This is a genomic window from Gluconobacter vitians, from assembly GCF_015244565.1.
Taxonomy (GTDB): domain Bacteria; phylum Pseudomonadota; class Alphaproteobacteria; order Acetobacterales; family Acetobacteraceae; genus Gluconobacter; species Gluconobacter vitians.
This window is the reverse complement of record NZ_JABCQG010000009.1, coordinates 1-56929: the sequence shown is the minus strand read 5'-3', so window position 1 is coordinate 56929 and position 56929 is coordinate 1. Positions and strand designations below refer to the sequence as shown.

The 56929-nt window shown below is 59.6% G+C and carries 59 protein-coding genes and 1 pseudogene (1 of these 60 cut by a window edge); 16 read left to right on the top strand and 44 right to left on the bottom strand.

The window, feature by feature from the left end; genetic code table 11:
- Positions 1-2440, bottom strand: partial view of an isoleucine--tRNA ligase gene (gene ileS, locus HKD24_RS08370; RefSeq protein ID WP_194259883.1) — the 5' portion only. The gene continues 419 nt to the left of window position 1, outside the view; the window shows 2440 of its 2859 coding nt (coding positions 1-2440); the start codon lies at positions 2438-2440; its stop codon lies off the left edge, out of view.
- A 178-nt stretch (positions 2441-2618) separates the two neighbouring features.
- Here ileS and HKD24_RS08365 point away from each other — a divergent pair, with 178 nt between their 5' ends.
- Positions 2619-3590, top strand: coding sequence for a TraB/GumN family protein (locus tag HKD24_RS08365; protein WP_322783299.1), 972 nt, complete (start codon positions 2619-2621; stop codon positions 3588-3590).
- The gene (locus tag HKD24_RS08360; protein ID WP_194259882.1) at positions 3590-4384 is read left to right on the top strand and encodes a tetratricopeptide repeat protein; all 795 of its coding nucleotides are present in this window, start codon (positions 3590-3592) and stop codon (positions 4382-4384) included. Before HKD24_RS08365 ends, HKD24_RS08360 begins: the two co-directional genes overlap by 1 nt.
- Here HKD24_RS08360 and HKD24_RS08355 read toward each other — a convergent pair.
- From HKD24_RS08355 to HKD24_RS08320, 8 genes are all read right to left on the bottom strand, one after another.
- Entirely contained in the window at positions 4362-6749 is a 2388-nt protein-coding gene (locus HKD24_RS08355) for a TonB-dependent receptor (RefSeq protein ID WP_194259881.1), read from the bottom strand. The two genes, HKD24_RS08360 and HKD24_RS08355, sit on opposite strands and share 23 nt — an antisense overlap.
- A gap of 215 nt (positions 6750-6964) precedes the next feature.
- On the bottom strand, positions 6965-7888 hold the full coding sequence (locus tag HKD24_RS08350; RefSeq protein ID WP_194259880.1) for a bifunctional riboflavin kinase/FAD synthetase: 924 nt from the start codon (positions 7886-7888) through the stop codon (positions 6965-6967).
- Positions 7885-8568, bottom strand: a complete 684-nt coding sequence (gene mtnC / locus HKD24_RS08345; RefSeq protein WP_194259879.1) for an acireductone synthase — start codon at positions 8566-8568, stop codon at positions 7885-7887. Before mtnC ends, HKD24_RS08350 begins: the two co-directional genes overlap by 4 nt.
- A 9-nt stretch (positions 8569-8577) precedes the next feature.
- Positions 8578-9144, bottom strand: a complete 567-nt coding sequence (locus HKD24_RS08340) for a 1,2-dihydroxy-3-keto-5-methylthiopentene dioxygenase (RefSeq protein ID WP_194259878.1) — start codon at positions 9142-9144, stop codon at positions 8578-8580.
- A gap of 2 nt (positions 9145-9146) precedes the next feature.
- Complete coding sequence (locus HKD24_RS08335; RefSeq protein WP_407646361.1) at positions 9147-9770, bottom strand: methylthioribulose 1-phosphate dehydratase; 624 nt, start codon at positions 9768-9770, stop codon at positions 9147-9149.
- Positions 9770-10024 carry a twin-arginine translocase TatA/TatE family subunit gene (locus HKD24_RS08330; RefSeq protein WP_062507617.1) on the bottom strand — a complete coding sequence of 85 codons (255 nt, stop codon included), beginning with the start codon at positions 10022-10024 and terminating at the stop codon, positions 9770-9772. The genes HKD24_RS08335 and HKD24_RS08330 overlap by 1 nt, the downstream gene beginning before the upstream one ends.
- 70 nt (positions 10025-10094) lie before the next feature.
- The gene (locus HKD24_RS08325; protein ID WP_228124265.1) at positions 10095-10580 is read right to left on the bottom strand and encodes a CHAP domain-containing protein; all 486 of its coding nucleotides are present in this window, start codon (positions 10578-10580) and stop codon (positions 10095-10097) included.
- A gap of 5 nt (positions 10581-10585) precedes the next feature.
- Positions 10586-11200, bottom strand: a complete 615-nt coding sequence (locus tag HKD24_RS08320) for a regulatory protein RecX (RefSeq protein ID WP_194259877.1) — start codon at positions 11198-11200, stop codon at positions 10586-10588.
- 66 nt (positions 11201-11266) lie between these two features.
- Between HKD24_RS08320 and HKD24_RS08315 the strand changes: the two genes are divergently transcribed.
- The 9 genes from HKD24_RS08315 (at position 11267) to HKD24_RS08275 (ending at position 21914) form a co-directional block, all read left to right on the top strand.
- Positions 11267-12844, top strand: a complete 1578-nt coding sequence (locus HKD24_RS08315; RefSeq protein ID WP_194259876.1) for a D-aminopeptidase — start codon at positions 11267-11269, stop codon at positions 12842-12844.
- Between the two features lie 168 nt (positions 12845-13012).
- The gene (locus HKD24_RS08310) at positions 13013-14215 is read left to right on the top strand and encodes an aspartate aminotransferase family protein (protein WP_228124264.1); all 1203 of its coding nucleotides are present in this window, start codon (positions 13013-13015) and stop codon (positions 14213-14215) included.
- Complete coding sequence (gene argF / locus HKD24_RS08305; RefSeq protein WP_407646360.1) at positions 14131-15186, top strand: ornithine carbamoyltransferase; 1056 nt, start codon at positions 14131-14133, stop codon at positions 15184-15186. Before HKD24_RS08310 ends, argF begins: the two co-directional genes overlap by 85 nt.
- Positions 15186-16115, top strand: coding sequence for an Hsp33 family molecular chaperone HslO (hslO, locus tag HKD24_RS08300; protein WP_194259873.1), 930 nt, complete (start codon positions 15186-15188; stop codon positions 16113-16115). The genes argF and hslO overlap by 1 nt, the downstream gene beginning before the upstream one ends.
- Positions 16112-17137: a hypothetical protein gene (locus HKD24_RS08295; protein WP_194259872.1), complete on the top strand. Its 1026-nt coding sequence runs from the start codon at positions 16112-16114 to the stop codon at positions 17135-17137. The genes hslO and HKD24_RS08295 overlap by 4 nt, the downstream gene beginning before the upstream one ends.
- A gap of 19 nt (positions 17138-17156) precedes the next feature.
- Positions 17157-17969 (top strand): hypothetical protein, encoded by an 813-nt coding sequence (locus HKD24_RS08290; RefSeq protein WP_194259871.1) that lies wholly within the window; start codon positions 17157-17159, stop codon positions 17967-17969.
- Positions 17970-18110: 141 nt separating this feature from the next.
- On the top strand, positions 18111-18824 hold the full coding sequence (locus tag HKD24_RS08285; protein ID WP_322783298.1) for a gluconate 2-dehydrogenase subunit 3 family protein: 714 nt from the start codon (positions 18111-18113) through the stop codon (positions 18822-18824).
- 1 nt (position 18825) lies between these two features.
- Positions 18826-20604 carry a GMC family oxidoreductase gene (locus HKD24_RS08280; RefSeq protein ID WP_194259869.1) on the top strand — a complete coding sequence of 593 codons (1779 nt, stop codon included), beginning with the start codon at positions 18826-18828 and terminating at the stop codon, positions 20602-20604.
- Positions 20601-21914, top strand: a complete 1314-nt coding sequence (locus HKD24_RS08275; protein ID WP_194259868.1) for a c-type cytochrome — start codon at positions 20601-20603, stop codon at positions 21912-21914. The genes HKD24_RS08280 and HKD24_RS08275 overlap by 4 nt, the downstream gene beginning before the upstream one ends.
- Positions 21915-21922: 8 nt before the next feature.
- Here the strand turns inward: HKD24_RS08275 and HKD24_RS08270 are convergent, their stop codons facing one another.
- The 23 genes from HKD24_RS08270 to HKD24_RS08160 all read right to left on the bottom strand — a co-directional run bounded on the left by HKD24_RS08270 (position 21923) and on the right by HKD24_RS08160 (position 41596).
- Positions 21923-23179 carry a glycine-rich domain-containing protein gene (locus HKD24_RS08270; RefSeq protein WP_194259867.1) on the bottom strand — a complete coding sequence of 419 codons (1257 nt, stop codon included), beginning with the start codon at positions 23177-23179 and terminating at the stop codon, positions 21923-21925.
- Positions 23179-23865 carry a hypothetical protein gene (locus tag HKD24_RS08265; protein WP_194259866.1) on the bottom strand — a complete coding sequence of 229 codons (687 nt, stop codon included), beginning with the start codon at positions 23863-23865 and terminating at the stop codon, positions 23179-23181. Before HKD24_RS08265 ends, HKD24_RS08270 begins: the two co-directional genes overlap by 1 nt.
- Before the next feature lie 4 nt (positions 23866-23869).
- Positions 23870-25108 carry a hypothetical protein gene (locus tag HKD24_RS08260; RefSeq protein ID WP_194259865.1) on the bottom strand — a complete coding sequence of 413 codons (1239 nt, stop codon included), beginning with the start codon at positions 25106-25108 and terminating at the stop codon, positions 23870-23872.
- 42 nt (positions 25109-25150) lie between these two features.
- A complete protein-coding gene (locus HKD24_RS08255) occupies positions 25151-26290 on the bottom strand; it encodes a baseplate J/gp47 family protein (RefSeq protein WP_194259864.1) in 1140 nt (379 codons plus the stop codon).
- A 44-nt stretch (positions 26291-26334) separates the two neighbouring features.
- Positions 26335-26694 carry a phage tail protein gene (locus HKD24_RS08250; protein ID WP_194259863.1) on the bottom strand — a complete coding sequence of 120 codons (360 nt, stop codon included), beginning with the start codon at positions 26692-26694 and terminating at the stop codon, positions 26335-26337.
- Positions 26691-27314, bottom strand: a complete 624-nt coding sequence (locus HKD24_RS08245) for a baseplate assembly protein (protein ID WP_194259862.1) — start codon at positions 27312-27314, stop codon at positions 26691-26693. Before HKD24_RS08245 ends, HKD24_RS08250 begins: the two co-directional genes overlap by 4 nt.
- A complete protein-coding gene (locus tag HKD24_RS08240) occupies positions 27311-28372 on the bottom strand; it encodes a hypothetical protein (protein ID WP_194259861.1) in 1062 nt (353 codons plus the stop codon). Before HKD24_RS08240 ends, HKD24_RS08245 begins: the two co-directional genes overlap by 4 nt.
- Positions 28369-28581 (bottom strand): hypothetical protein, encoded by a 213-nt coding sequence (locus HKD24_RS08235; protein ID WP_194259860.1) that lies wholly within the window; start codon positions 28579-28581, stop codon positions 28369-28371. Before HKD24_RS08235 ends, HKD24_RS08240 begins: the two co-directional genes overlap by 4 nt.
- A 4-nt stretch (positions 28582-28585) precedes the next feature.
- A complete protein-coding gene (locus HKD24_RS08230) occupies positions 28586-29500 on the bottom strand; it encodes a hypothetical protein (protein WP_194259859.1) in 915 nt (304 codons plus the stop codon).
- Positions 29501-30578: 1078 nt separating this feature from the next.
- On the bottom strand, positions 30579-30896 hold the full coding sequence (locus HKD24_RS08225) for a hypothetical protein (RefSeq protein WP_194259858.1): 318 nt from the start codon (positions 30894-30896) through the stop codon (positions 30579-30581).
- Entirely contained in the window at positions 30893-31318 is a 426-nt protein-coding gene (locus tag HKD24_RS08220; RefSeq protein ID WP_011252772.1) for a hypothetical protein, read from the bottom strand. Before HKD24_RS08220 ends, HKD24_RS08225 begins: the two co-directional genes overlap by 4 nt.
- Positions 31319-32806 (bottom strand): phage tail protein, encoded by a 1488-nt coding sequence (locus HKD24_RS08215; RefSeq protein WP_194259857.1) that lies wholly within the window; start codon positions 32804-32806, stop codon positions 31319-31321.
- A 96-nt stretch (positions 32807-32902) separates the two neighbouring features.
- Positions 32903-33883, bottom strand: coding sequence for a hypothetical protein (locus HKD24_RS08210; protein WP_194259856.1), 981 nt, complete (start codon positions 33881-33883; stop codon positions 32903-32905).
- Between the two features lie 12 nt (positions 33884-33895).
- Positions 33896-34495 carry a hypothetical protein gene (locus tag HKD24_RS08205; RefSeq protein WP_194259855.1) on the bottom strand — a complete coding sequence of 200 codons (600 nt, stop codon included), beginning with the start codon at positions 34493-34495 and terminating at the stop codon, positions 33896-33898.
- A 10-nt stretch (positions 34496-34505) separates the two neighbouring features.
- Positions 34506-34907 carry a hypothetical protein gene (locus HKD24_RS08200; RefSeq protein ID WP_194259854.1) on the bottom strand — a complete coding sequence of 134 codons (402 nt, stop codon included), beginning with the start codon at positions 34905-34907 and terminating at the stop codon, positions 34506-34508.
- A gap of 54 nt (positions 34908-34961) precedes the next feature.
- Complete coding sequence (locus HKD24_RS08195) at positions 34962-36341, bottom strand: DUF4043 domain-containing protein (protein ID WP_194259853.1); 1380 nt, start codon at positions 36339-36341, stop codon at positions 34962-34964.
- Between the two features lie 70 nt (positions 36342-36411).
- Positions 36412-36927, bottom strand: a complete 516-nt coding sequence (locus tag HKD24_RS08190; protein ID WP_228124263.1) for a phage scaffolding protein — start codon at positions 36925-36927, stop codon at positions 36412-36414.
- Positions 36924-38342, bottom strand: coding sequence for a phage portal protein (locus HKD24_RS08185; RefSeq protein ID WP_194259852.1), 1419 nt, complete (start codon positions 38340-38342; stop codon positions 36924-36926). Before HKD24_RS08185 ends, HKD24_RS08190 begins: the two co-directional genes overlap by 4 nt.
- Positions 38343-38388: 46 nt before the next feature.
- Positions 38389-39702 carry a phage terminase large subunit gene (locus HKD24_RS08180; RefSeq protein WP_194259851.1) on the bottom strand — a complete coding sequence of 438 codons (1314 nt, stop codon included), beginning with the start codon at positions 39700-39702 and terminating at the stop codon, positions 38389-38391.
- On the bottom strand, positions 39686-39934 hold the full coding sequence (locus HKD24_RS15290) for a hypothetical protein (RefSeq protein ID WP_228124262.1): 249 nt from the start codon (positions 39932-39934) through the stop codon (positions 39686-39688). The genes HKD24_RS08180 and HKD24_RS15290 overlap by 17 nt, the downstream gene beginning before the upstream one ends.
- 246 nt (positions 39935-40180) lie before the next feature.
- A complete protein-coding gene (locus HKD24_RS08170; RefSeq protein ID WP_228124261.1) occupies positions 40181-40495 on the bottom strand; it encodes a hypothetical protein in 315 nt (104 codons plus the stop codon).
- A gap of 250 nt (positions 40496-40745) precedes the next feature.
- The gene (locus HKD24_RS08165) at positions 40746-41279 is read right to left on the bottom strand and encodes a hypothetical protein (protein ID WP_407646362.1); all 534 of its coding nucleotides are present in this window, start codon (positions 41277-41279) and stop codon (positions 40746-40748) included.
- An 8-nt stretch (positions 41280-41287) separates the two neighbouring features.
- The gene (locus HKD24_RS08160; RefSeq protein WP_194259848.1) at positions 41288-41596 is read right to left on the bottom strand and encodes a transcriptional regulator; all 309 of its coding nucleotides are present in this window, start codon (positions 41594-41596) and stop codon (positions 41288-41290) included.
- Positions 41597-41792: 196 nt separating this feature from the next.
- On the opposite strand from HKD24_RS08160, the gene HKD24_RS08155 reads away from it, so the two are divergent.
- A complete protein-coding gene (locus HKD24_RS08155) occupies positions 41793-42101 on the top strand; it encodes a helix-turn-helix domain-containing protein (protein WP_265589056.1) in 309 nt (102 codons plus the stop codon).
- Between the two features lie 585 nt (positions 42102-42686).
- Here the strand turns inward: HKD24_RS08155 and HKD24_RS08150 are convergent.
- The 3 genes from HKD24_RS08150 to accD are packed head-to-tail and all read right to left on the bottom strand — an operon-like array spanning position 42687 to position 46438.
- Entirely contained in the window at positions 42687-44201 is a 1515-nt protein-coding gene (locus HKD24_RS08150; protein WP_194259846.1) for a replicative DNA helicase, read from the bottom strand.
- Positions 44202-44246: 45 nt separating this feature from the next.
- Positions 44247-45569 (bottom strand): bifunctional folylpolyglutamate synthase/dihydrofolate synthase, encoded by a 1323-nt coding sequence (locus HKD24_RS08145; RefSeq protein ID WP_194259845.1) that lies wholly within the window; start codon positions 45567-45569, stop codon positions 44247-44249.
- The gene (gene accD / locus HKD24_RS08140; protein WP_062496312.1) at positions 45569-46438 is read right to left on the bottom strand and encodes an acetyl-CoA carboxylase, carboxyltransferase subunit beta; all 870 of its coding nucleotides are present in this window, start codon (positions 46436-46438) and stop codon (positions 45569-45571) included. The genes HKD24_RS08145 and accD overlap by 1 nt, the downstream gene beginning before the upstream one ends.
- Before the next feature lie 273 nt (positions 46439-46711).
- On the opposite strand from accD, the gene HKD24_RS08135 reads away from it, so the two are divergent.
- Positions 46712-47278 carry an HdeD family acid-resistance protein gene (locus tag HKD24_RS08135; RefSeq protein WP_194259844.1) on the top strand — a complete coding sequence of 189 codons (567 nt, stop codon included), beginning with the start codon at positions 46712-46714 and terminating at the stop codon, positions 47276-47278.
- 43 nt (positions 47279-47321) lie between these two features.
- On the opposite strand, the gene trpA is transcribed toward HKD24_RS08135, so the two are convergent.
- Together trpA and trpB are read right to left on the bottom strand one after the other, a co-directional pair.
- The gene (trpA, locus tag HKD24_RS08130) at positions 47322-48134 is read right to left on the bottom strand and encodes a tryptophan synthase subunit alpha (RefSeq protein WP_194259843.1); all 813 of its coding nucleotides are present in this window, start codon (positions 48132-48134) and stop codon (positions 47322-47324) included.
- Positions 48131-49369 (bottom strand): tryptophan synthase subunit beta, encoded by a 1239-nt coding sequence (trpB, locus tag HKD24_RS08125; RefSeq protein ID WP_194259842.1) that lies wholly within the window; start codon positions 49367-49369, stop codon positions 48131-48133. The genes trpA and trpB overlap by 4 nt, the downstream gene beginning before the upstream one ends.
- 180 nt (positions 49370-49549) lie before the next feature.
- Here trpB and HKD24_RS08120 point away from each other — a divergent pair, with 180 nt between their 5' ends.
- On the top strand, positions 49550-50527 hold the full coding sequence (locus HKD24_RS08120; protein WP_194259841.1) for a magnesium transporter CorA family protein: 978 nt from the start codon (positions 49550-49552) through the stop codon (positions 50525-50527).
- On the opposite strand, the gene HKD24_RS08115 is transcribed toward HKD24_RS08120, so the two are convergent.
- The 5 genes from HKD24_RS08115 to alr all read right to left on the bottom strand — a co-directional run bounded on the left by HKD24_RS08115 (position 50524) and on the right by alr (position 54834).
- A complete protein-coding gene (locus HKD24_RS08115; RefSeq protein ID WP_194259840.1) occupies positions 50524-50970 on the bottom strand; it encodes a DUF934 domain-containing protein in 447 nt (148 codons plus the stop codon). The genes HKD24_RS08120 and HKD24_RS08115 overlap by 4 nt on opposite strands.
- Positions 50957-52630: a nitrite/sulfite reductase gene (locus HKD24_RS08110; protein WP_194259839.1), complete on the bottom strand. Its 1674-nt coding sequence runs from the start codon at positions 52628-52630 to the stop codon at positions 50957-50959. Before HKD24_RS08110 ends, HKD24_RS08115 begins: the two co-directional genes overlap by 14 nt.
- Positions 52627-52944 (bottom strand): DUF2849 domain-containing protein, encoded by a 318-nt coding sequence (locus HKD24_RS08105; protein ID WP_062447778.1) that lies wholly within the window; start codon positions 52942-52944, stop codon positions 52627-52629. Before HKD24_RS08105 ends, HKD24_RS08110 begins: the two co-directional genes overlap by 4 nt.
- A gap of 206 nt (positions 52945-53150) precedes the next feature.
- Positions 53151-53597, bottom strand: coding sequence for an RrF2 family transcriptional regulator (locus HKD24_RS08100; RefSeq protein ID WP_194259838.1), 447 nt, complete (start codon positions 53595-53597; stop codon positions 53151-53153).
- 97 nt (positions 53598-53694) lie between these two features.
- The gene (gene alr, locus HKD24_RS08095) at positions 53695-54834 is read right to left on the bottom strand and encodes an alanine racemase (RefSeq protein WP_228124260.1); all 1140 of its coding nucleotides are present in this window, start codon (positions 54832-54834) and stop codon (positions 53695-53697) included.
- Between the two features lie 114 nt (positions 54835-54948).
- Here alr and HKD24_RS08090 point away from each other — a divergent pair, with 114 nt between their 5' ends.
- The gene (locus HKD24_RS08090; protein ID WP_194259837.1) at positions 54949-55413 is read left to right on the top strand and encodes an Lrp/AsnC family transcriptional regulator; all 465 of its coding nucleotides are present in this window, start codon (positions 54949-54951) and stop codon (positions 55411-55413) included.
- A gap of 90 nt (positions 55414-55503) precedes the next feature.
- Positions 55504-55704 carry a (2Fe-2S)-binding protein gene (locus HKD24_RS08085; RefSeq protein WP_062507246.1) on the top strand — a complete coding sequence of 67 codons (201 nt, stop codon included), beginning with the start codon at positions 55504-55506 and terminating at the stop codon, positions 55702-55704.
- A 43-nt stretch (positions 55705-55747) separates the two neighbouring features.
- Here HKD24_RS08085 and bfr read toward each other — a convergent pair whose 3' ends face one another.
- Together bfr and HKD24_RS08075 are read right to left on the bottom strand one after the other, a co-directional pair.
- A complete protein-coding gene (gene bfr, locus HKD24_RS08080; RefSeq protein ID WP_062507244.1) occupies positions 55748-56236 on the bottom strand; it encodes a bacterioferritin in 489 nt (162 codons plus the stop codon).
- A gap of 234 nt (positions 56237-56470) precedes the next feature.
- Positions 56471-56815, bottom strand: a pseudogene (locus HKD24_RS08075) (aldehyde dehydrogenase family protein); the annotation flags it as partial.
- Positions 56816-56929 lie beyond the last annotated feature (114 nt).

Genomic DNA, 56929 nt, shown 5'->3' with positions numbered 1-56929 from the left:
GGGCCTGCCAGGCTTCCTCAGCCGTGAAGACGAGGACGGGAGCAAGCCAGGTGCAGAGGGCGCGATGCAGGGCGTCCAGCACCGTGCGGGCCGCGCGCCGCGTCGGATCGGACGGGGCATCGCAGTAGATCGCATCCTTGCGGATGTCGAAATAGAACGCCGAGAGATCGGTGGTGCAGAAGCCGTGCAGTGCCGGATAGACACCGACCCACTGATGCGTCTCGACCGCGCTGGCGATCAGGCCGCGCAGTTCCGTCAGGCGGTGCAGGATATACTGCTCCAGCGGCGGCAGATCGGCGTAAGGCACGGCTTCTTCGAGCGTGAAGCCATCCAGCGCACCGAGCAGCCAGCGCAGCGTATTGCGCAGACGGCGGTAGAGTTCGCCCTGCTGCTTGAGGATTTCCTGCCCGATGCGGAGATCTTCGTTCGTGTCGGAGTTGAGGACCCACAGACGCAGGATGTCGGCGCCAAGGCTGTCGGTCACGTCCGAAGGGGCCACGACATTGCCCAGCGACTTGGACATCTTGCGGCCCTGCTCGTCCATGACGAAGCCGTTGGTCACGAGCGCCCTGTAGGGTGCGACCCCCATCGTGCCGACACTTTCCAGCAGGGAGGACTGGAACCAGCCGCGATGCTGGTCCGAGCCTTCAAGATAGAGATCAGCCGGGAAGTTCAGGCCTTCCTGTCCCAGATCGAAGCGATGGGTGGAGCCGCTTTCGAACCAGACATCCACGATGTCGAAGACCTGTTCGTAATCGGCGGGATCACGGTCGGCGCCGAGGAAAATGGCCGGGTCGGCTTCGTACCAGACATCCGCCCCTTTTTCACGGAAAGCCTCGACGATACGCTGCATGACGGCCGCATCGCGCAGGACTTCACCGGTGCGCTTTTCAACGAAGACTGCGATCGGCACGCCCCAGGCGCGCTGACGGGAGATGCACCAGTCGGGGCGCTGCTCGATCATGGAGGTCAGGCGACGGCGGGCGGCTTCGGGGACGAACGTGACGTTGTCCAGCGCGCTCAGGGCCTTTTCACGCAGCTTCGTCTGGCCATCCATCGCGATGAACCACTGTGGCGTGGCGCGGAAGATGATCGGAGCCTTGGAGCGCCAGGAATGCGGATAGGAATGACGGACCATTCCACGGGCCATCAGGCCGGTGGCCGGGGCATCGTCATGTTCGGCGGACTGGCGGGCTTCGGTCAGAAGGTCGCAGACCGGATCGGCTGCCTTGAAGACATGGATGCCGGCCAGATGCGGAACCCACGGTGCATAGCGGCCGTCATCCTGCACGAGTTCGGGGACTTCGATGCCGTACTGACGGCAGAGCATGAAGTCGTCCTGACCGTGGGACGGCGCCATGTGGACGAGGCCCGTGCCGGCATCGGTCGTGACAAAGTCGCCCGGCAGCATCGGCACATCATATTCATAGCCACGACCCCGCAGCGGATGGGCGCAGACTGCACCTTCGAGCGCATTGCCCGGCAGGGTGTAGAGAACGTGATGTGCTGTGATGCCTGCATCCGTGCAGAACGCGTCCACACGATCCTCGGCCACCAGCAGCTTCGCGCCCTGTGGGACGAGGCTGTTCTCGTTCGTCTCATCGACGCGCAGGACGACATAGGTGATGTCTGGACCATAGGCGAGCGCGCGGTTGGCCGGGATGGTCCAGGGCGTGGTCGTCCAGATGACGGCCGAGACGCCATTCAGGGCGTGGGCGGGCGTCGGGTCCTTGATGATCGGGAAGGCCACGAAGATCGTGGTGGAGTCGATGTCGTGATATTCGATCTCGGCTTCGGCCAGTGCCGTCTTCTCGACCGGACTCCACATGACGGGGCGCAGGCCGCGATAGAGGCTGCCATTGAGCAGGAACTTGCCGATCTCATCGACGATCTTGGCTTCGGAGCTGAAGTCCATCGTCACGTAACGGTTGGCCCATTCGGCCTGCACGCCGATACGCTTGAAGTCCTCAGCCTGCTTCTGCACCCATTCGGCAGCGTACTGGCGGCATTCGGCGCGGAACTGGAGCAAGGGCACCTGATCCTTGTCCTTGCCGGCCTTGCGGTACTGTTCCTCGATCCGCCATTCGATCGGCAGGCCGTGGCAGTCCCAGCCCGGAAGATAGCGGACTTCATACCCCGACATGCGATGGGCGCGGTTGATGACGTCCTTCATCACCTTGTTCAGGGCGTGTCCGATGTGAATGTGGCCGTTGGCGTAGGGAGGTCCGTCATGAAGCGTGAAGACGGGACGTCCCTTCCCGGCCTCCCGGATCTTTTCGTCCAGCCCTGTCGCGGCCCAGCGGGCGAGCGTTTCAGGCTCGCGCTTGGGCAGGCCGCCGCGCATCGGAAAACCGGTGCGGGGGAGAAACACGGTATCGCGGTAGCGGTCCTGCTGTTCCTTGAAGGCTGCGACGGAAGGATCGGGGGTCTTATCGGACATGGGGACGGGCCAGTTTCGGTCATTCACACAAAGGGGGAACCATATGGAGATTGCGGGCCAATCCGGTCAAGTCCGCGTTAAGGGCGGCAGCAATGCAGGGTCGCCCCAAAGCGGGTTGCCGGGGCGGCGGGACTCGCGGATGATGGGCGGTATGGCGCTTTTTTCAGAAGGCAGATCCGTGAACGCACTTCGTTTCTTCCAGTCTGTTGCAGGAGCCGTTCTGGGTGTCTGTGCAGGATTCAGCATCGCCGCACACGCGCAGGCGCCCCGTTGCCCGGCGGCGGCAAGCGTGCCGGACAAGGCCCGGATGACGCAGATGTTCCAGACATCACCGGACCGGGGGTTCCTGTGGAAAGTGACGAAAGATGGTCACTCGTCTTGGCTGTATGGAACGCTGCATGTCGCAAAGCAGGACTGGCTGCTGCCCGGCCCGCTGACGCGCGCTGCGATCCTGCACAGCAGCGAGATCGCGCTGGAGCTTGATCTGAATGCGCCGGACACGGCTATCACGCTGCGGCAGCCGGAAGATCCGGCCCGATGGGCGCATCTCGTCCAGTCCGGACGAAAGGCGAAGGTGGATGCGCTTATGGATCAGCAATGCGTGCCCAGCGCGGCGTTCGCGCATGTGGCAGTTGGTGTGGAAGCGGCAGGGGTTGAGTCCCTGTCATCACGCCCGGACGGATATTATCCGGATTATGCCGTGGATGCCGTTTTGCAGGGCATGGCGGGCAGTCTGAAGAAGCCGCTGATCGGGCTGGAGACGGTGCAGATGCAGCGGGAGTTGCTGATTGGACCGGATCAGACGGATGAAGATGCATTTATTGATGACATCGTCAAAGGTGTGTCGTCCGGCAAGACGCAGACCGAGAACCAGCGGCTGGCGGAAATGTGGGCCTCGAGCGACGTGAAGCGGCTGGAGCGGTATCAGGACTGGTGCGACTGCCTGGATACGCCACAGAAGCGGCGCTTCATGACGCGGCTTCTGGATGAGCGGAATGTCGGGATGGCGGCAAAAATCGAGAAGATCCATGAGAGCGGGACATCACTGTTCGCGGCTGTGGGCTCCCTGCACATGGCGGGGCCGAAAGGTCTGCCCGCCCTGCTCCGCAAGGACGGGTTCGAGGTCCAGCAGATCGTGCCAGCGCCCTGATGAAGCGGATCGTTCAGAAACTTTTGGGACGGAAGCCATCGTCACGTCGTCCCGAAGCCCCTGCCCTGCCACCGCAGATCGAGGAAATCAGGCAGGGCGCATTAAAAGGACAGCATCTTCAGATCGTGCAGTGGGGGCAGGTGCTGCTGGACAGCGTCTATGTTCCGCGTGATCCGGTGGCAGCGCTGGACTGGTTCACGATCGCGGCCAATGCCGGCTTCGGACCGGGACATAATATGCGTGGGCGGTGTTTCCAGTTCGGCTGGGGTTGCGAGAAGGATCTTCCGCAGGCGGCCCGCTGTTATGAGGCTGCGGCAAAAGCCGGAGACGAATGGGGCCGGTACAATCTGGGCATTATGACCATGCGCGGGATCGGCATGGAGCCGGATCTGCCGCGGGCGCTGGATCTGTTCCGGACAGCGGCAAATAACGGCCATGCGAAATCCATGAACCTGTATGCGCGGTTTCTGGAAGAAGGATGGGTGGTGCCGCAGGACCGGGCGGCGGCGCTGGACTGGTACCGGAAATCGGCAGAAGGCGGCGATTACCGGGGGCAGCACAATCATGCCACGGCGCTTGTGGATGCTGGGAAGATCAATGAGGCGCTGGGTTGGTGGCGCAAGGCTGTCGTGGATGCGACGTCCGATATTCTCCTGGCGATGGATCAGAAGCTGACGGCTTTGGGACCGAAGGGCGATGCGGAGTTGCTGGAAAGGGTGCGCAGGCGCCTGACGGAGATGGGGATTTCTCCGTCAGGCGCGGCTGGTCCGGTCAGTATGTCGCCGAAAGGTTGAAGAGAAAGGACCGGCCGATCGACGGTGTGGCGCGGTTGCTGAACAGGCTGCCGTAGTTCAGGCGGTTGTCGAGGTTGTAGCCGTTCATGGCGACGCGCCAGCGCTTGGTGATGTTGTGGGAAATCATGGCATCCCATTCCACCGTCGCCGGAACGCGGGCCGTGTTGGCGGCATCGAGCCACACCCCTTCACGCCATGTCAGGCCCCCACCGAAGGTCAGGTTATAGGGTTTGTTGGGCGCGATCGTGTAGGTGGACCAGATCGTGGCTGAGTTCTTCGGTGCATACTGGATGCGCTTGCCGACATCGGCGGCCGTGCCTGCCAGGGTCTTGGCGTCGTAGAAGGCGTAGGTGCCGATCATGGTCCAGTTCTTCAGGATCTCGCCCGATATGCTCAGTTCCACGCCCTGGTTGCGCTGACGGTCGCTCGACGAGGAGACGTCGCCGTTCTGGTCCGTCTGCAGCGAATTGCCCTTTTCAAGACGGAACACGGAGGCCGTAAAGCCCATGCGGCCGTGGAAGGCATTGTACTTGGCGCCCAGTTCGTAAAGGCTGCTGCGCTCGGGCTTGAAACCTTCCGTGCTGGATTTCAGCGGCTCGGAACTGTTGGTGACATACAGGCCAAGCGGCGTCGTGGACTGCGCCCAGTTGAAATAGATCATCGTGTTGTCGTCAGGCGTGTACATCAGGCTGACGGTCGGGTTGAACGTGTCCTGATCCTGCCCGAAAGCCACGCCCGATCCGGCAACGCCGCCATTGGCCGAATAATGGCTGTTCCAGTGATCCCAGCGGAAGCCGCCCTTGATGGAAAAGACCGGCAGAAGCCACATTTGTTCGGAGAAGAACGCGCCGACATCCGTGGCATCGCCCGTTTTGTAGATGGCATGGCCCACGCCGGGAATGTTTACGATGTTGGGGGCATACTGACCCAGAGACCCCAGCAGCAGGCCCGGCTGATTGGGGTTCGGGTTGAGCAGGCTGGTCGTGTCTTTCTGCGTGCCGTTCTGTCCGTCGAAATTATAGGCGTAGTTCGTGCGGCGATCATAGACATGCGAGACATCCCAGCCGGCAATCATTTCATGCCGGATGGAGCCGGTGTCGAACTTCGCGACGGCTGAAAAGACGTTCTGCACGGACCAGTCGTTCTGCTGATAGGGCTCCGGCCCACCCACGCCACCGCGACGGTTGACCATTGCCGCAGAAGGATTGGTGAAGAGATTGGCGGTACAGGTCGCATCACAGGCTTCCTGCGAGGAGGAGAAATACCGCTCGTACATGCCACCGCGCAGGTCATCGTAAAGCGTGATGTGCGGATTGAGCGTGAATTTCAGGCGGCCGGTCAGCATGTCTACGTTCGAGGCATCCTGATCATAGGACGTACCATACCAGTTGGTCCGTTTGACACCGTATTCCGTCACCGGGAGGCCATAGGCCGTACCGGGTTTCGTCACGACCGGGACACCATAATCGGGAATGCGGTTATCGCTCTGATGGAAGTATTCGAGCGTGAAGGTGGTGCGTTTGCCCAGACCGAAGGCGATGGACGGCGCGATGCCCCAGCGGTGGGAATAAAGTTGGTCACGGCCGACGACATTGTTTTCGTTGCCCATGCCGGTAATGCGGATGGCCGTGGACTCGCCGATCTGTTTGTTGAAGTCGAGCGTGCCGCGATAATAGGCACCCGAGCCGCCCGAGAAGCTGCCGCCATAGCTGTCGCCGAGATGGGCAACCTTGGTGGTGATGTTGATGGCGCCACCTGTCGTTCCGTTGCCGAAGACTTCCGAAGACGGGCCCTTGATGACCGAGACGTGGTCATAATCGAAGCTGTCACGGGTATAGACCCCGAAATCGCGCAGGCCGTTTTCATAGATATCGTTCTGGGCCTGGAAACCGCGGATCAGGAACTGGTCGCCCGCCATGCCGCCCTCGCCTTCCCCGACCGAGGCGGTTATGCCCGGCACGTTGCGCAGGGCCTCGTCGAGCGATTTGACGTTCTGCTGCTGCATCAGGAGCTGCGGGACGATGTTGATGGTCTGCGGCGTGTGCAGCGCATCCTGCGGCATGCGGCTCAGGCCCATCGATTCATGCAGGATGTTCATGGGCGAACCCACGACCTGAAGATGCTCGGCTTCCTCGGGCGCAGCCGTGACGCTGTTATCCGCTGTCTTCGGCGCGGGCGGAGCACTCTTTGGGGCTGCCGGTTTTGTGTCCTGCGAGCGGGCGGCGTCATTCCTGGGAACAGGATGGCGACGGGGTTTGTGGTGGTGCCGGGTGTCGTCCTGGGCGTGCGCGGCCGTGCAGACAAGCGTCAGGCCTGCGGCAAGGGAGAGTGGTCCCAGAGGGTGGCGGGGTATTCTGGACGACATCGGAGCACGATCCTGCAAACGAAAACGGATGCTGCCCTTAAAATGTTAATGCGAATAATTCTCAATACAGATTCAGCAACATTGCGAAAGATTCTCATTCTCTTTGTCTGATTGTGGCGAAAACGACACAGAACGACACAGAACGACATACGAAAAAACCCCTTCTCCGAGGGCGAAGAAGGGGTTCAGCAGAATTTGGAAATGAATGAAGGAATTCAGACGCCTAGAATGGCCCGCGCCTGCACGGCATCTGCTGCGATCTGCGCCTTGAGTTCGTCCAGACCGGAGAACTTCTTTTCCTCACGCAGAAGTGCGATCAGGGCGACGCTCAGGGTCTGGCCGTACAGGTCTTCATTGAAATCGAAGAGATGGACTTCGAGCCGGCTTTCCTGACCGTCATTGATTGTCGGGCGGCGGCCGATATTGGCGACGCCGGGAATGACGCGCCCATCCGGCAGCGTGACACGCGCGGCATAAACGCCGCGGGCGGGTTCGACATGCTGCGTCAGGGGGATGTTGGCGGTCGGGAAGCCAAGGAGGCGTCCGCGCTGGTCTCCGTGCATGACGGGGCCGGTGATGCTCCAGGGACGGCCGAGTTCCTGCGCCGCGCGTTGGGGATAGCCTTCCTGCAGCAGACGACGGATGCGGCTTGAGGAGATCGGACCGCCCTCATCGGAAAGCTGGGGCACGATGGTCAGCCCGATTCCATGGGGTGCCAGAAGGGTTTCAAGGCGCTCGATATTGCCCGTGCGACGGTGGCCAAACGCGAAATCTGCTCCGCAGGCCACATGCGCCACGCCAAGGCCATTGACCAGAACATCGTTCACGAACTGCTCGGCGCTCAGACGGGAAAACTCCGCATCGAACGGAATCTGGAAGACATGATCCACGCCCTGTTCACCAAGAGCAGCGGCACGGACATCCGGCAGCATCAGGCGGAACGGTGGATCCTGCGGGCGGAACAGCGTGCGGGGATGGGGATCGAACGTGACGACCGAAAGCGGGTGATCGGGACGGGCCATCCGCAGTGTGTCGAGCAGATGGACATGCCCGCGATGCACGCCATCGAAATTGCCCAGGGCCGCAACCGTATTACGGGCAGAGGCAGGAATATTGCGCCAGTCCGTATGCAGGATCATGCGACGGGCAGGCCGAACTGGGTGGAAACGGCGTTGAGGTCCGGTGCCTGCGGCACGCCCGGATGGGGGACGGTGCCATCCTGCTCGCGGACGAGCTGGCAGACAGTCAGGCCTGCTCTTTGAGCGGCGTCCAGTTCAGCGCCGATATCGGACAGGAACAGGATTTCGTCTGCAAGCAGACCGACAGCGGCTGTGATCTTTTCATAGGAGGCGGCGTCTTTTTTTCCTCCCGTTGAGAGGTCAAAGAAATCCTCGAACAGCGGCGTCAGATCACCCTGTTCGCTATGGCCGTAGAGCAGCTTCTGGGACGGGATGGATCCGGAGGAATAGACGGCCAGACGCAGGCCGCCTTTCGACCATGCTTCCAGAGCGGGCGGGACATCAGGGTAAAGATGTGCCTTAAGTGTGCCGTCCTCGAAGCCCTGACGCCAGGTCAGACCCTGAAGCGTCTTGAGGGGTGCGGCCTTCACGTCCGCCTTCATCCAGTCCTGACAGACCTTCAGCGGGTCCTGCCCCGGATGCTCCATGACGATATCCGCGCGGGCACCCACAACCGTCGGGTTTGTATGGTCCTGCAGCAGGGCCGGGAGGGCTTTCGCGGCATAGGGAAACATGACGTCCCGCACGAAAGAGATCGGCAGGGTTGTGCCCTCGATATCAAGCAGGACGAGACGGATCATGGGAGACTTTCAGGAGTTGCCGGAAGCTTCGGCAGGCACTTCGGCCGGGAAATGGTTGGCAATGTCATCGCCGGTATATTGCGCGATCCAGCCGGTCGTGTCGGTGAAGACGCGCAGGGCCACGACGTCCGGCGATGGCCCGGCGTCGAACCAGTGCGGGATGCCTGCGGGAACGGAAATCAGGTCACCTTCCGTGCACAGGACGGAATAGACGCGCCCACGGATATGCAGGACAAACGCCCCCTGTCCGTGCACGAAGAAGCGGACTTCATCTTCGCTATGGGTATGTTCGGACAGGAATTTTTTCCGAAGCTCCGGAAGGTTCGGTGTGGACGCGTTGATCCGCACCACGTCTGCGCTGCCAGCACCTGTCTCACCCATCAGGGTATCGAGATAGGGACGATAGGCCTCCAGCACCTCTTCCGCCGGCGCGTCGGGCGCCGGGGTGACCGGAGCAGACCAGCGGTCGAAACGGATGTTGTGGGGACGCAGGGTCTCTGCGATCTCGCCGGGCGTGGTGACGTCCAGCAGAATCGTATCGGGAGCATCGTCGCGATAGACGGTCAGACGGCTCATGGTCAGGCCTTCTTCTGCAGACGGGCCAGTTCGCAGGACAGCAGGAACTCGAGCCCTTCGAGACGGGCCAGGGCCGTGAACATGTCCTTGCCCCAGACATACACGCCATGGCCGCGGATCAGATAGCCGAGCCGCATGTGCGCCAGCTTCGGCGCGACGACCGTGGCCAGACGCGCGATGTCCTGATCGTTGTGGAACAGGGGCAGTTCGAGGCTGGTGTCGTGAGTCATCTGCCCCTCGAACACCTTGAGAACCTCGTAGCCCGCCAGCGTGATGGCGTCGGATGGTTCATCCATGGACAGGATGGTCGCAGCGACGGAGTGGCCATGCAATACGGCCCCGATCGCGGGATCATGCGCATAAAGCTGCGTGTGCAGGAGTGTTTCCGCGCTGGCACGGTTTGCGGGATCAACCGGAACGCCATCGGGGGTGATCTCGATAACGTCGCTATCCGTCAGGAAGCCTTTGTGGCCACCCGAGCGCGTGATCGCGATGCGGCCATCCGGCAGGCGGCAGGACAGGTTGCCTGCCGTAGCCGGCACCCAGCCACGCTGGTCCATCCGCTGGCCTGCCTGCACGATCTGGCGGCAGGCATTGCTCCAGCTTTCATCAACCCTGGTCTGCATCAGGCCTGGTTGCGGTGCGTTTCGCTGGTGGTCGTCTGGTTGTAGCCAGGATTCTGGTTCGGCGGCGAGATGTGACCCGGAGCCTGACCGGCTTCCGGCGCGCTCATGGATTCATCATCGGCCATGTTCTTCTTGAAGGACTTGATACCCTTCGCGAAGTCTCCCATCAGGCCGCTGATTTTGCCGCCGCCGCCAAACACGACGAGCAGGACGACCGCCAGGATCAGCCAGTGAACGGGGCTCATGCTGCCCATAATGTATTACTCCGAAAAGCCAAGGCCACCATCATGTGGCAAGGCTTGGGCGATTGTGCAAGCGTTCCTGTCAGGAAGCGTCGTCAATGTCCTGCGATGAAATGAACCCGTAGGTCGGATAGGCGCGCTTTCCGAGGCTGTGAACCGGTGCCCACCAGACCCGTACCAGCGTCCAGTCATTGCGGGCGGAAACATCCGTGACGGGCACGGCACGGTCAATGCGGCCGGGTTCCCAGTTGGCATGATCAACGAGAATCGTCCGATCCGAAATCTGCCGGCGCACGATGGAGACATGCCCGCTGGGGACGCGGGACGTCGCGCGGAAGACAAGCACCTCTCCGGGACGGGGTGCGTGGGTATGACCATAGCGTCCGATGGACTGTCGCCACCATGAGGCCGCAGTTCCGCTGAGTCTCAGGCCAGTCCGCTCCCGGACATAGGGAGCACATTGCAGCGGACCATTGAAGCTGGCACGGCTGTATTCATAGCGATTGCCGCAGGCCCCCAGGATCACGAGAAGACCAAGAGGCAGGAAGCGGAGAACGCGGGACATCATCACCGTCAGAGGCTACGGAAGGCGATGATGCGGTCTTCCGCCTCATCGGGGTCCATGTCGAGCACGCTCTGCGCGACATCGCGGGAGAAGCCATTGCGGGCGAAAACACCCAGCGCCTTGAGCGGGTCTTCTTCCTCCCGGTCCGGTCTCTGGAACGGACCGAGGCGGCGCTTGCGGGCCAGAACGAGGGCTGCGGCGAGTTCCGCATCCTGCGCGCTGCTGTCCGAGCGCTCACCGAGCGAGTCGTTGAGGGCTTCGCGGGTCGTGTCCTGATCCACGCCCTTGTTGGCGAGATGGGCTTCCACGGCACGACGGGAACGACCAGTCCGGGTCAGGCTGACGGCGCGATTGCGGGCATAGCCGGCATCGTCCACCGCACCGAGATCGGTCATGGATGCGACGATTCCGTCGATGGCGGGGCGGACAGCCGCAATAGTGGATTCGATGTCTTCGTTCGGCAGACCCGCCCGGGAGGCGCGCACGCCCCAGCGGCGCAGGCGACGGTCCAGCACCTGACGCAGGCCCTGTTCGGTTGTGGCGAAGCGAGCAAGATGCGCCAGCGCCGCTTCACGCAGGGACGCGGCATCCGGAACGGGTGGCGGGGCGGGACTGTCCTCCATAATGCTTCGGAGTATGCGGCGTGAAAGGCATTTACGGCAAGACGCCTTGGAGCCATCATTCCATCCATGAGCGATTCATTTTCTGCCCGTCTTGAAGCGGCCATCTCCGCCCTCCCTGCCCGCTTTCCCGGCCCCGGCGGGGCCGTGGCCGTTCTGAAGGACGGAGAGGTTCTGATCCGGCATGGCTGGGGCTATGCGAATGTGGAACGTCGCATCCCGTTCACACCGTCCACGCTGTTCCGCATGTGCTCCATCACCAAGCAGTTCACCTGCGGAACGCTGCTGGACCTGTATGACGATCCGTCCGAACTGGATGGGGATGTAGATGCGCGCCTGCCACAACTGGATGAACCCTCACCGGGGCTGCTGCATCTGGCGCATAACCAGTCGGGTCTGCGGGATTACTGGGCGGTGGCGATGCTTCATGGCGCGCCCATTGAAGGGTATTTCGGGGACCGGGAAGCCCGTCGCGTCATTGACGGGACACGGACGCTCCAGTTCCAGCCGGGTACGTCCTATTCCTATGTGAACCAGAATTTCCGGCTGATTTCCGACATTCTTCAGGACCGGACGGGACGCAGCTTCGCCGAACTGCTCCAGACGTCAATCTTCAATCCGGTCGGCATGGAACGGGCGATCCTTGCGGCCGAAACGCGCGCCATGCCGGATGGGACGGTCGGATATGAAGGGACCGTGGAGAGCGGATTCCGTCCGGCCATCAACAATGTGCTGTGGACGGGCGATGCCGGACTGGGGGCATCGCTCGATGACATGATCGCCTGGGAGCGGTTCATTGATGAAACCCGCGATGCTCCGGACAGTCTTTACCGCCGTCTGACCGTTCCGGTGACATTCAGCGACGGGCAGCCTGCACCTTATGGATTCGGCCTGCAGCGCAGCACGATGTTCGGCCGGGACGTGACGATGCACGGTGGCGCCCTCCGGGGCTGGCGGTCGCATCGTTTGCATGTCGCTTCGGAACGGCTGTCGGTTGTGGTGATGTTCAACCATATGAGCGCAGCGCAGGTCGCAGCGGCACAGATTCTGGCGGCAGCACTCGGCGTTCCTTACGAACCAGACCGCAGCACCCAGCAACCGACGGCACTCTATGGGACCTATCTGGAACGGGAAACGGGACTATCGGCCCGAGTCGAGCCTGCACCGGGCGGCGCAAAGCTGCGTTATCTGATGGTGCCGGAACTGCTGGAAGGGGTCTCAGACACGCGGGCTGAAGCAGGATCGGTTGTCGTAAGGGCACAGGATACTGCGGAAGGCACGGAAGCCCTGATGGAACGTCTGGGCGAGAACCGGACGGGTGTCCTGACGCGATGCGATGAAACGCCCGGTGAGGACATCGCCGAACTGGCCGGAATCTATCGCTGCGAGGAACTGGATGAGGCCGAAGTCACTATCGAACTGGCAGGTGGCGTGGTTTATGGCGGTTTCTCGGGGATTCTCGGAGACGGCCGGATGGAAATGCTCCAGCGTCTGGCACGGGATGTGTGGGTACTTCCCTGTCCGCGCGCACTGGATCATACGGCTCCTGGAGACTGGACGCTGGCGTTCGAGCGACAGGGCAGCAGCGTGGCCGCAGTGCGGGTCGGGTGCTGGCTGGCGCGGGATCTCGTGTATCAGCGCGTCTGACCCAGACCCCGCGCAGGGCAGTTATCCGGTCATGGGGTTTGACGGAACCCCTTTCCGCCCTTCACTATGCACAGGCGGATTTTGAAGCCCTGCTCCGGGCAACCAGAGCAGGGTTTTGCGATTCCGCAACAACCGTTTCGTTCTCAACCAGATATTCAGAGATCCATCATGATCCCCGCGCTGATGCCGAATTACAAACGTGCCGACCTTGCTTTCGAGCAGGGCGAAGGCGTCTGGCTGACGGCGACGAACGGGCGACGATATCTGGATTTCGGGGCCGGCATCGCCGTGTCCTCGCTGGGACATGCCCATCCGAAACTGGTGAAGGCCATTTCGGATCAGGCCGCAAAGGTCATGCATGTCTCGAACCTGTACCGAGTGCCCCAGGCTGAAAAGCTGGCACAGCTTCTGGTACAGAACACGTTTGCGGACTCGGTGCTGTTCTGCAATTCGGGCGCCGAGGCCAACGAGGCCATGGTCAAGATGATCCGGCGCGCCCAGTTCGAGAACAGCCATCCGGAACGCACGCATATCCTGTGCTTCAACGGCGCCTTCCACGGACGGACGCTGGGCATGATTTCGGCCACTGGTAATCCGGCCTATCAGAAAGGGTTCGGGCCGGTCGTGGCCGGTTTCGACCATGCGCCGTTCAACAACACCAACACGCTGCGTGAGGCCATCACACCTGAAACGGCTGGTATCGTCGTCGAGCCGGTCCAGGGTGAGAGCGGCATCAAGCCGGCCACTCAGGAATTCATGTCGGCCCTCCGCACCGCCTGTGACGAATACGGCCTCTATCTGGGCTTCGATGAGGTCCAGACCGGCGTGGGCCGTACGGGACGCCTGTTTGCCCATGAACTTTATGACGTGAAGCCGGATGTCATTTCCGTGGCCAAGGGCATTGGCGGCGGCTTCCCGCTCGGCGCTGTTCTGGCGACCGAAGAGGTGGCCAAGCATCTGACGCCGGGCTCTCACGGCACGACCTATGGCGGCAATCCGCTGGCCTGCTCGGCGGGTCTTGCAGTGCTGGAGGAAGTTCTCAGCCCCGGTTTTCTCGAACATGTGCGGACCGTCGGTAGCGCCTTTGGTACCATGCTTGAGGATGTCGTGAAGCGCTCTGGGGGTGTTTTCGACAGCGTGCGTGGAGTCGGGCTGATGCGTGGACTGCACTGCGTCCCGCCGGTCGCCGATGTCATGGCGGCAATTCTGGATCAGGATCTTCTGGCTGTGGGCGCAGGAGACAATGTCCTGCGGCTCGTGCCGCCCCTGATCGTCACGGAAGCCGAGTGCCGCGAGGCGTGCGAGCGGCTCATCCGGGCTGCCGCTGCCCTGAACGCACAGACCACAAAGACCCAGGAGAACGCCTCGTGAGCGCAGCAACTGCAAGTCGCACGACCGCCACGGATCAGCAGGCGCCCCGGCATTTTCTCGATCTGCGCGATTTTACGCCTGAGGTTATCCGGCAAATCATCGACCTGTCCGCAAAGGTCAAGGCGATGCAGAACGGCCGTCGCCAACCGCTGCATCCGGATCGCCCGCTGGAAGGACGAAGCCTCGGCCTGATCCTCGCCCAGCCTTCGACGCGCACCCGCGTGTCGTTCGAGGTCGGGATGGGACAGCTTGGCGGGTCGGTTTCGGTCCTCTCGCCGGGCGACATGCAGCTTGGCCGGGGCGAGACCGTGGCGGACACCGCCCGCGTGTTGTCGCGTTTTCTGGACGTGATCGTGCTGCGGACCGGCAATGACGCCAATCTGCGCGAACTGGCAAAATGGAGTTCGGTGCCGGTCATCAACGGCCTGACGCCTGTCTCCCATCCGATCCAGATCCTGGCGGACGTCCTGACGTTCGAGGAACATCGCGGTCCGATCCGTGAGAAAACGCTGGCCTGGATTGGTGACGGCAACAATGTCGCCACCTCACTGATGGAAGGTGCGGCTCTTCTGGGCTTCAATGTCCGTCTGGCCACGCCGGAGAGCTTCTCTCCCAACCCCGAGGCGGTAGAATGGGCCCGTGCCCATGGCGCGACAATCGAGGTCTTCCGTGATCCGGCCGAAGCGGTTGCCGGCGCCGATGCCGTCCTGACCGATACCTGGGTCAGCATGGGGGACAAGGACCGCGAAAGACGGCTCAAGGTGTTCCAGCCCTATCAGGTCGATACGGCCCTGATGGCGAAAGCTGCGCCTGATGCCCTGTTCCTGCACTGTCTGCCTGCCCATATCGGAGAGGAAGTGACGTCCGAAGTCTTTGAAGGCCCGGCGTCCGTTGTCTTTGATGAGGCGGAAAACCGCCTGCACACGCAGAAGGGCCTGCTGCTCTGGGCCCTTGGGAGAGAAAACGGGTGATGGATACACCACCATTCCTCGACACGAATCGTCCTGACGTTCCGAACATGGTCGTCTCCGGCGGGGTGATGCCGTTCTATCTGGAACGCTCACCTGTCCGGGGCCGTCTGGTCCGGCTTGGGCCGCTGGCTGATGCCATCCTGTCCCGTCATGACAATCCTGATGCCGTTTCCCGGCTGGGAGGCGAGGCTCTGGCGCTGGTGGCCGCCATGGTCTCGGCCCTGAAGTTCAAGGGAGCCTTTTCCCTGCAGATCAAGGGGGATGGACCGGTCTCCATGCTTGTTGCAGACGCAACGGATAGTGGAGATCTGCGGTTCTTTGCGCGTCTGCGCGAAGATGCTGACCGGAATGCACTGCCTGAGGCCGCCAAGGAGCTTCTGGGTGACGGCTATATGGCCTTCACCATTGATCAGGGGCCGGACATGGACCGGCATCAGGGCATTGTTGATCTGACCGGCACGGCGCTTGCCGAAATGGCGATGCACTATTTCCGCACCAGCGAACAGCATGACTGCTGGATCCGGCTGTTCTGTGCGAAATCGGCAGATGGCTGGAAGGCCGGAGCGCTGGTTCTGGAACGGATTGCGGCCGAAGGCGGGATCGAGGCGACCGAGCAGGATGAAGATGCCTGGGAAACCGCCTGCACTCTGGCGGAGACGGTCACGGAGCAGGAAGTTCTTGATCCGGAGCTTTCGAACGAGCAGCTGATTCATCGGCTTTTCGGTACGCTGGATGTTCGTCTAGGTACCCCGCGCGCGCTGGCCTATGGTTGCCGATGCAACCGGGCAAGGCTGGCATCCGTTCTGGAAACATTCCCGGATGACGATCTTGACCATATGGTCGAGAACGGGGCCATTACGATGAACTGTGAGTTCTGTAATGTGGGCTTCCGCTTTACGCGTGATGAACTTGGAGAACGGTCTGAATGACGCTGACACTGCTTGATGGCGTAAAGCTCGATGGCTTTCCGGTCGAGCAGCTTTATCCCGGCTGGGTTCCTGTCAGCCGCATCCCGGTTGTGAACGATTTCAGTGTCGTCGTTTTTGGCGAAGACAGCAGCGGGCGACAGGCCTGCTGGTGGCTTGAAGGCGAAAATTACAGCGCAAGCCATATCTTAGCGCTGCATGAATCTGTCCGACGGCGTCTTCTGACAGCCATGGACTATGTTTTCTGGCCCTTGGCGACAGGTGTTCTGGGAGCGCCTCTTCCCGAGCAGGCGCCCGTGTCCTGTGAACACCTGCCTGAAATCGCTGTCAACGAGATGTCGGGCCCCTGGCTGGAAGGGTATGCACCTCATACACTTCTGCTGCCTTCAGGTCATGCGGACAGCGGAGAAGCCTTGTCGTGTCCGAACGGTCGCCAGATCGGTGAGAACCGGATAACCGCTCTGCTGTCCGCCCAGCGGGGCTCCGGGCCACTGATTGTTTCGTCGCCCTTTACGGCACTGCCTCTTCTGGCCCAGATCACATTCCAGACGGGGCCGCTGAGTGTCAGTCGTTTTCAGGACGGTGATACGGTCTTCTATCTGATCTGGAACGAAAACCTCCCTGCGCTTCGTTCATCCTTTTATTATCCTGACGGTCCACTTCTGATCAGCGATGATCCCGGCGCAGCAATAATTCCGGGGCTGATCCTGGGTTGGTACGCACGCCATCCTGAACATGCGGCTCTCATTCGTGAGGCGCGGCCGTTCAAGGCTGAGGATTTCGGCCTTGGACAGGCATCAGGCCTGCGTCAGAAAGAGCCAGCGGAAAATACACCGGCATCTGGGGTTGAAACGGTTTCTCCCTCCAGAATCAGGGACGAGCGTGCTGAGGTAACACCTGAGCCCGAAACAAGTCGGACAAGTCCTTCTTCACCTCAGGCCGAACAACCGACTTCCGCTTCGGCCTCTCAGACGTCTAAACAGGGACTTAAGAGCCGGCTCAAGTCCCTTTTCGGTCGGCTGTAACGTCTTCAGGAGACAGGATATGCGCGTACGTTACTGGACTGGTCTGGGTGCTCTGGCGTTGTCCCTTGGCGTAGCCGCATGTTCTGACGGGAACGGGAACCAGACCTTTCCCCCGCTCGATTACAGCTATCTTTCACAGATTCATCTGAATGTAGCCTCCATCGACGTGCAGGACGAAGCTCCTGCCGCGCCGGATTCACTTTCAGCCAAGGCGCCGACTACTCCCGATGAAGCTTTGAAGGCTATGGCCAGTCAGCGCCTGATTGCCAGCGGCAGTTCTGGCAAAGCCGATTTCATCATTAAGCAGGCCTATCTGAACCGGGCAGGCGACAATGCTGTGACGGGAGCGATGGATGTGCAGTTGAATATCGCGGATGCCGGAAACCAGCATACCGGCTTCGTTCATGCCCGTATCACGCGCAAGCTCGATACAGGTGACCGTGATCCGACATCCCGCAAGGAACTCTACGCTCTGACCAGCCAGATGATGCAGGATATGAACGTGGAGCTGGAATTCCAGATCCGCAAGAAGCTGATGTCGTGGATGACGGATGCAACTGGTACACCTCTCGTCAATGGCGGTATCCAGCAGCAGACACTTGGAGCGCCGGGAACAGAGCCAGTGCCCGCCCCTACTGCAACAACGCCCACTGCACCTGCTGCTCCAACCGCTCCCGAAAAAACAGTGACACCGGTAGCCGCTGCGAGCGGACCGGATGCCATTTTTCCGACAGGAGCAGATAGCGAAACAACAGCGGCTCCCGTTACCCAGCATTCTCCCCAGCCTGGAACGTTACAACTTCCGTCAACGACCGGCACCGCAACGCACTGAGTTTACATCTCTCGTCATGTTGTGATGAGCACGACGCTGGAAGTCCGGGCCTGTCTTCGATAGGGGACAGGGATCTGGATTTTGTAAAGCATCCATTTTCAGATTTTCTGTGATTTTTGGTTCTATTTTCCGGAGAGACCTGTGCCACCCATGGAACTGACACTGAACCGTCCGCTCCGCCGCAGTTTCATGAAAGGGCTTCTGGGAACCACATCATTCTGGATGGCTGCAGGAAGTACCCAGTGGGCCGAAGCTCTGGCGGCGGAAACGGCAGCTCAGTCCTATCAGCCCGCCTTCTTTGATATGAAGGAATACCAGTTTCTGGAAGCGGCCAGCGACCGTCTCTTCCCTTCCGATCATAACAGTCCGGGCGGTAAGGCACTGGGTGTGGCCGAATTCATCGACCGACAGATGCAGACCCCTTATGGACATGGGGAAAACTGGTATATGTCCGGTCCGTTCCAGCAGGGACCTGCCAATCTTGGCTATCAGCTTCCATTCGTTCCGCGCGACCTCTATCGCAAAGGTATTGCTGGCGTCGAAACTTATGCTAGACAGCACTACGGCAAGGAGTTTGCAGCCCTTGCGGCCGTACAGCAGGATGAAATCCTGACTGTGCTGGAAGGGGGATCCGTCCAGCTCGGCGAAATTCCGGGACGCGTGTTTTTCGAACAGCTCCGGACCAATACCCTTGAAGGCGTGTTTGCCGACCCTCTTTATGGTGGCAACCGGGGCCTCGCAGGCTGGGTCATGCTCGGCTTTCCAGGAGCCAGAGCGGATTTCATGGACTGGGTAAACCAGGAAGGTGCGCCCTACCCTATCGGACCGGTCTCCATTTCGGGGGAGACCGCGTAAAATGGGCAAAAAGCATGTCGATGCCATTATCGTGGGGGCTGGCTGGGCTGGCGCGATCCTCGCCAAGGAACTGACCGAAGCAGGGCTCTCCGTGGTCATGCTCGAGCGTGGCGCCGAAAGGACGACACAGATCGAAGGTGCCTATCCGGATTCGATTGATGAACTCCGCGGCGCTGTGCGCAAACGCCTTTTCCAGAACCTGTCCCAGTCCACGGTGACCATCCGCAATACCATGGACCAGACGGCTCTACCTTACCGGCAACTATCAGCGTTCCTGCCCGGTGAAGGCGTAGGAGGGGCTGGGCTTCACTGGTCGGGCGTCCATTTCCGCGTTGCGCCTGAAGATCTGAGACTGCGCAGTTCCGTGGTCGAACGCTATGGCGAGAAATTCATTCCCGAAGGGATGAACCTGCAGGACTATGGTGTCACCTATGAAGATCTGGAGCCCTTTTTCGACAAGGCAGAAAAAGTGTTCGGCACATCGGGCGAAGCCTACAAGGTTCAGGGAAAAATCGTCGGAAACGGAAATGTTTTTTCTCCGGATCGTTCCAGCGATTTTCCATTGCCAGTAATGAAGGATACTTTCTCGGCGTCGATTTTCCGCGATGCGGCTAAAAATGCGGGATATCATCCTTACGCACTTCCCGCCGCCAACGCATCGCGCCAGTACACGAACACCTATGGCTGCCAGATGGGACCATGCAATTTTTGCGGATATTGCAGCGGGTATGACTGCTACCTGTATTCCAAGGCCTCACCCAACGTAAATATCCTGCCCGCATTACGGCAGGATCCGAGATTTTCCCTTATCCCAAATGCTCATGTTCTTCGCGTCGATCTCGATAGTACGAAAACAAAGGCGACCGGTGTCACTTATCTGGACACCAAGACCCGGAAGGAAACGTCACTTTCCGCCGATCTGGTCATTCTGGGAGCATTCCAGTTCAATAATGTTCATCTGATGCTGGTTTCCGGTATCGGCAAACCTTATGATCCTGTCAGCAACACGGGGACGGTCGGACGCAATTTCGTCTACCAGACCATCACGTCCTCACGCGTCTGGCTTCCTTCCTCAACTTATACCAATCAGTTTGTTGGGGCAGGTGGTGCCGGCGTTGCCATTGACGATTTCAACAGCATGAACTTTGACCACGGACCACTTGGTTTTGTGGGAGGCTCCCCTGTCTGGGTCAATCAGGCCGGAATGAAGCCGATCGCTGCTGCAACCGGTGCCGGAGGCGGAGGCACACCACGCTGGGGTTCTGCCTATAAGGACGCCCTGATCAATACCTACAAGCATTCGCTGGGTATTGATGCACATGGCAGCAACATGGCGTATCGGGACGTCTATCTGGACCTCGATCCCACCTGGAAAGACGCCTACGGACAACCGCTGCTTCGCATGACCTTCACCTGGAAGGACAACGATATCCGCATGAACCAGTATGTCGTCAGCAAAATTGAACCCGTCGCACGCGCCATGGGTGCGACAAAAATGAATCTGGTTCACCTCAATCCGGGTCAACCTTTTGACACCCGCAAATATCAGACCACCCATCTGGGCGGAGGCGCCATCATGGGAGAAAATCCCCAGACCAGCGCGCTGAACCGCTATCTCCAGAGCTGGGACGTCTCAAACGTCTTCGTCATTGGATCAAACGCGTTTCCGCAGGGCATGGGGTATAACCCAACAGGAATGGTCGCCGCTCTTGCATACTGGGCTGCACACCATATTCGTACGACCTATCTGAAATCCCCTGGCCCGCTGGTGCAGGCATGAAATGGCCTCTGCTTGCGGTATGCATCCTCGGGAGCAGTCTGGCTGGAAACGCCGTAGCGCAGGATGCTGATAACGCCACTTTAGAAAAAGGACGTTATCTAGCCGCGGCTTCAGATTGCGCAGCCTGCCATTCAGCACACGGAAAACCAGAATATTCTGGTGGAATTTCATTCTCCCTGCCTATGGGAAAAATCTATTCCACCAACATCACACCAGATGCGGACCATGGAATCGGTCATTATACGGAAGCCCAGTTTGGAAGAGCCTTGCGTGAAGGCGTGCGTCGTGATGGCTCAACGCTTTACCCCGCCATGCCCTTTCCATCCTATGCGCGTCTGACGGACAGCGATATCCACGCCCTGTTTGTCTATTTTCGGAAAGGCGTCAAACCAGCACCTATTTCTCCCCCGAAGAACGGGATTGTTTGGCCACTCTCCATCCGCTGGCCGCTGACTTTCTGGCGCTTGGCTTTTGCCCCTACTCCCACAAAAGCCATCCCCAAAACCTCGGGAGAATTTACTGATCCCGAGCTTGCCCGCGGTGCCTATCTCGTAGAAGGTCCAGCCCATTGCGGGGCCTGTCATTCCCCCCGCGCTATCACAATGCAGGAAAAGGCACTCACAGCGACAGATGGAAGTCTTTACCTCGCCGGTGGTGCCATGGTGGATGGGTGGACGCCCCCATCACTCCGGCAGGAAAACCGTACTGGACTGGGCCGCTGGAGCGAGGATGACATCGTATCTTTCCTCAAAACCGGCCGTGCAGCAACCGGTAGTGTTTTCGGATCTATGACATCCGCCGTGCTGCATGGAACACAGAAACTGACGGATGATGACCTGCATGCCATCGCTCATTATCTCAAGAGTCTGAAAGCTGCCGATCAGACCCAGAAACCATGGACCTATGACTCCACGATAACCGATCAGCTTCACAAGGCAGATCTCTCATATCGGGGTGCACGCATCTATGTCGATCGCTGCGCGGCATGTCATCGCACTGATGGGAAAGGCTATCCTTCCGTCTTTCCGCCTCTCGCCGGCAACCCTGTCATGATGCAGGATGATCCCGTTTCCCTCATCCACATCACCCAGAGCGGTGCAACTCTCCCCCCGATGACAGCAGCGCCATCATCCATCGTCATGCCAGCGTTCAAACACAAACTGACGGATGAACAGATCGCTGATGTCGTGACATTCATTCGCCATGCCTGGGGCAACAATGCTTCCCCGGTTTCGACAGAGGACGTGAAACGGCTCAGCAAAAGCATGCCTCCTCCAGACATGGCGGATGACGCACTTTCGCTGAACTGAGTTTGTCTTCAGGGGAGGAAACGATACAGGATACAGCCTTGATATCCCGAGCCACCACTGGAAGCCGTTCCATCAGTCGTTGCTGAATAGGAACCGCCTCCACCTGCGCCATAGCGTGTGGCGTTCCGGCCCCCCTGATTGCCGCAACGCCCTGCGCCACCCCATGGACCATCACCGCCATAGCCGGAGAACGTATAGGCATTGCACTGCCCGTCGCCGCCGGAAGTTCCGCTCTGGTTCCAGACCGTTCCACCAGACGCATTCCCGCCAACACCACCGGCTGAGCCGGTTGTGGAATAGAACGTTCCGCCCTGACCGCCTTCAGCCTGCAAGAGTGTCTGTCCATTGTAACTTACAAGGGACGTCCCACCAGTCTGCTCGGATGCACCGCCGTTTCCAACAGTAATGGCAAGACCATTTCCCTGGGTCGGGCTGACAGCATAAATGCCCCAGGCATCTCCGCCGCCGCCACCACCCGCGCCTGAAAACGAACCGGTTGTCGTCATGGCCTGCGAGGCTGCCCCGCCGCCGCCGCCGCCAATAGCGCGCAGTTCCACCCTGGATGCCCAGGCCGGAACAGGAACCGAGCCATTCCCGGTCACAAGCGTCATGGGTTCCGTGGATGCCTTGAGGAGTGCCTGGGTTGCCAGCTCGGGAATGGTCGGCCAGAAAACCTGTCCCGGCTGAACCGTCACACCCGCGAGACTGCTGGCCCCCTGTGGGACCGCAATCGTATAAAGTGCGACAACATGTCCTCCTGCCGGAGTTGCTGGAGGATTGGTAGCCACGACCAGCGTGATGATACCCGATCGCCGGACAGGGAGCGCCCCACCGGAGTTCTGGATACCGGCCTGTGTCTGAGACGGATTGCTGGCATTGAAGAATGGCAGCACCGTCGGATCAGCGTCCTGTTCGGAACAGATGGCATAAACCGTATAGGTATTCCCCGTCCCGGGCATCGTGACAGTCTGCGCCGCAGTGCTACAGTACTGGCATGTCAGAGCGGTCGTATCCGCACCGAGCCCCCCGCCATTTCCGCCAATAGTCGAAACATCCATGACGCCTGGCGCCACGATCGACCCCGCATAAACTGTCAGGCTCAGATCACTGACAGACGCGGCATATCCCAGTCCGGAGGCTGCCGTGACGTTCGGGCCATAAAGCATTGATGCCAGGTTTCCGAGCGCAGCCTTGGTGTAACGCCCTGCACGCAGAAGATCCGTATCAAGCGGGATCGATCCCGCATAAACGATTGCCCGATCCATTAACTTTTCACCTTGATCCAGCCGGTAACGCCCATGGCCGCCGTCTGGTCGACAGCACGGCAGACTGCTGCCAGATCCGCAGCTTTTCCCAACTGTGTTTCTACAAAAAACTGGCCACCCTGAAGGCTGCCATAGCGCAGACCGGTTGCCCCATAACCATATCCCCCGCCCATGGCTGGAGACGAGGCACAGGCAAGAGCATGACAGTCAGCGGCGTTCAGTGTCTCAATGATCACCGGCTGAACACCGGTTGCCGCCACGATCGCGTTTGTCACGGCCTGACGTGTATTGCGTTCGGCGAACAGGGACGTCCTGATCCGATTTCGATAGACACCATCCGTCTCGGACGTCTGTCGCACCAGACCGCTTTCGCCAAAATAGTCATTGGCGGCCATATCCAGAAACGCACCGCTCATCATCGAAAGACGCATCTGCTGCGAGCATTCCAGCATCAACTGCCAGATCCCGGCCAGAACAGCTCCAAACCCCTTCAGAAGAGCCGCCAGTACCGGTGCAGCCTCTTCATCCAGTCCCTGAGGCTCGGGCGGAAACCATCCCTTCGGCAACAGTCGCCTCAAGCGGCCTGCAAAATCCTCTGCCGAGCCCGGCGCCGGGTCTGTATCGAACAGGATACTTCCATCCGATGCCCGGAGAATATTCCGCTCTTCATCATAAAGAATACCCATGCCATCAACCCCCGGCCTGGGCAGCACTCATTAGCGGGATACGATAATCCGCGCCATTGATGTTGATGTGCAGGAACCCACCATCAGCGACACTCGGCATCGTGGTTCCTGCCCCCGTAACCGGCGATGTAATCTGCAATTCTCCACCACTCGCCGGGAAAAGACCCAGATTTCCGGAACCTCCAGTTCCTTCCTGGACATACAGACCCGCTGCCTGCATTCCGGCGCCGGCCTGCACCTGAAGCGCATTGGTCGGGTTCTCCATCGTAGCGATCGAGAAAAGCGTTTCCCCTTCAATATTGGCAAACAGGATTCCGTTGTCGGTAAATTCCTGCCGTGTACCGTTGGAGCGCTCGGTCACTGTCGAACGGACAAACGCGCCTACATTAGCACCTGCAACGCCGGAAACCGTTTCAGGCGTATGCCACTCAACAGCATGATTGCGGGCCAGCGAGACAGCCGATGCATATCCGGAATCTTTCCCGTCCGTTCCCGTCAGGGATTGCGCCCCGAAGACAATCCCCGTCTGCCAGGAATTCGGATTGGATACGAAAACCATTCCCGCCGCGGCATCCGAGGTTCCGGACGTCTGGCCACCTCCAGCCCCAAGCTGGATCCCATACACGCCACCACCGACATTTGGCGCATAAGGCGTTGACTGTCCGACAGCAAGACCACCGAAATTGACCGCCTCAAGCTCCATTCCGAAAGTAGGCTGATAATCCACACCCGCCATGCGCCATGCCTCGCCATAATAGGCATAGGCAGTCGTAGTCGTGGGATTGGACGTGTCATCGGAAATTCCCCATGACGCCACTCCGATACTGCTTGGCTGAAAACCCAGAACTGAAGACCCACTCAGTGCATCGGACGTCCGCGAACCAGCCACAAACGCGCTGTTACCGAACTGCGCAACGGAAGCGCACTGGGCATCCTGCAGAGCCCATGGACCAATCGACGTCGCCGCCATGGTTTCCGAGAGCCAGTCATTCTGCGAAGAACTGGCCCGGTCACTCAGAGCCGGATTTTCCGCTGCAACACCAACCAGAAGCCGGTCCGCAAACCGTTTTACCTGTGCGCCCTTGTCCGAATAGAACTGACCACTGGCCTCAACGCTGACAGGTGCCTCAATCACCTGCGCCACAGTAGCCGTAACCGTCCGCGTTCCGGTGGAATCCGCCAGAACAAAGACCTCTTCGCCCGTTAGGGCGTCGAGTTTCGGATATGTATTAAAGACAGCCATGAGAATTCCTCATCCCTACCGATAGAGCCAGATTCCGAATCCTCAGCCCTGAGTGACATTGATCTGAATGTTTCCGACAACCAGAGCCTGATTGCCGTTTGCAGGAATATCAGCCTGCCCCCCGTTCAGACGGACATTCAGAACCGACGTCACGGAAATGCCTGCACCGGCATAGGCCAAATAGGACAGGCGGCTATACGGATAGCCATCGCCTACCGTCATCGACGCAATATCCTTTGCCACAACGGACTGAATGGCACTCTGCGCCTGCTGTACCGTTACGGAAGACGGCACCACCACATCCATGGAGACATCCACGCTCAGAACCTGAGGCGCCTGCACACCAAACCCGACCCCGAGCGCCCGGACCGAATCAATAACCTCATAGACCTCTGACAGCAGCTGATCTGAAGGAACACCACTCCCATCGTTAATCACGGCGGTGAAATACCCGCTCCGCGCCTGCCCTGCCGCATCAAGACCATCCCGCAGCGAGTAACTCAGATCCGTCTGGACATTCGCAATGGCATTCCCGACCGCTGCACGACTTGCGGACGCCTTAGCTGCCAGCCAGAGCGGAAAACGTGCCCTCAACTGGCTATCCGTCTCCTGATCGGAACCATTGAGGAAAGGAGCCGTATTCGTCACGGTATCCAGTCCCGATACCGCAGTGCCCATAAGGCAGATCGCGCCAGCCGAAACATTCCCTGCCGACCCGGCCACCTGACATGAAACCGGGACAGATAACGTGGCAACACCCGCTGCCCGCACATACCCTCCAGCAGACGCAGACCATGTCGGCAGGGACTGGTCCTGCGTCACGACAAACGAAATTCCTCCCACAGTCCGTACAATAACGCCAGGCGGCACAACCGCCGACTGCTCGCTGGCCATGAAAGACGTAAACGTCACAAGCCCCGTCGCAGGCGTACCCGGCAGCCGGGTCATCCCGAAATCATTGACGAAACTGTCGCAATCGGAGCCCGTGGACGTCGCAAGACGGGTCCGCAGCAGCGACTGCAGCACCAGATACTGCAACCACAGGCCAACACCGCCCACACTTTCCATCAAAGCCCGCGCAGGAGAACCGATGGATACATCCAGCAACTGGGAACAGGAGGCCTGCGCTGCTGTCACGGCTGTGGAAACAGTCGTGGAAAAGGAACGTAAGGAGAGAGACATCGCATCCTCTTGGAGCGGTTCAGTAACGTGCCGCTCTCATCATTTCAGTAGGAAAAAGACAGGCTCTGCTGCTGACCGGATCCGGCATCGACATAAGAGACGTTGCATCTGCAAACGCCGCTCCCTTCGTCCGTTACAGTTACAGTCACCGCCTGCGATGAATCCACGCCGGCATCCGCCTGCACCTGCGCCTGGATGACAGATTCCATGGCTTCCGGCGCAATAACCTGACCAACCATGAGCGGCAGCCCCACACCATAATCAAGCTGCCAGATATAATCCCCCGGCACGGTCAGCAAACGTCTCAGCAGACTCTGCCGCGTCAGTTCCGTCCCGGAAACCGTCCCAACTCGGCCAGAGTTCAGAACCAGATCATTTCCAAAAACATGTGAAAGAGCGATCATCCAATCGGCCCTCCCGTATTCTGGCTGCCTGCAACATGGACATGCCCGTTAAGGGAATGCTGGTCCGTCCGCACATCCCCACCCGAAACCTTCAGCCCGGCGGAACTCAGTGTCATAGCTGTGCCTCCCACGGAAAAACTGATCTCTCCGTCCCTGAGAACCAGCCGTGCATTACCTGCCCCCGCAGCAACACCACTTGGCCCGATATGCAGCCAGCCAGCCTCGGAAGAGGCAGCTCCCGACGCTCCGGAGGATGAAACCGGCGGGCGTCCACACCCGCCCCTCACCAGCAGTTCACCAGGCTGGGCAGCAGAACCGGTGAACGGAGAAACAGGCGCCATCACGACGGTATCAAACACACATCCCGTCACGACCAGATGTTCGCCATCCCCTTCAACCGGCTGCAGGACAACATGCGTTCCGGGCGAAGACGGACATGCAATCCGCAGATCCCCCGCATGAACGCCACCCGCATCCGGTATCCAGCCAGTCTCCACATTTTCAGGCTGAATCCGGACTTTTACGGCATGATTGACAGGATCAACGGCCGAGACAATCCCGAACATCGTATGCGCCGTCCGGCCCTGCAGCACAGCGGCATCAAACCGGGCATCAGTCATGCTTTCCCTCCGCGATCCCGCAGGACAACCTGCTGCACAAATCCCTTTTCCACAGAAAAACGGGAAATAACCTGATCAATTCCCAAGGTCTTTTCTTGACTGCCAGTCACGACGGTCATGAAATTCCGTGGCGCAATACCAATGACGCCCGGAATCCTGATCCGCACGGACAAGGCATGAGCAGCAATCCGCGCATGTTTGCCACGAGCCAGCCGCTGCAACTCATCCAGCCTGCGTCCAGGAACACGGAACGTATGGATGCTGGCACTTCCCGCCGGTGCATCCTGAGAAAATGAAACACCATCGTAATAGACCTGCGTCGTGCTTCTCTGTCGTGAATCCCACGACGCCATATGCACAACGACACCGGATAAAAGCTGAAGGTCCCGCGCAACATTCGTCTCAAGAACGGCATGACGCATATCCGTGACCTGCGCGCCCGCATCGGAAGCAGAGCCCAGCGGCTGACAGACAAGGGACGTTCCTTCTGCGTAAAGATCACAGAACGCATCCCGTGCAATCGTAAAAGCCAGATCAGCCGCCGTCTGGAACCGATGCTGCCCCATGAGAGCACCGCGTTTATGCTCGATCTGCCAGAACTGACCAGCCATAAGCGTGGCCTGATCTGCAGGCAGCGAAATCGTCGCATCCAGTCCTGCAGCCTGCGCCATAATTTCCAGAAGCTCCTGCTGGGTATGGTTAAGCCAGGCATCCTGAACCCGCAGATCCATCAGAGCCGCCAGCGCATCCCGGCATTCCATTTCCAGACAGGCATGCTCAGCCGCATATTCGATATGATCCAGCCGCCCCTCGAACAGCGTGGTCCAGGATGAATTGGCGCTCTGGGTATTCCGCATCTGAAGCGTCACCCATTTCCGCGCCGGCTGCTCTACCTCAAACCACAGGTTTCCCTGATCCTGATTCCGAACTGCAAAACGCAGCGAGGCAACATCACAGGCTTCATACCGGCTGGCATCGATTTCAAACTGCACAAGCGCCAGAACCGGATCAACTTGGCCGTCAAAAAGGACCCGGGCTTCCAGATTTCTGACATTCATGACCCGGCTCCATCCGGCAGACCGGACACCAGATCACGTTCAACCGTTGGAAGCTTCAGCACGACAGTTTCCGGGATTTTCCCCAGATCCGGATCCGTCATCCCGTTGACCTGCGCAATTCTCCACCACTGGGACGCATCCCCCAGTTCACGCGCAGCCACATGAAACAGGGAAATATCCGCAGCACTGACAATAATATCCTGCATCATTTCCTCATGCGAAAACGGACGGCACAGACGTTTCCTGTCCCTGCGCCACGGCCACATTCGCCGCAGCTCGATTAACCAGACTTCCTGCATCCGTCGCAGCACTCAGAAGTGCTGCGTTCTGACCCAGAGCATTCAGCGAAACACTATTGACCGGCTGGATGGCTTCGACGTTCTGTCCTGCCCCAGTAATCACAGACTGCAAACCGCTTCCCGCACTTTCCAGCCCACCCGCAACAGACGCCAGTGCGGACGGAACCGTGGCGAGATTCATGCCACTCTGCGCCACACCGTTGACCGTCCCCAGAGCATCCGTCACCTTCGCAGCAAATCCACCAGCTCCCACCAGACTGGCCAGCGGCATGATCTGCCCCACAACCGAAGACACCTGTCCAGCAGCCGTAAACACACCTTCGGAAACGTCCGAAACCACCCCCGAAAAACTGTCCAGAGCACTCCCCACATCATCCCCAAGCACTCCGGACAGAGTGCTCGAAATCTGTGTGGATGCTGTTTCCTGCGGTCTTTCAAGGATCAGCGTATAGGAACAGACAGCCCCTTTTGCCTGGTAGACATAAGTGAACTGGGCGATCCAGACCTGCACGGACAGACCGGCCGCCGAAAAGGCAACCTGCTGCCCCGCCATCCGCATACGCTCGACCGCCTGCGCCCGCATCTGTGCATCCGGACCAAGAAACCGGCCTTTCAGCTCCAGACGGCCCGGATCATTCCCCAGCGCATCAACAACCCGCCCACCTCCCGGCAAACGGTGTACGACAAGCATCTGACGCCCGCCGACCTGCAATGTGTCAGGAACCTCAATTCCTGTCAGAACCAGATTTCCCAGTATGACGGGTGATGATGATTCCAGCCGCCCTACAGCGCCAATGGCATTTTCTATGTCAGAAAGGCCAATACCCATCAGGGAACATCTCCTCTGTCAGAAAAATCCGATACTTCGGCCCGGATACTGAGGTTGCATGATTTCATCGACACCACTGCCAGAGCGGCGCGCAGTCAGACGGGAACGTCGATTTCCTAGGAGAAAATCAACATGTCCCGCCCCATGATCCAGATGAGTATCTAGGGCCTCTGGCTCGTGATGACGTTCGGAGCCAAGAACAGGCTGATGCCGCGCATTCTTCTGACCACCGCTCTCATGAAACTGCCCGCTGGCCACAGTTCTACGAACCACCGGTACGTAACTCACCCCGTTGCCGATATTGCTCCTGGCGGCAGCCCTGCCTCCGCCCCTCACACCTGTCCTGACCACTTTGCGGAGAGCAGGGAATTCTGCCGCAGCGTTATGGTGACGCCGCTTCATCGCTACGGCAGCAATCGGTACCGGACGCCTGACGGCTGCCGTACCTCGCGCAATCACAGGAGCAACCCGCGTCCACGTTCCTGCACTCCGCACCGGCTTTTCAACCGGTCGCGAAATCTGCTTCCGAGCAACTACAATATCCGGAACGATGGCAGCTCTGCTCTTCATCTTCATCACGCTCGAAACAGGCCTTGATGAAGACTGAACCGACCTCACCATCATCCCTGACCGGAACTTCGTATATCCGGAAAATAACGGTGCATGAACAATGCTTTCCGCCTTTCGGACAAAAACTTTGTCCGGCGCATCAGAGCCTCTACGTGTTCCGGAAAACCTGTTCCCAACTTCCAAAACAGAATGGCTTCGCCCACGAAACGCAACAACCCCGACCCGTCTTTTCAAACGGGGCACAGCCGAAACCAGAATCGACCTTCGTGCCATCCCTCTGGAAGATCTGACATGAAACGCCCTGATCGAGAGAATATTCCGCCAGATAGCCTCCCGCATCATACCTCTCCCCGATAGGACATCATGTCCCAGTCAAAACTGTGCCCGTCCCGCTCTGCGGTAATGACACAGGCCGCCAGACGCCGCGCTCTCGACCATCCTCGCAAAACATCCCACGGCACCCCGTGATCCAGCAGATAAAGCATCTCCTGGAACCCGGAGTGCCGGCTCAGTTTTTTGCGACGTCCCGCAGATCCTCATCCGCATCACGCTCGAAAAGCGGCGTCAGCGCAGCAATCCCGGCCTTCCCGACGCGACGCGCCAGATCGCGGATTTCATCCTTCGTCTGCGGCATCTGAACCGGCACACCGTCAATGGCCGTCACCGAACAGATCATTTCCGCATAGCCAAGCCATGCAGATGCCGAAGCGCCATTGATCGCACTGCCAGCCGCCTCGATCAGATCCAGCATATCCGCCGGATCAATCTCGCGCAGCGTCAGACGGCGCTTGTCGGACAGAACAACTTCCTGCGGAAAATCACTCACGAAATTTTCGTCCTCGTAGAAGCAAAGAACTGAACCGTTTGATGGATCATGTGATCCGCCTGCCAGGGATCACTCTTCAGCTGCATAGAAACATTGCTGAATTCCCAAGTGCTGGTCGTACCATCCGGTTCGGTCACGTACTGATAGATCGTCCCGCTCCCGACCGTCCCGGCATTCCAGTAAGCGGCCTCGACAGCCGCCACCAGATTGTCCAGCGCCGCGTTGGCCCGGGCAATCTGGAACGCTCCCCGCCAACCATTCGGAACATTGAACTCCAGCGGCACGCCGTTCAGCGGGTTGGCACGCAGAGCCTGCGTTTCCTGGGCGGCACTGAAAGACGTGACATCCCTCAGGTCAACCCGCTGACCATTCCACAAAACGGTAATCCGGCAATCCCGGCCAATGCTGTATGGATTTGCCATTTAGCCGATACTCCCCGATGCAGAGGACACGGTAACAGACGCACCACCCTGCAGATTGACGATGAATTTCTCGTTGATGCCCTGGTAGCGAACCGCCACATCCGCCTGCACATAGCCCAGCGCCGTGCGGGACTGCGGATTGTTGCTCGAATCACAGACCACGCTGTAAGGCAGTTCACCATTCTGAACGCCCAGAATACCCTGCGACAGCAGCGACGACAGAAAACCCAGAAGCGTCGAACGAATATCGCTGAACAGCGTATCGTTGATCACTTCACCCACATAACTGCCCATGCCGCCAGCAAGCGAAGCCGCAATGTAATTCGTCAGGCGCGTGTAGTTATCACCATTCATGGTGCTCTTGCTGGACGAGTTGTGACCGCAACGCACAGCCCAGTACGTTCCACCCGGCGCCGGATTGCAGATCACATCAATCCCGGCCGTAAACAGGGCAGACAGCTCAGCCGCGGAATAGGTCGCACTGCTCCCCGTCAGACCAGCTTTCTGGCTGCCAACTACTCCCGACAGCGCCTTGTTGAGACTGGACTGTTCCGGCGAAAGCGCCACCAGCTTGCCACCTGCAAACGCCTGCGGACTGACCAGCATCATGCCGTTGGTGTCATCATTCCACCACAGCCAGTCACCAAACATCAGCTTGACCGAGGACGCATCCAGACCACACGCTGCCTTGACCGAAATGGCATTCGTCACCGTATCGGACGTTGGCCCCGCCGCGACCATGTAGATCCCTTCGGACGTCCCGAAAGCCGCCTGAGCCGTATAGGACGTGCTGTCCGTCACACCATGCAGCAGCGCCACCGCACAGCCCTGCCCGCGCAGCGCATACATGCCGGTCCGCACCGTGCTGTCCTGCCCTATGAATTGAGCCGTCGTCGGTACACCACCATCCGTACCGCCCGAAAGCGTAACGTTCGCTGCGGCCACAGCCGGAACCGTCTCCGGAAGCGCAACCTTCACCAGCGCATTCAGATCCTGCGCCACAGCCGCCGCAATGGCAGACCAGTCCGCCCCCGCATAGGTCGCCGCCCCCAGATCCGCATGCGTGACTGCAAGCCCATATCCGGAACCTGTCGCCGTCACGGCCGCTACGATGCCATTACCCACGCTGCCTGTATGGACAGCCTGGATTTCCACGCCATCGATCGTGCCAGATGCCGCCACATCCGTCCCGTCCGTCACACGGACGACCACAAAGGACGACGCTTCCTGCATCACGGCGATATTGACCGCCAGACCCGCATCCGTCGTCCTGTTCTGCTTGGCGCCGAACGCCGCGACATAATCGCTCATGCCCCCAATCGGCAGCGGCATCCCCACCGGCCCCCAGCCGGCAGTCCCAACGACACCCAGCTGCGAAGAGGACGCGCCCGCCAGGGCCAGCGTCTGCGGCTGGGCAATCTGCACATAAAGATTTGGCACGGTCAGTGCCGTGGTATTCAGCGTTCCCGCCTGATAGACCAGAGACATCCCCGGATCGCTCTCCAAAATGCAGAAAGCGGGCGCTTCCGACAGAAGCCACCCGCTTTCCTGATGAAATTTCAGCCCTTTGACTCAGCCTGTCCGTCAGGCGGCAATCACCGTCCCGAACCGGTCAACACCCAGCCCCGGATAGGACGAAGCCGCCGCCTGCGCCGCAACCGCAGCCTGCATGGCCTCCAGAGCCGCCGTCACTGTCTGGTTTGCCGTACCCGGTGCCAGAATACCGAAAGACGCCGGAAGCCCCTCTTGGCCGGACAGGTTTCCAATGCCACACAGCATTTCGGAGGCCCACTGCACCTGAAGGGTATCGAAAACCAGCTCATAGAAATAATCCCGCCGGTACAACGCTTCGTTCTGCATCGTGTCGACGTCTTCCACGCTCTGGAACCGGAGCTGAGCCTCCCGCCCGTCCAGAGTGCTGATCCAGCTCTGCTCCGCCAGGGCCGCATCCAGTACGGACGCCAGTGTCTCCCGCGCCGTTGCATCAGCCGTCCAGATCGAAACCCGATACAGCTGCGCCTGCCGCCGCGTCACCCGGACCGACTGCCCATACCCACCGGCATGACCGTTCAGAACCCGTCCCGGCACACTGACCGTCGCCCCGCTCGCCACACCATCCGTCAACGCCGCCGCCAGAGCCGCCGCAACCGTCGCTGGCGTATCCTGCGCCGTCACCGCATAAGCCGCGGAAGGCGCTCCCCCATGCGGCATGTCATCCAGCCAGACCGCCACCACACCCGCAGGCGTGGATGTCCCGGAAAAGACGATCTCAACCGTCCCGTCCGTAACCACAACCCCAACCGTAGGCTCCACCTTCTGCTGCACCCGCCAGGGCCGCCCCAGAGGTTCAGCCCATTCAGGCATTTTCCGCGGCGCCATGGTAACAGTCACGAAATCGATGTTGTTGCGAATGTTCTGCGCCGCAAAAAGATCGCTCGGCAACAGCCACCCCCGCCGCAGCACCACCTGACGCCCCGTCACTGAAGCTCCCGAAAGCCCGTCCGGATACAGGACCTGCGCACAGTTATAAGCCAGCGCCAATCCGACTTTGGAGGCATCTGTCATTTTTGCCCTCCCTCAGACCTGCTGAAGCGACATGGTACACCGGATCCCGAACCCGGACATTTCCACCGCATTGACTGTATAAGTCGTGCCCAGATCAGTCGTGACCGTCATGTAAGGCGTCAGCACCACCCCTGGCAGAAGCGGAAGATACATCACGGACTGACCCGGCCGCGTCGCTCCCGGAACGCCACTGCCCGAAGACTCTCCCTTCGCCCGCATGATGATAGCCGCCGGACAGTCCGAAACCAGCGTCTGCACCGTTCCCGTAACACCGCTGACCGACACCGTCCGGCTGCACACCACACACAGGGGAGGCCGCAACGGCTCCACGGACGCCACAAAATACGTCCGCCCGCTCGCCACAAGAATATCGGCAACCTGCGTATCATCCCGCCGATCCGTCAGGACATATTCCGTCGGAATGCCCCACCCGATCGGCCTCGCAAACGAAAACCCGGCATCGACGTCAAAAGCCAGCATGGGTTGTGCATGAAGGGTCTCCATCGGCAACAGACCGCCCGAAGGACGATACTGCTCCGCCGAGGCCCCAAGCACGGCCGCAGCCCTCGCATATCCTTTGGAGAGCCTGGCCGCGATCATCGCCTGCTGCACATCGCTCTCCTCAAACCACGATCGCCCGGCCGTCCTGCAACTCCAGACCACCCGTCACCCCCAGAAACGCACACAGACGCCGCCGCCACAGCGTGAACAGCATCACCCGGTCCTGCACTTCCCGGCCATTGTGATACCAGGCCGCCGCCCGCGCCGTATCCAGATTGTCCGACGACGCCGTAATCGCATTTTCCAGCGGATAAAGCTGCGACAGATAAAGCCGGATCTGCTGAAGTTCCGCCCCGGACAGATAGTTCATCCGCCATTCCAGCGCTCCTTCCACCTGAAAGAAACGCCAGGATTCCTGATTACCCTCCCTCGACCCGATCGCGGGATAACCACAGAACCGACGGATATCCATTTTCTCTCCTTCCGAGAGAATATCCGTCGATAAACCAACCGTTCCGGACATGTCATTCTCCCCGCAAGAGAGGCCCCCGCCTTACAGACAGGGGCCGGAAAAACCTCAGAACGTCAGACCAAGCGCATCCGTACCAAGGCTCTCGATCACGACACCACGCTTGAGATAGCTGTTCGTGGCCGTCGGAATGACCGTCATGTCCGCCGTTACGTCCGTCGGCAGCGCAAAACCGCCAATCCAGTACCAGGACTGCGCAATGATCTGGCGCAGACGATCCAGCGGCTCACGCGTCACCATTGCCACGCTGTCCACCATCTCGATCAGCGCGCGCTCGGAATCCGGAATATCGGAATGACCCGTGAGCGCGCAGTCACCCTCAATCAGCGCACCCTGACCCAGCAGAAGGGCACGATGAATGGAACCGGAACCCAGAGACGCCTGCTGCGGCGCTTCCGTCGTCGGGATAAACCGCACACCCAGAAGCTCGATCACCTGACCGGAACGATACTCTTCCGAACCATATGCGCCACGGTACAGATGCTTGAAATCCGGATCACGGAACAGCGAGAGAAGCTGCAGATCATCCAGGTAACAGTGATACGCACCATTGATCATCGGCACGTTGTTACGCCGAAGCGTCGCCACACCGGCCAGAACCTGCTGGATGCCCAGCGTATCCGCCAGACCACTCGAGCTTGCCGTCTGCAGTGCCGCCGTGGTCAGACGCCCGTTCGGGCGGATCACCAGCGGCGCCGTGGACGCCACAACCGCCTGACCTTCCGTCCCATCGGCAACCGACACGGACGCGGAGAAGGTCATCCGACCCGAAACACCGCCCGGCGCCATGGAGACATTCGTCGCATCCGCCGTCACGCTGACAAGTGTGTAAACATCCCCGCCCACCGTCACGGTCATGCCATTGGTCGCGCTGATCGGCGTCACCTGACCATTCACGATCACGGACTGAAAACCACGGATATCATCGACAGCAATGGTATTATCAGCACTTCCCAGCGTCGCCGTCACACGCGTATTGCCACCCAGATAGCCACCCACACCATTCTGTGCACCGCCAAACAGCGTATTGCGTGCCAGACGGTCCAGAGACTGCATCGCCTGCACGCCATTGGTGTTGGCATTGGCCAGGAACTGCGACGCAATCCCCACGCCACTGGTCACCATGTTCAGGTCGATCGTATCGCCATACTGGTTGATGGAGAGCGTATACTGCTCGATCGACCAGCCGGACGGGCTCAGACCATTATCGAAATTCGTATTGCCCGTCGGGTTCAGCGGCGTCGTCACCGGAGCCTTGAGGCTCTTACGGGTTTTCGTCAGCGTCTCACCGATGGCGTTCGGGAACACTTCACGATCGGCAACCTGGCGAAAACCCAGCCGGGATTTCAGACCATTCTCGAATTCGCGGGCTAGAAAACCCTGCTGAATGGCGGCCTGAAGCTGAACAGGAAAATTATCAATGCTCATGTATTTTTTCCGTAAATGTGTTTTCTGAACCCGGCCTGCCATCAGGCCCGGTCAAATATCGTCCCGGGCCTCAGCCCTGGGCCAGAAACTGCCATTTGCGCGCTTCATAATCCGCCTCGCTGACGGCGCGCGCATTGAACGGTTCGATCCCGCCCGGGCGAGGCGCTGCCTGCCCGACCGTGGTCCCGCTCGAATATCCGGGCCGCAGCACCTCGCCGAACAGATAGGCCCGCTCCTGACGCGCCTGCTGCAAAGCCTCGGCCACACCGACCACGGAACCATCCTCGCCCCGGTTGATCCCTTCCAGATCAATCAGCCGCACGACATCATCAGGATTATGCGCACCATTGCGGATCGCCTCCGCCCGAAGCGCCGCCACAATGACTTCCCGGTCACTGTCCTCCCGCACGCGGGCCAGCGCTTCCTCATGACTGCGCTGAAGCGTCTCCTGCCGCGTCACAACATCCGTCATTTCCTGACGGACCGCCTCAACCTCGCTCCGCGCTTCATTCAGCGCCCGACGCAGAGCCTCCACATCCTCAATGGTGTCATCAGTTCCGGACATCATTCCCCCGTCAACACTCATGCTTGTTCAGAAGCACACCATTGCTCCAGCATTTTCCATTCCGTATTCGGATCAGAATTTCCCGATGCCATCGCAAACATCCGAACCGCCGTTTCGCGGCTCAGAATTCCATTGGAGACCGCCGTCACCAGACCCTGCGTCAATGACAGCAGCTCCGGATCGGTAGAGGGAAACCATGCCGGCCACCGCAAACTCATGCGGCAATACGGCAGGTCCTTGACCAGCGTTCCCCCGATCCGCAGCCCGTTTTCCAGAACACAGGAAAACCGGCACGCCATCCGGTAGATCGAGAGCAGTGCTCCCTCGCCGTAGGAATGCCGCAGACGATCCACCAGCCAGATCAGCGGCTGACACATCATCTCCATGGCCTTGCCCGACTGCGCACCACCAACCCGGTCGCCATGCGCCCGGTTGCCATGCAACTGCTCAAGCACCACCAGACGCAGCTCCCGATAATGATCGAGCACCGCCCCCGCCGCATTCCCGTTGATTTCCAGCAGCTTGGCATCACCCTCAGGCGGTAGCGTCAGCGCCGAAGCCGCACCACCCTGATGCGCCACACCGTCGGAAAACCCACCCGTCTTCAGCACCAGTGTCGGATCTGAGCCATATTTCAGCCCCCGACCTGCCTGTGACAGCAAATAATCCGCCTCGATCACCGTATCGATGGCCCGCTCGAACGTGCACTCACCTTCCGGATCACGCCCGCAAGGGCCGCCCAGATTGCGCGTCCAGACGATCGGAACGAACCCCAGCCCATGCCGCACGGACCGACTCTCATCCCGAACCCCGCCATCCATTCCCACCAGCCAGGGCACGGACACTGCACAATCCAGCGGCGTCCAGACCCGCTGCCACCAGAACTGCGCCCCCAGAAGCTCATCCGCTATCGGATAACCCTGCGCCGCCAGATCCCGCCCCCGGACCAGAAACCGCTCCTCAACCCGAAGCAGTTCCCCCGTCGCATCATCCCAGAACGGCGTCAGATACGCCGTTTCCAGAACAGACAGCTTCGGAACCCCGGCCGAGACTTCGAACAGGATCGCAACCGACCCCACCGACCCCAGCCGCGCCGCCTCCATCAGCAGCGACGCCAGCCTGGTCTGCGAAGCAAACGTGCTCAAGGCTTCCGTCACCCGCGCATCATCCGTCACCAGACCCGGCCAGTGCGTATCCCCAAACAGCAGCGAAACCGACTCATCAACTACTGTGCGGCACAGATTCGTCCGCACCGAAGGACGCCGGCTCGACAGCGGGATATATTCCCCCGCCCCCGACTTCTCCATCGAGAACGGATGCGGCAGCGCATCATACTGCGTCCCGTCCAGAACACGCTTGAGCGCCAGCAGCCGCGCCGTCCGCGCGGACGCACCTGCGGGAACAGCGTAACGCTGTTGCAGGGACAACCAGTCCATGTGTTCTCCATTGTTTCAGGCCGCGATCCCGACCCGGAGGGTCAGTTCAGCGCGCCAGCGAAAATCCAGACGGACCCCAGCCCGTCATGCCGCCGCTTCCGGCAAGCATCAGTTCACTCAGCCCCCAGACCATCGCATCCGCCCGATCCGGAGACCGTGGCCCGCGATATCCGCTGACCGAGAAATGACAGAGCTGATCCTCCAGAGCCGTAAACCGGCCATGATGAACAACCCTGCCAACCTCATAGAGCGCTGCAACCGGCTCTGCGCGCGCCGCCTTGCCCCGCGCCGCCGTCACCAGCTTGACCGAGGCATGCGCCCGCACACTCCGGATCGTGCCCTCTACCAGAGCCCCGCCGAAGTTCCGCTCCGCAACAATGCGTTCAGCACCCCATTCATCAAATGCCCGCAGGGCCCTGGCAGCCCAGCCCGCCGGACTATCCCTGGCAGACAGATCTTCCAGAACATGCCCCACACCAGCCGCATCAATGCCGCAGACCACAATCCCGATTTCATCGGATCTGTAATCTTCCGGTCCCGCAGCCCCCGAAGGATCAACAGACACCAGAATACGCCGCATACGGGCCGCCACATCCGCCCGGCTCTGCGCCGTAATCGCCACCTCACGCCGGAACATTTCCAGCCGCCACAGCGCGCCTTCAACAACCGATTGATATTCACCATAAAGAAACCGCCGCTTTTCCCGCTCAGGGAGCGCTTCAAGGCTGGCGAGATAATCCTCGCTCAGATTATCCCGGTTAGCCTGCGGATTGAGGATCATCGTCGCATACAGCGATTTGTCCGCTAACGGTTCCCCCGACTTCGGCTCGATCCCGCTTTCGAAAAGCGCATAAAGCCAGTGTCCCATACTCGGCGGATTGGCATCGATATATTCCTTCACCGCAAGGCCGGTTTTCTGCGCCAGACGCGTCAGAAGCATATTCCGCGCGCCATAACTGATCTGGCTGGCCTCGTTCAGATAAACCGTCGCGAATTCCAGACCGAGGATCTTCTCGGTCCGCTGCTCGTCATCCAGCCCCCCAAAAAAGATCGTCGATCCATTCGGGAACGTCACGACACAGTCCTGCCGGTCCAGCTTCCACCCGACCTGCGGAAAACACATCCGCATGACCTTCGGAAACGTGTCCCGCAAAACCGACGCCTTCAGCGCCGTCAGCCGATGGCGAAAAATGCCATGCCGACTGTCCGGTGCCTTCAGCGCCCTGATCACAACGGCCCGAACCAGAACAAAGGTCTTCCCCGACCGCGACCCGCCCCTCAGAAGAATATGCCGCGCCGGCCCACCCAGCAGCCGCACCGCCTCACGCTGCGAATCATTGAGCCTAAAGGGCGTTGTCATCACTGCTGATGCTGATCGAGATCGTCCCCGAACGCCCCTCGGATTCCATACCCGCCCTGAAACGGGACGGACGATGTGCCCGAAGCAGAAACGCCATCAGTCCGTCGCTATACCGTTTGCGAACAATCGGATTACCCGTATCCGGATCGCAGACAACTCGCCCCGCATAGGTGATAGGCTCGTCATATCCTTCCACGGCGCGTCGACGCGCTTCCGCTTCCAGGGCATCCACAGCCTCTTCGAGAGCCTCCTCCCAACGCGCAGAAAATTCCTTATCCGTATCTTTCCAGAGATATAACGTACTGCGCCGGACCTCGGCGACACGCCCGGCTTCCGAAATATTTCCACTGACAGACAGATGTTCGAGAAATCTCTTTTTCCGTTCCCATGACCGTTCCCGTCGCAAAGAACATTTACCAGATACGTCTTCATCCATCTGCTTCAACCTTTTCTCCCGGATCGACCCGAGAACCAACCCTCACCCGGCTCTCAGCGAAGCCTCCCTGCGGCTCATCATCATGCCACCGTCCAGCCAGACCGCCCGGACCGGGGCCTGCCGGAAACGCTTCCTGCTGTTGACATCCTTACGTGTCGGGATTTCTCCGTTCCGCTGGGTCTGTTCCCGTTCCGCCCCTACGGCCAGACGAGACACGATTTCCGGTGCAACACGACCGATCACCCGAGCCGACAGAACCGATCGCTGACAGGGAATGGACCGACACCTGACATCCAGCCGGGAAAGCCCCGCATCCACCAGATCATGCCACTGCAGAACAACATCAGCCCTGTGCACCGGCTCTCCTTCATAAACAAGAGGACAACCCACAAATGAACCGGAATTTTTCTGAATAACAATAAATGTCTGTCGGCCAGACAAAACTACGCTTCCAGAAGAAATTTCACATTTTCCCATAATTCAGGAAACTTCCAAAATAAAAGCCGCTCTCCTTGCGGAAGAGCAGCTTTGTATTTTTATGATGTAATTCTTCAGTGTGTATTTCTTATAATAAAACCGCATTCGAATAGCAAGTGATAATTTATCGTTAACGAGATTTTTTCCTGTTCTTGTTTCTGGACATCGTTTCATACACATGCGCGAGCTGCTCCAGAAGCAGGGCGCACTGAGCTGAAACCTTCATCCGTGCACGCCCTTCCGACAAAGCTGGATAAAGGTGGCGAGCCATTGCCGAGAAGGACATTTCACGCGCCAGAAGCATTTCGAGACGAACATGCGCACACAGTCCAAGCATGTCCCGAATCTGCGTAATCCGTGCAGAACACTGCCCCCGCCCCATCATCCAGGTATGAATGTCTCCGCGCTCACGGATACGGCCATCAGATGGCGGATTTTCCACAACACCGAGCGACGCAAAAACATACTCGCGATACCACCTGTCAGCTGCTGCCAGTTCATCATCCCCGATATCGCCCGCGTCATACATGGACTGCACCGCATTCACGACCCGGAACGTGTTTGCGACTTCGCGGATGTCCGAATGCTGGTACCGCTCCGCAGTAGGCTTCACCACAACATCAGGTATTCCACATACACCCGACGGAGACACGTCCTGCACCATATTGAACATCAGTTGATCTCCATGCCAGCAGCATCACGTCCACCCATCGGCTGCAGCCCCGGAAAGACCGGCACCAGATCCGCACCCCACAGCGCATTCCAGCTCACGGGATGACCGGCAGGAAGCGCCTCAGCCGTTTCCCTGTCCGTCACCATTCGGGTACGCGACGAGGACGTACCGGATGTTTTCTTGGCAGAACGTCCCCGTCCCTTGCGGGCACTGCCCTGCTCAGGTAGCCAGCCATCGGAAGCAAGCATGGCAGCGAGAGCGCTTGCGGAGACCCGACGGGGTACGAAACCTGACTTGACCTGCCTCATCTCAACATCCTTTATCAGTACAGAACTGTTTCCAACTTTGGCAAAATGCCACAGCGTGTGATAAAAAAAACTTCTTCTGGATTTGGCATAAAGCCATTGCTAAAAAGGCCTCATGGCCAAACACAAGCGCCCGGACTCTCTGACTGCACTCCAACGAGCCATCGGAACTCGCATTTCCTGGGCTCGTGAACTCGTCATGCCCAATCAGAGCGAATGCGCCCGCCTGCTGGGCGTTGACGCTTCGACCCTCAACAAGATCGAACGCGGCGATCGTGCGCCCAGCGTCTTCCTCATTGCGGCACTGTCGAACCGCCTGCGCGTGTCGACAGATTTTCTTCTGAAAGGCGTCCTGAACGGTCGTACCGACGAAGAACTGGCCCTGCGGCTGGCTGCCCTGCACCCAGAGTTGGTGCTCCAGCGGCAAGACATGGCTCCGAGCACGGACAGAAACATGTCTTCCGACACACCTGATCCGCCCAAGAGACCAGATGAGGAGATCCATTAGTGACTGTTTCACCGGTTTCCATACGCATTCAGGCGCCCCCCATTCGATACGACACGATAAGCTCGAATCATCGATGGAATGAACAAATCGGAAACGTTACCGGCCATCAGATCGTCTGGATTCATTGACCGGCTCCCCTCCTTCCCCGTTGATCGCCCCCATGGCAACCACCGATTAACGATAAATTAATGGCACTGTGCCATTGGGTCAAGGAACAAATATGGCTTTGAGCCATTAATACAGGTTTTGGCTGCCTCCGATTTTCCGCATTGCAGCCACAATCGGGGAATGCGCCCGTGCTTTTTTCCTGAGATTTTACAGAGAAACTGCGCTGAAGAGTTTCATATTACAGCTTTTTTTCAAGCAGCAGCTTCAGCATCAATCTGTACTGTTCAAGTATTGATTTGAAAAAATGCAACATTGCATTTCAGTCGCTGCAAAAATTTTTCCAAAAAGAATCTTGGCGCTTTTTTCACGATCGAAGCGTCCGGCTGGTTTTTTTTCCTCGCCGGACGATACCCTCGTCAGAAAATGCGTGATGGAAGCAGCAAGGCTGCATTCAAAGTACTCACTCCCGCTGGAGTGTTACTCGTGAATGACATCCAGATCTCCGAACCGGGTATATTCCCCTTCGAAATACAGCTGGATCATTCCGGTAGGGCCATGCCGCTGCTTCTCAAGAATCAGCTCTGCCTTGTTGTGCACAAGAGCCATCTTGCGCTGCCACTCTTCTGTCGCAGCCTGGAACTTGTCATTGCTGTCGTAGGCACTGTCCTTGGGCTGACGCTGCTGCAGATAATATTCGTCGCGATAAACGAACATAACCGCATCCGCATCCTGCTCGATCGATCCCGATTCGCGCAGATCCGACAGCATCGGCCGCTTGTCCTCACGCGATTCGACCTGACGTGAGAGCTGGGACAGGGCAATCACTGGAACAGAAAGCTCTTTCGCAATCGCCTTGAGTCCCTGCGTGATCATCGAGATTTCCAGAACACGACTGTCAGGCTTCGTCCCGATAGCGGGCCGCATCAGCTGCAGGTAATCCACTACCACCAGGCTCAACCCCTGCGTCCGTGCCAGGCGGCGGCACCGCGTCCGCATGGCAGACAGGGAAATCGCCGGCGTATCGTCAATATAGAGCGGCAGTCGCTGAAGCTCGCGCGCAACCCGGACAAACCGGTCAAATTCCTTCTGCCCGATATCACCGCGCCGGATTTTTTCACCCGAAACTTCGGCTTCACCAGAAAGAATACGGGTGGCCAGCTGCTCGGATGACATTTCCAGAGAGAAAATCGCCACCGATCCCTTGGGCTTCTCACCACTATCCTCGGCATCCCGCAGGATCGAGCGTGCCGCCGAGAACGCGATCTTGGTCGCCAGCGCCGTCTTGCCCATCGCAGGACGCCCGGCAAGGATGATCAGATCGGAAGGATGCAGACCACCCGTCCGCTTGTCGAAGTCCCGCAGACCCGACGTCAGACCCACCACATCGCCAGTGCGCTGATAGGCCTTGGTTGCAACACTGACTGCTTCCGTCAGCGCCTTGGTAAACGAGACAAACCCGCCTTCCTGTCCCCGCTCCGTCGCCAGCTTGAACAACGCCTCTTCAGACGCCGCAATCTGATCGGAACCATCCAGATCCGGCCGCGCCCCAAAGGCATTGTTGACGACCGTTTCACCAATATCGATCAGCTGGCGACGCACCCAGGCATCATGGATCACCCGCCCATAATCACCCGCATTGACGATACCCACCATCGCCGTCAGCAGCTTCGCCAGATAGGCCGGACCACCCGCGGCATCCAGAACACCCGTATGCTCGAATTCCGCCCGCATGGTCACGGGATCGGCCAGCTGTCCGCGCTCGATCCGCCGGGCAATGGCTTCGTAAATCCGCCCGTTGACCGGGTCGGAAAAATGAGCCGGCTCCAGAAAGTCCGAAACCCGCTCATACGCCTTGTTATTGGTCAGGATGGCGCCCAGCAGCGCCTGCTCGGCAGCCGTGCTGGACGGCGGACTGCGCCTCAGCAGGACACCCAGATCTCCATCGTTCGAGGAAGCATCAGAGACGGTCGGAGAGAAATGCGATTCGATCATGTTCACGCTGCCCTTCTAACATCCTGCACCGCGACCAGAAACGGATTACCGCGCGATCCAACCATCCTCTGCCAGAACCACACCCGCCAGATAAAGACTGCCACAGATCAATACGCGTGCAGGCGCCCCCCCTTCCGCCACAAGACGCTCCAGAGCTTCCCTGACAGTCGGACCAGCAATCGCCCGCCCCCCCGAAGCCGTAATGATCTCTTCGACCGGCATCGCCAGATGCTGCCCCGGCTCCGCCACCGCCTGAACCGAAGCCGCCCGCTCAACAATCGGCTTCAAGAATCCCGATGCGTCTTTGGTCTGCTTCACACCCGCGATCACATAGACAGGCCGGTCTTTCCAGCCATCCAGAACCGTTCCCAGCACCTGACCGGCATCCGGATTATGCCCACCATCCAGGTAGAGCTCCCATCCGGCAGGAAGCATCTGCGCCAGCGTGCCATCCAGTTTCTGCAACCGCGCAGGCCAGAAGGTTCTGGAAATACCCTGATAAGCCGAAACCGGCAGAGCCAGCCCCGAAACCCGCAATGCGGCCACAGCCAGCGCCGCATTCCCGGCCTGATGCCGCCCTTTCAGAGCCGGCAGCGGCAGCGCGAGCGCACCATCCGCATCCCGATATTCCAGACCATCCGCACACTCGGTGAAGACAACATCCTCCCCGATCACCCGAAGCGGTGCATTCAGCTCTGAGGCCCGGCGACGAATGACATCCAGCGCTTCCGGTGCCTGAGCCGCCGAAACAACCGGCACACCCTCCTTGATGATCCCGGCCTTCTCCCCGGCAATGGCCGCAACCGTACTGCCCAGAAACGCCTCATGATCCAGACTGATCGGCGTAATCACGCAGGCCGCAGGCTTCGGCACGACATTGGTCGCATCCAGCCGCCCGCCAAGCCCGACTTCCAGCACCACCAGATCAGCCGGAACCTGCGAGAACAGCAGGAACCCCGCCGCCGTCAGAACTTCGAAAACCGTAATCGGAGCGCCGGCATTGACCTGCTCGACCTTCTCGAGCGCGGCAACCAGAACATCCTCATCCACAAGCCGCCCCGCCAGCCGGAAGCGCTCGGTCACGCTCACCAGATGCGGGCTGCTCATGACATGAACGCGCAGACCACCCACCTCGGCAATGGCTCGCAGATTGGCACAGGTACTGCCCTTGCCGTTCGTCCCGGCCACATGAATGACCGGCGGCAGATGACGCTCGGGATTGCCCAGCTTCGCCAGAAGCGCCTCAAGCCGCCCCAGCGAAAGATCAATCAGCGCCGGATACAACTCCTGCAAGCGCGCAAGAACGGCACCTGGCCGTCCCTGATATTCGCCGGACAGCCGAACCGGCGCCCCACGCTCCACGGTCATCAGGCCGCCGCGTCAGAAACGGTTTTCTGGCGCATCATAATGCCCAGAATCCGCCCCAGCAGTTCCGGAAGCTCGGAGCGCTTGGCCACGATATCGACCATGCCATGCTCACGCAGATACTCCGAACGCTGGAAGCCTTCCGGTAGCTTCTCGCGAACGGTATCCTGAATGACGCGCGGCCCCGCAAACGCGATCAGCGCATTGGGCTCGGCGATATGCACATCACCCAGCATCGCGAAAGACGCCGAAACACCACCTGTCGTCGGGTTCGTGAACACGACAACATAAGGCAGACCCGCTTCCTGAAGCATCTGCACACCGATCGTCGTGCGCGGCATCTGCATCAGGCTGACAACACCTTCCTGCATCCGCGCTCCACCCGAAGCCGTATAGACCACCAGCGGCGCCTTCTGCAGAACAGCCAGACGGCAGGCGGCCACAAAAGCCTCGCCCAGCGCAGCGCCCATCGTCCCCAGCAGGAACTCGGGCGCCATGACGGCAACAACAGCCTTCTGCCCCTTGATCATGCCATGAGCAACGACCAGTGCCTCATCAAGATGCGACTTGTTCCGCGCATCCTTCAGACGGTCCGTATAACGCTTGGAATCCTTGAACCCCAGCGGATCGACCGGCATCTTCGGCAGCTCGATGGTGGTGTATTCCCCTCCGTCGAATGTCCAACCCAGACGCTCCTTCGCCGTCGCCCGCATGTGGTGTCCGCAATGCGGACAGACCTTCTCGGACCGCTCCAGCTCCTTGGTGAGCATCATCTGCCCGCAGGATTCGCAGTTGGTCCACAGATTGTCCGGCACGTCCCGCTGAAGCAGGCCACGCAGCTTGGGTCGGACGTAGTCGGTCATCCAGCTCATGTCGTCTCGTTACTTTCTGCCCGCCTTCAGGACAAAGGACGGAGTGGGGGTTAAAGCCCGGCGAAGGGCTGCATTCTCTGGCGCGTTTTAACGCCCGGAGGCCAAATATGCCAGCCCAACCATCAGCGGGCCCGTCTTATCTCTCCCGCCTGCATCACAAATCATGCCATCTTCCCCGACACGACCCATTACAGCGGACGTCATGTCCGGCATCCGGCCCCTTTCCCGAACAAGGGCCAGCCCGACAGACCACGTTCCTGAACGGAGAAGACCATGTCAGACAGTTTCAACACCATCCGCTTCCCCAGCCCACAGGGCCTCAAGCCCGGCTGGTTCATCGGCTTCGGAGCTTTCCTGATCATTCTCGGCATCCTGGCTGCCCTGGATGCCATCACCACCACCCTGACCAGCATGGTCATCCTCGGCGTCCTGATGATCATCGGCGGCGTTGCGCAGGTCATGCAGAGCTTCGCCCATCGCGGCCTGCCAGTCCCGAACCAGTGGCTCTCCGGACTGATCGGCGGCCTCTACATTCTCGGCGGCATTCTCCTGATCGAAGAGCCCGCCACCGGCTCGATCTTCCTGACCGCCATCCTCGCTGGCTGCCTGATCTTCGCAGGCCTCGCCCGCACCTTCTGGGCTGGCGGCCACCGCAACAACAGAAGCTGGCTCGCTCTCGCCATCAGCGGCCTTGTCACACTGCTCATCGGCATCATGCTCTACATGACGCTGCCCTGGTCCGGCCTGTGGCTGATCGGCATGTTCATCGCCGTGGAACTGCTCATGGCCGGCGTTGCAACCGTCCTCTTCGGGCTGTCCCTGCGCAACAACGGCGCCTGAGTATCCTGTTCCGGCAGGCACCAGCCTGCCGGAACATCACAAATCAGACCCGAACGGCCGCCGCCAGACTTTCAAGCTGCTTCAGAACAGCCGGAACAGTCCGCTCCGTCGCCTGACCATTTTCCAGCGTTGAAGCCATGGTCTTGATCAAGGCCGAAGCCACAACAGCCGCATCCCCGATCCGCGACGCCGTCCGTGCCTGCTCCGGCGTGGAAATCCCGAACCCGATGGCCACCGGCAGGCTGGTCGCCTCCCGGATCCGCGGCAGCGCCTTCTCCAGATCCGCCGCACTCGCACTGTTCGTCCCGGTAATCCCGGTAATGCTCACATAATAGACGAACCCACTCGCCTCCCGCAGGACATGAAACAGCCGGGAGTTCGACGTCGTCGGTGCCACCAGCGAGATGATATCGAGGCCAGCTTCCCGCGCATGCGCATCGAGCAGATCCGCCTCTTCGGTCGGCATGTCGACGACGATGATCCCGTCCACACCCGCCTGAGCCGCATCAAAGCAGAACTCGGCCGGACCATAGCTGTCGATCGGGTTCAGATACCCCATCAGCACGATCGGCGTTTCATTGTCGGTCTCACGGAACGCCCGGACCATCTCCAGCACACGCCCCAGCGTCGCCCCGGCCTTGAGGCCACGAAGTGCTGCCGCCTGAATCGTGGGCCCATCCGCGGACGGATCGGAAAACGGCACCCCGATCTCGATCAGGTCCGCCCCCGCCGCCGGCATCGCCCGAAGTAGCTCCAGCGAAGTATCATAATCCGGGTCACAGGCCTGAAGATACGGGATCAGCGCACCGCGCCCTTCCTTCTTCAGAGCTGCAAAACGTGTCTGGATACGGCTCACAGCTTCACTCCCAGATGATGCGCCACAGTAAAGATGTCCTTGTCCCCACGCCCGGAGACATTCAGGACGATGATCTGGTCCTTCGCCATCGTGGGCGCGATCTTCATGACATGCGCCAACCCATGCGCACATTCGAGCGCCGGGATAATGCCCTCAGTCCGCGTGCAGACCTGGAACGCCTCAAGCGCCTCCTCATCCGTCACACCAACATATTCGGCCCGGCCGATATCATTCAGCCAGGAATGCTCCGGCCCGATCCCCGGATAATCCAGCCCAGCGCTGATCGAATGCGCTTCCTCGATCTGCCCGTGCCTGTCCTGAAGCAGATACGTCCGGTTGCCATGGAGCACACCCGGCCGACCACGGGAAATGGACGCCGCCGTCTTCCCGGTATCCAGCCCATGCCCCGCCGCCTCGACACCAATCAGCCTGACGTCCGCATCATCGAGGAACGGATGGAAAATCCCCATCGCATTCGACCCGCCACCAATCGCCGCCACGATCACATCCGGCAGACGTCCCTCGGCCTGGGTCATCTGCTCTTTGACCTCAACCCCGATCACGGACTGGAAATCACGCACCATCTCCGGATACGGATGCGGTCCTGCGACCGTACCAACGAGGAAATACGTGTCGGCGACATTGGCCACCCAGTCACGCATCGCCTCGTTCATCGCATCCTTGAGCGTCCCCGCCCCGGCCGTCACCGGCTTCACTTCCGCGCCCAGAAGATGCATGCGGAACACATTGGGCTTCTGCCGCTCAACGTCGGTCGCGCCCATGTAGATCGTGCATTTCAGCCCGAAAAGCGCACAGACCGTCGCCGTCGCCACACCGTGCTGCCCCGCGCCGGTCTCCGCAACAATCCGCGTCTTGCCCATCCGCCGGGCCACGAGAATCTGGCCCATGACATTGTTAAGCTTGTGTGAACCGGTATGGTTCAGCTCTTCACGCTTGAAGTAGACCTTCGCCCCGCCAAGCTCTTCCGTCAGATGCTGAGCAAACCACAGCGGACTGGGACGGCCGACATAATCCTTCAGGTAATAGTCCAGCTCCCTGCGGAATTCCGGATCGGCCTGCGCGGCGCGATAGGCCTCATCCAGCTCCAGCAGCAGCGGCATCAGCGTTTCCGCGACGAAGCGGCCACCGAAAATCCCGAACCGCCCCCGGTCATCCGGACCGGAACGGAGGGAGTTGGCCAAAGGAGATGACAGGGGGGAAGATGTGTTCGTCATACCGCACTCGGTTCCACTTCAGGGCCCCAATGCGATACCAAGGGCAGCCCCCGCCGTCCATCCACCTCTCTGATTTCCGACGCCTCCTGAAACAATTCCGGGACAGGACCTTGCGATCCCGCGGCAGGCAGGACATGAGAGAGCCTCACAGCCATTTCATTTGTCCCAAGGATCTGCCTGATGTTCCTCGTGCGCCCCGCTGGCGTTCCGGCCCGGGAAATCGGACCGGATATCGATATTTCCAAAGCGGTCTGGCTCGATCTCATCAATCCGACCACGGACGAAATCGACCGTGCTGAAAAGGCCCTTGGCACCCATATCCCGCGCCGGGAAGAACTTGAGGAAATCGAAAGCTCCTCCCGCCACCACGAAGAAAGTGGGGTTCTCTATCTTTCAACCCCCCTCGTCAGACGCGCGGAAGACACAGCATTTTCCCTGCCGATCGGCTTCGTCCTGACCGACAGACGCCTCATCACCGTCCGTTATGCCGACTATTATGGCTTCGACATCGTCGGTCGCCGTCAGGCCGAACGTGATCCCGCCAAAGGCGAGCCCTCCGCCAACGAAATCCTCGTCGAGATCATCGAGGAAGTCATCAACCGTTTGGCAGATATCCTGGAAGGCCTGGGCCGCGACCTGGACGCCATCTCCAAACGGGTCTTCAACACCGACCGCCCCCGTGACCCGGCCCGGGCCGGTGAGATGCTGCGTGAAACCCTGCGACGCCTCGGCCATGGCGGCGACCTTGCCTCCATGACCCGCGACAGCCTGCTCGGCCTGGACCGGATCCTGATCTATATCGGCGACAGGACCGAAAAGGATCCCCAGGCCCTAAGAACCCGCATCAAGGTCGCAGGACGCGACATCGCCTCCCTCAACGACTTCGATACCCAGACCGTCAACAAGGTCCAGTTCCTGCTGGACGCCACACTCGGCTTCATCAGCATCGAACAGAATGACGGCATGAAGGTCCTGACCGTGGTCAGCGCGATCGGCATCCTGCCGACCCTGATTGCCGGCATCTATGGCATGAACTTCCACAACATGCCCGAACTGTCATGGAAATACGGCTACCCCTACGGCCTGACCCTCATGGTCCTTTCGGTCGTCCTGCCCCTCTTCTGGTTCTGGCGCCGCGGCTGGTTCGGCGCCCGCTAGGACGCCTCTTCCACCCGAAGCCCCGGCCCCACGGACCGCTCCGGCAGAACCGAGCGCTGATACGCCACCGGAAACTGCCGGAGCTGCTTTTCCCACAAAGCCGGGTCACCATTGCCGTCCTTCGGCAGAACGACACTGTCTACCCCGCAGCGACGCAGAAACGCCGCCTGATCCGGCAGAATATGTCCTTCCGCCCGGATCTCGCCCGAAAACCGCAGATATTCCCGAAGCTCCCGGGCCTGCGTGAACCCACGCCCGTCCCGGAAAATCGGGAACCGCAGCACCACAAGCTCCAGCCGGTTCAGATAAGGTTTCAGAAGCGCCGGATCATCCGCACTCTCCAGCAGAACCGCCCGCGCATCATCCCGCTCCGCCAGTTCCGCAACCGTCACCAGCACATCATGAACCTGTGCCGTCCGCTCGCCGAGTTCAAACAGTTTCATATGCCGCCTCCCTGAAAGGCTCATGCCCCAGACGCGTCAGCGTATCGAGGAACGTCTCCCCGCTCTCCCGGCGCCCGAGATAGCAGTCCACAAGCCGCGCAATCGCATCCACGGTCTCGTCTTCCGGCAGAGCCGCCCCCAGAATCGTCCCGATCGCCGCGCCATTCTCGGCCCGGCCACCAACCGTCAGCTGGAAGAATTCTTCCCCGCGCTTGTCCACACCCAGAAGCCCGATATGCCCGGCATGATGATGCCCACAGGCATTGATGCAGCCCGAGATATTGATCCGCAGCGCCCCGATTTCGGCCTGAAGCGCCGTATCCGCAAACCGGGCCCCCAGCTTCTGCGCAATCGGAATGGACCGCGCATTCGCCAGCGCACAGTAATCCAGCCCCGGGCACGCCACGATATCGCCAATCAGACCGATATTCGCTTCCGCCAGTCCGACTTCCGCCAGCCCCATCCACAGATCCCGCAGCCGGTCCTTGCGCACATGCCCCAGAACCACATTCTGCAAATGCGTGATCCGGATTTCCCCGAACGAATACGCATCCGCCAGATCCGCCAGCCGCGCAATCTGGGCCGATGTCGCATCCCCCGGAATGCCACCCGCCGGCTTCAGCGAAATGGTGGCAATGATATGCCCCGGATCGCGGTGGACATGCGTGTTACTCCGCACCCAGCGGTCAAAAAGCGGATCATCCCGCCGCTGCTGCGCCAGAACAGCATCCGCATCAGCCGGAGCCTCAAGCTGTGGCACGGCAAACCGCGACTGGATCGCCGCAACCGCCTCCGGCGTCAGCCGATACCGCTCCAGATCCATCTGGGCGAGCTCCGCCTCGACAGCCTCGCGATAGGCCTCAACCCCGATGGCCTGCACCAGGATCTTGATCCGCGCCTTGTAGATATTGTCCCGCCGTCCATGCGCATTATAGACGCGCAGGATGGCCTCCAGCGTCGCCAGAAGATGCTCTTCCCGCACACTGTCAAACAGCTCCTGACCGATGACCGGGGTCCGCCCCAGACCACCACCCACGAAAATCCGGAACACTGGCGCCCCATCCTCACCCGGACGGGCCAGAATCCCGATATCATGGAAGCGCGCCGCCACCCGATCATTCGGACTGCCCGAAATCGCAATCTTGAACTTGCGCGGCAGGAACGTGAACTCGGGATGCAGCGTGGACCACTGACGCAGGATCTCCGCATGAACCCGAGGGTCCACCAGTTCATCCGCCGCAGCGCCCGCATACTCATCCGCCGTCACGTTACGGATGCAGTTCCCGCTGGTCTGGATGGCATGCATGTCCACCTCAGCCAGCTCACGCAGAATGGCCGGCGTATCCTCAAGCCTGATCCAGTTGAACTGGATGTTCTGCCGCGTCGTGAAATGACCGTAATCGCGGTCATACCGCCGGGCAATCTCGCCCAGCTTGCGCAGTTGCCGGCTATCCAGAATCCCATAAGGAATGGCAACCCGAAGCATATAGGCGTGGAGCTGCAAATAGAGCCCGTTCATCAGCCGAAGCGGCTTGAACTCATCCTCGCTCAGCGTCCCGTCCAGACGACGCTGCACCTGCCCCTCAAACTCGGCAATCCGCGCCTGAAGGAAATCCCGGTCAATCCGGTCATACTGGTAATGGCCGACAGGAATGCTCACTGTTCGGTCTCCACTGCAAATTCGGGATGAACTGTCGGGCCATGTGCCCGGATCTTTTCACGAACCGTGACGGGCTCCGGCGGAACAGCAGCCTGCACCGCCGTATCATAGACACCCACCACCCCATCACGTTGGGCCTCTGCCACCACGCGCGCGAGCACTGCTTCCGCCTCATCCGCATCCAGAAGGGCCGCACGTCCAATATGAAGATCCCACGTCCCGTCCGCACACCACCAGACGGTACGACCATCCAGCAGGCGGTTGGCGGTCAGAACCAGCTTCTGGCCAGGTTCAAGTCGGACAGGACGTTTCATCAGCGCTCACCTTCCTGATGAATCCCGATCTCACCCTGCGGCTGGACCCATCATGAATCTGTCCCCGTCTCCGCACCTGAACAGAAGGCCGCAAACATTTCAGAGACAAGGAACTCACCACAACGGATAACATTGATCCATCATGGTAAGATAACCAGTCCTCTAAAACCCATTTCGTGGTTTTTACAAAATACTTTTTTTATTGGTTATATAGAGAAAGAAATCGGTGCCCGGCTTGGACGCTGCATCCCGGCCACTTCCGCATTCTGAAGCAGGTGCTCCAGCGTGACCGACGCCATCTTTTCCGAAACTTCCTGGTCCACCGACTGCCAGAACGGCTCCAGCACCTTGGTCCGCAGAAGATTCGTGCCTTCTTCGGGCATTTCCGGATCTTCCGTCACAGTCCGGACGATCTCATTCAGTGTGATGGTCCGCGGCGGCCGCCCCAGACGATATCCCCCCTTCGGGCCACGCACACTCGACAGCAGTCCAGCCCGGGACAGTGCCTGCAGCACCGGCTCAATTCCGCGACGGAGCATATCACCCCGCCGGGCAATATCCGCACCGCTCACAACTCCGGACCGGCCTGCATGAAAGGCGACATCCAGCATGATGGATATGGCGGTCAAAGCTCTATCACGACGGAGATACATGAAAATTCCGATTTTCTGCGACAGACAACATCATCATGACATAGCCCGATTTCAGTTCGTCTATCTTGTTTTCCATGCTGGAATGTCAATCGCCCTTTCAGGGCATCTCCCCATTTCCAACATATTCCCGATGAAAACGGTGCCCCAGCGACGTCAGGACCTCATATCCGATCGTCCCTGCCGCTGCCGCGACATCATCCACGCTACGCCTGGGTCCAATCAGATCGACCATCATGTCGGGACCAAGTTTTCCATCCGGCACATCTGAAATATCCACAATCAGGGAATCCATCGAAACACGCCCGAGAAGCGGCAGACAGAAATCCTCAAACCACGCACAGCCCTGCCCGGCTCCATGCCGGGAAAATCCATCCGCATAGCCCACAGCCACAGTCGCAATCCGACGCGGCATCGTCGGCCGGTAGGTCAGCCCGTACCCGACCCCCTCACCCGGCAGAAGATCACGGATCTGTAGAATATGAGCCTGAAGCCGGACAACCGGTGCCAGCGGATTGGGTCCGTTCTGGTTCGGAGCAAGTCCGTAAAGCGCAGCGCCCGGCCGCACCATGTCCAGATGATAATCTGGCCCCAGAAAAATCCCCGAGGACGCCGACAGGCTCAGCGGCGCAGCTGGCAACTGTGCAGACATCTCAAGCAACCGGGCTTTCTGCGACGGATTGGCAGGATGGTCGGGCGTATCGGCACAGGCGAGATGGCTCATGACCAGACTGACATCCAGCCCGTCCATAAGCCCTTCATCTTCTCGCAAAGCTTCAAGATCCGCCTGCGAAAGACCGAACCGGGACATCCCGCTATCAACCTGAAGAGCCGCCTCCAGCGGAGCTCGCGCCTGCCCCGCAGCATCACGCCAGACCGCAATCTGCTCAATACTGTTCAGAACCGGCCGCAGCCCATAATACGCACAGGCACCGGCCGCATTCGGCCGCGGACCATGCAACACCGTAATCCGCGCATCCTTTGACACGACCGAGCGCAGCCTGATGCCTTCATCAACATGCGCAACGAAAAAATCTTTTGCGCCGGCACGCTCAAGCACCGGCGCAACACGCGCGATGCCGAGTCCATAGGCATCTGCCTTGACGACAGCAGCACAGGACGCGTTACCCACGCAGTTCTGAAGATACCGGTAGTTTGAAGCAATCGCGTCCAGATCCACCGTAAGGCGGGCTCCGGCACGGGAAGAAGGCCACAGAGGATCAGGACATGCGCTCATCATGAAAGATGAGACTATCCCCTTCCCCGTTAGAATATCCTGCCGGATAATCACAGAATATTCTGATTAACAAAAAAACTATGACCGATTCTGCGAAAATAGACCGATAATTCCAACATGATCTTCGACCGCATCACCGAATCCATTCTACGCATCCTTCAGCACGACGGACGCCTCAGCAATGCCGACCTCGCACAGCGCGTCGGCCTGTCCCCGTCCGCCTGTCTGCGGCGGGTGCGGCTGCTGGAAGAACAGGGCGTCATCCGCGGCTATCGTGCCGTTATCGACGAACGCTCGGCCCACAAACTGACAACGGTCATCGTCCAGATCACACTCGAACGTCTGACGGATGAAACGCTCCGTCGCTTCGAAGCCCGCATCCGCGAATGTCCCGATGTCCGTGAATGCTATCTCATGACGGGAGAAGCCGATTACCTTCTCCATGTCGCCGCCCGCGATCTGGCCGACTATGAGCGCATCCACAAGGAAGAGCTTTCCCGCCTGCCCGGCGTCGTCCGCATCCAGAGCAATTTCGCAATCCGCCCCGTCGTCCAGCGCTGGATCAATCAGGATCCCGCCTGATTCGCAAAAACATAAAAATGCATTTGCGAACCATTTGCATTTGAATTAGGCTCGATTCATCGGTCCCTGTGAACGAAAGCCTGATTTTCCATGATCGTCTGTTCATGCAATGCGCTGTCCCATCGGGACATCGAAATCGCAATTCACAACGGAGCTTCCCGGCCAGCGGAAATCTACTCAGCCAGAAAATGCAAGGCGAAGTGTGGCAACTGCGTGCCCGGCATCGTCTGTCTTCTGCGCTCGGCTCTTCAGAAAACCCAGGCTGAACAGGCGCAGCTTAACGCCGCATAAAAAACAACCCGGACAATGCCGGGTTGTTCCAAGCCCTGCTGCCTTATTCCTGTTCGGGAGCCGCAGCAGAATTCTTCTGGATATAACGCTCAATCCCGACCTGTCTGATCAGGTCGAACTGGCGATCGATGAAGTCCTCATGCTCTTCTTCATTAACGAGGATTTTCAGCAGAAGGTCACGCGAGACATAATCCCGAACGCTCTCACAGTAAGCGATTCCGTCCCGCAGATCCTGGATGGCTTTCTCTTCAAGCTTCAGATCGCATTCCAGAATTTCCTGAACAGTCTGGCCGATCAGGATCGGGTTCAGACGCTGAACATTCGGCAAGCCACCCAGAAACAGGATGCGCTCGATCAGCCAGTCCGCATGACGCATCTCTTCGATGGACTCGTCATATTCCTTCTTCCCCAGATGCGTGACACCCCAGTGCCTCAGCGTGCGGGCATGAAGGAAGTACTGGTTGATCGCCGTCAGCTCGTTCGTGAGCTGCGTATTCAGATGCTCGATCACCACTGGATCTTTAATAGCCATGTTTCCAACCCTCCAAAAAAAGGGAGAATATCGGAGAGGACAGGCAAAAGAAAACTCTATCTCTCCAGCCCTTTCGATCATCAGGCCCGGGTCAGGATCTGGAACGTAGCGTCAGTGAATTCCAGGAATAATAGCCAATATGATCTGCCGCTGTTCGTGCTTTTCAACAAGAAGAGCGGCAGACAGACGGAAAGTTCAGGACCGCTATTATCGCCTATTAACTGACGATATATCCTAGCCAACCCGGACAAGCTTGCGGTTGATAAACTCCTCAATGCCGAGGAAAGACAGCTCTCTCCCGAAACCGGAATTCTTGATGCCTCCGAAAGGCAGTTCCGGTGCAGCTGCGGTGGCCGTATTGATGAAAACCATGCCGGTCTCAACCTGTTCGGCGACCTTTTCTGCACGGGCGATATCCCGCGAGAACACTGCTCCGCCAAGACCGTAAGGAGAGTCATTGGCCAGCTCAATAGCCGCCTGTTCGGATGCAACCTTGTGCACAACCGCCACAGGACCGAAAATCTCCTGATAGAAGACCGGATTGTCCTTTGAGACATCCGTCAGGATGGTGGGTTTGACATGCCCCCTTTTTGTTACCACTCAAAAAGAGAGTTTCCGGTTTTTATGGTTTGGGGTTGATGGGATGACAAGCGTCTCGGGGGCATGCCCCCGAGACGCTTGTCTGGCGACCTG

Bases quoted from the DNA above. Each gene is read 5' to 3' on its own strand.
- HKD24_RS08360 (WP_194259882.1), top strand. From the start codon at position 3,590: ATGAAGCGGATCGTTCAGAAACTTTTGGGACGGAAGCCATCGTCACGT.
- HKD24_RS08355 (WP_194259881.1), bottom strand. From the start codon at position 6,749: ATGTCGTCCAGAATACCCCGCCACCCTCTGGGACCACTCTCCCTTGCC.
- HKD24_RS08350 (WP_194259880.1), bottom strand. From the start codon at position 7,888: ATGATCCTGCATACGGACTGGCGCAATATTCCTGCCTCTGCCCGTAAT.
- mtnC (WP_194259879.1), bottom strand. From the start codon at position 8,568: ATGATCCGTCTCGTCCTGCTTGATATCGAGGGCACAACCCTGCCGATC.
- HKD24_RS08340 (WP_194259878.1), bottom strand. From the start codon at position 9,144: ATGAGCCGTCTGACCGTCTATCGCGACGATGCTCCCGATACGATTCTG.
- HKD24_RS08335 (WP_407646361.1), bottom strand. From the start codon at position 9,770: ATGCAGACCAGGGTTGATGAAAGCTGGAGCAATGCCTGCCGCCAGATC.
- HKD24_RS08330 (WP_062507617.1), bottom strand. From the start codon at position 10,024: ATGGGCAGCATGAGCCCCGTTCACTGGCTGATCCTGGCGGTCGTCCTG.
- HKD24_RS08325 (WP_228124265.1), bottom strand. From the start codon at position 10,580: ATGATGTCCCGCGTTCTCCGCTTCCTGCCTCTTGGTCTTCTCGTGATC.
- HKD24_RS08320 (WP_194259877.1), bottom strand. From the start codon at position 11,200: ATGGAGGACAGTCCCGCCCCGCCACCCGTTCCGGATGCCGCGTCCCTG.
- HKD24_RS08315 (WP_194259876.1), top strand. From the start codon at position 11,267: ATGAGCGATTCATTTTCTGCCCGTCTTGAAGCGGCCATCTCCGCCCTC.
- HKD24_RS08310 (WP_228124264.1), top strand. From the start codon at position 13,013: ATGATCCCCGCGCTGATGCCGAATTACAAACGTGCCGACCTTGCTTTC.
- hslO (WP_194259873.1), top strand. From the start codon at position 15,186: ATGGATACACCACCATTCCTCGACACGAATCGTCCTGACGTTCCGAAC.
- HKD24_RS08295 (WP_194259872.1), top strand. From the start codon at position 16,112: ATGACGCTGACACTGCTTGATGGCGTAAAGCTCGATGGCTTTCCGGTC.
- HKD24_RS08290 (WP_194259871.1), top strand. From the start codon at position 17,157: ATGCGCGTACGTTACTGGACTGGTCTGGGTGCTCTGGCGTTGTCCCTT.
- HKD24_RS08280 (WP_194259869.1), top strand. From the start codon at position 18,826: ATGGGCAAAAAGCATGTCGATGCCATTATCGTGGGGGCTGGCTGGGCT.
- HKD24_RS08275 (WP_194259868.1), top strand. From the start codon at position 20,601: ATGAAATGGCCTCTGCTTGCGGTATGCATCCTCGGGAGCAGTCTGGCT.
- HKD24_RS08270 (WP_194259867.1), bottom strand. From the start codon at position 23,179: ATGGATCGGGCAATCGTTTATGCGGGATCGATCCCGCTTGATACGGAT.
- HKD24_RS08265 (WP_194259866.1), bottom strand. From the start codon at position 23,865: ATGGGTATTCTTTATGATGAAGAGCGGAATATTCTCCGGGCATCGGAT.
- HKD24_RS08260 (WP_194259865.1), bottom strand. From the start codon at position 25,108: ATGGCTGTCTTTAATACATATCCGAAACTCGACGCCCTAACGGGCGAA.
- HKD24_RS08255 (WP_194259864.1), bottom strand. From the start codon at position 26,290: ATGTCTCTCTCCTTACGTTCCTTTTCCACGACTGTTTCCACAGCCGTG.
- HKD24_RS08250 (WP_194259863.1), bottom strand. From the start codon at position 26,694: ATGATCGCTCTTTCACATGTTTTTGGAAATGATCTGGTTCTGAACTCT.
- HKD24_RS08245 (WP_194259862.1), bottom strand. From the start codon at position 27,314: ATGACTGATGCCCGGTTTGATGCCGCTGTGCTGCAGGGCCGGACGGCG.
- HKD24_RS08240 (WP_194259861.1), bottom strand. From the start codon at position 28,372: ATGAATGTCAGAAATCTGGAAGCCCGGGTCCTTTTTGACGGCCAAGTT.
- HKD24_RS08235 (WP_194259860.1), bottom strand. From the start codon at position 28,581: ATGATGCAGGATATTATTGTCAGTGCTGCGGATATTTCCCTGTTTCAT.
- HKD24_RS08230 (WP_194259859.1), bottom strand. From the start codon at position 29,500: ATGGGTATTGGCCTTTCTGACATAGAAAATGCCATTGGCGCTGTAGGG.
- HKD24_RS08220 (WP_011252772.1), bottom strand. From the start codon at position 31,318: ATGGCAAATCCATACAGCATTGGCCGGGATTGCCGGATTACCGTTTTG.
- HKD24_RS08215 (WP_194259857.1), bottom strand. From the start codon at position 32,806: ATGTCTCTGGTCTATCAGGCGGGAACGCTGAATACCACGGCACTGACC.
- HKD24_RS08210 (WP_194259856.1), bottom strand. From the start codon at position 33,883: ATGACAGATGCCTCCAAAGTCGGATTGGCGCTGGCTTATAACTGTGCG.
- HKD24_RS08200 (WP_194259854.1), bottom strand. From the start codon at position 34,907: ATGTCCGGAACGGTTGGTTTATCGACGGATATTCTCTCGGAAGGAGAG.
- HKD24_RS08195 (WP_194259853.1), bottom strand. From the start codon at position 36,341: ATGAGCATTGATAATTTTCCTGTTCAGCTTCAGGCCGCCATTCAGCAG.
- HKD24_RS08190 (WP_228124263.1), bottom strand. From the start codon at position 36,927: ATGAGTGTTGACGGGGGAATGATGTCCGGAACTGATGACACCATTGAG.
- HKD24_RS08185 (WP_194259852.1), bottom strand. From the start codon at position 38,342: ATGGACTGGTTGTCCCTGCAACAGCGTTACGCTGTTCCCGCAGGTGCG.
- HKD24_RS08180 (WP_194259851.1), bottom strand. From the start codon at position 39,702: ATGACAACGCCCTTTAGGCTCAATGATTCGCAGCGTGAGGCGGTGCGG.
- HKD24_RS08165 (WP_407646362.1), bottom strand. From the start codon at position 41,279: ATGGTGCAGGACGTGTCTCCGTCGGGTGTATGTGGAATACCTGATGTT.
- HKD24_RS08160 (WP_194259848.1), bottom strand. From the start codon at position 41,596: ATGAGGCAGGTCAAGTCAGGTTTCGTACCCCGTCGGGTCTCCGCAAGC.
- HKD24_RS08155 (WP_265589056.1), top strand. From the start codon at position 41,793: ATGCCCAATCAGAGCGAATGCGCCCGCCTGCTGGGCGTTGACGCTTCG.
- HKD24_RS08150 (WP_194259846.1), bottom strand. From the start codon at position 44,201: ATGATCGAATCGCATTTCTCTCCGACCGTCTCTGATGCTTCCTCGAAC.
- HKD24_RS08145 (WP_194259845.1), bottom strand. From the start codon at position 45,569: ATGACCGTGGAGCGTGGGGCGCCGGTTCGGCTGTCCGGCGAATATCAG.
- accD (WP_062496312.1), bottom strand. From the start codon at position 46,438: ATGAGCTGGATGACCGACTACGTCCGACCCAAGCTGCGTGGCCTGCTT.
- HKD24_RS08135 (WP_194259844.1), top strand. From the start codon at position 46,712: ATGTCAGACAGTTTCAACACCATCCGCTTCCCCAGCCCACAGGGCCTC.
- trpB (WP_194259842.1), bottom strand. From the start codon at position 49,369: ATGACGAACACATCTTCCCCCCTGTCATCTCCTTTGGCCAACTCCCTC.
- HKD24_RS08120 (WP_194259841.1), top strand. From the start codon at position 49,550: ATGTTCCTCGTGCGCCCCGCTGGCGTTCCGGCCCGGGAAATCGGACCG.
- HKD24_RS08115 (WP_194259840.1), bottom strand. From the start codon at position 50,970: ATGAAACTGTTTGAACTCGGCGAGCGGACGGCACAGGTTCATGATGTG.
- HKD24_RS08105 (WP_062447778.1), bottom strand. From the start codon at position 52,944: ATGAAACGTCCTGTCCGACTTGAACCTGGCCAGAAGCTGGTTCTGACC.
- HKD24_RS08100 (WP_194259838.1), bottom strand. From the start codon at position 53,597: ATGTATCTCCGTCGTGATAGAGCTTTGACCGCCATATCCATCATGCTG.
- alr (WP_228124260.1), bottom strand. From the start codon at position 54,834: ATGATGAGCGCATGTCCTGATCCTCTGTGGCCTTCTTCCCGTGCCGGA.
- HKD24_RS08090 (WP_194259837.1), top strand. From the start codon at position 54,949: ATGATCTTCGACCGCATCACCGAATCCATTCTACGCATCCTTCAGCAC.
- HKD24_RS08085 (WP_062507246.1), top strand. From the start codon at position 55,504: ATGATCGTCTGTTCATGCAATGCGCTGTCCCATCGGGACATCGAAATC.
- bfr (WP_062507244.1), bottom strand. From the start codon at position 56,236: ATGGCTATTAAAGATCCAGTGGTGATCGAGCATCTGAATACGCAGCTC.